Genomic DNA, 55634 nt, shown 5'->3' with positions numbered 1-55634 from the left:
AAGGGGGTGAACCCTTCTTGCGTTTCAATCTCGCGACGCCGCGCAGTCTCGTCGAGACCGCCTGCGCGCGTCTCAAAGAGGCCTTCGCGGATCTGCAGTAAGATTATCGCGGCAAGAGAGCGATCGGCGCGTCATCGGGCCGATCATAATCCAATGGCGGCTTGTCCATCGCTTTCGTTGCGCGCTTGAATTCAAACGCCATCTCGTCGTCCTCATAGCGGGACGCAACGATCAGCGCCTGATATAGATGGCGTGTGCCGTCATAGACATCAACCAATCCGCGCAAATGATCCGCGTCTCCGCGATCAAGCGCGAAACCGCTATCCCAAGACCGCAAAATCGGATAGGTCTGATCCTCGACACGCACTCGCAAACGCGAGCGCTTTTTCTCCGCGCGTTTGCGCGCCAGTTCGAGACCTTCGCGGACTTCTTTCGGCAAATAACCTGTCATATTTTGATACTCCGCGCACTTTATCCTAAGGATAGAGTTGTGCGTAGAAACCTAAAGGTCAAGCTAACCAAAAGTATAAAGTGCACAAAATCGAGATCACTCGCCTGCGTTTTTCACCTTTGGCCGTAGCACGTGCGGCATCTGCGGATCGTAGAGAGCGGAGTCTTTAAAGTCCGGAATCTGCCCAAGCGCTGGCCCGACAAGTATCAGAGCCGTGCGAGTGATTTTCTCGTCGCGCACCTTTTCTCGGATGTCAGATAGCGTGCCGCGGATCAACATCTGATCCGGCCAGCCAACGCGATACGCCACAGCGACGGGACAATCCGCCCCATAGTAGGGCGCGAGTTGACGTTCGATTTCTCGCAGGTTCCGAATGCCGAGATGTATCGCCAAAGTCGCGCCCGTTCTCGCAAAATTCTCGAGCGTTTCTCCCTCCGGCATGGACGTCGATTTCATCGACACGCGGGTCAGAACGATAGACTGAGCGATCTCGGGAATCGTGAGTTCCTGTCCGAGAGCGGCAGCCGCAGCCGCATAGGCGGGTACACCCGGGATAATCTCATAATCGATGCCATCGGCTCGCAAACGGCGAATTTGCTCCGCAATCGCTCCATACAGAGAAGGGTCCCCACTGTGCACACGCGCAACATTTTGGCCTTTTTCATGTGCCATTTTGATTTCCGCATGTGTGTCGTCTAGCGTCATTGGTGCTGTATCCAGCACGCGCGCGCCCTCAGGGGCACAGGCGACGACTTCTTCCGGCACCAGTGAACCCGCATACAGACACACCGGACATTCCCCGATAATCCGTTCTGCTTTTTTGGTGAGAAGTTCCGGATCGCCCGGCCCTGCGCCGATGAAATAGACAGTCATACTCAGTCCTCCAGATGGCGGTTGCCAACGTCCTTAAGATCGCCGTCAATCCGGCGCGAATAGCCGCGCGGCGTAAACATGCGCGGCCCCTCCCCGAGTTGCGCCAACCGCGAATTCGACGACCCGATGAGGACAACCGTCAACATGTCGACCTCATCCACTTCCAGCTCATCGAGCCTCCGGTAGCGCACGTGCTCCGTCGGGCGTCCGAGATTGGACGCCAGCATGACAGGCGTGTCTGCGGGGCGGTGTTCGAGCAAAATGTCCCGCGCCTCGGCCAAGAGCGTCCGACGCTTTTTCGAGACCGGATTATAGAAGGCGATGACAAAATCACCCTCTGCAGCGGCCTTGAGACGGCGGACGATATCGTCGCGCGTTGTCAGAAGATCGGAGAGCGAAATTGCACAGAAATCGTGACCGAGCGGCGCACCTGCACGTGCTGCGGCACCTTGGAGCGCAGATACACCGGGCGAGCAAATGACCTCAACGCGACGGGCGGCATCGGAAACGCCATGTTCCTCTGGCGTGCGGTCCAAGAGTTCAAACACGAGCGCACCCATGGCATAGATGCCCGCGTCGCCGGAGCAAACCAGAGCCACGTTCTTGCCCTTCGCAGCCTGCTCCAAGGCGTAACGACAGCGGTCTTCCTCGCCGCCGAGCGGAAAATCTCTCCGCGTTTTTCCTGCAGCCAGCGGACCAAGAAGATCAATATAGAGGCTGTAACCCACCAGTTCTTCCGCCTCTGAGACAAATTTCGATACTTCTGGCGTCCGCCAGCTTGCCTGCCCCGGCCCGATCCCGACGACCGAAACGCGTCCGCGTTTGAGACCGGCAGGCTCGGTGATCACGTCCTCACACACAGCCAATGCTGCGGTCGCCATCGCGGTTTTGACCTTCTTAGCGGCGAGCTCTGAGTCTTCACCAGCACAGGCTAGCGCAGCATTCTCTGCGACGCCGTGGGTGCCGATTTCAGCAAACACGACATCGGAAGACGTCGCGCAACGCGGGGTTTGCGCGTCTAATTCGTCCGCCGTGAAGAGACGCAACGGGACATCGAATGTTTTCGCCAATTGGAGAATGGCGGGTTCATCCGCCTTCAAATCAACGGTTGCAATCGCGGCGAGAGACTTCGGCGATAGATCCGCCTTCGCGAGCACCTCTCGTACGAGAGCTTCCAACTCTTCAGGCGGGCAATTGCGCGAACACCCGACGCCAAGGACATAACGCTGCGGATGATAGACCAATGTTGTCTCCGCCTCGGGCGTCACATCTTTGGTCGTGCAGATGATTTCTACACCTTCGGCAGTTGGAACTTCGGCGAGCCACGTCGCGCGTCCTGCCTCCTCGCCGGAAACGGTCGCACCACCATTGGCCAAAATCGCGGCCATCGCCGCTTTTGCATTATCCGGCGTGCCCAGAGCCCAACCGACCGGCGGCTCATCAAGAGCCACGCCCATCGACACATCCCCCGCCGTCGTGATCGCCGCCTTCGCGTCAAGGAGGTCCGCAATTTGCGCGGAGAGCTTGTTCGCGCCGCGATGACCGCCGAGCAGAGGCACGACCACCGACCCGTCGTCAGAGACGGAAATCACCGGCGGTTCGGCCTTCTTGTCATTCAGGAGCGGCGCGACTGCACGGATCAGGATACCCGATGCGCAGACGCCGATTACCGGCACACCCGCCGCGAACAGCGTTCTGGTATGGTCCAATGCGTTCGCAAAGGTAATCTCCGCGGAGGTGCGGCCTTCGCGGCCATGCAGTTGCGCACCAAGTCCTGCGGCAATCTTAGCAGCAGTTTTTTCGCCAGACGCATTAAGTGCGATGACGACAGGGGTCAAAGCCATGGATCGGCCCCTTTCACGATGAGGATCATGGAAAAATAGGGCGCCTTTTCGGGCGCCTCCGAGAGGGAACACACGACCTCCTCCCCGGTCGTGGCTCTCTCGATGTAGTAAGCTTTGTCTGTCAGCCCCGCCGCCTCAATCGCCGCGCGAATGCGCGGGAGATGGCGTCCGAGTTTCATCAGGACGAGGGTTTCCGCACCGGACAGCGCCGCGTTGAGCGCAGCATCGTCGTTCGGAGCGGGCAAGACTGTCAGGCGTTCGTTGCGTGCCACCAGCGGCAGTTTCGCAGCGGCGGCGCAGGCGTTCACGGACGAAACACCGGGCACAATCTCAATATCGTAGTCGTCTTTGAGACGCGCGAAGAGATACATGAACGAGCCGTAGAAGAACGGATCGCCCTCGCAGAGCACCACAACATCGTCGCCCGCATCAAGCGCGGCGCGAATTTCCACCGCACCGGCGTCATAGGCATCCTGCGCCGGAGCGCGTGCGACGGTCATGGGCACGTCCATGACGAGTTCTCGGGCCGTCTCGGAGATAAAGTCTGCGGCAATCGCGCGAGCGAAGGAGCTGCCACCGGCCAAAGTCGGATAGGCGACGACGCGCGCCGAACGGATCAGACGCGCGGCTTTGAGCGTCATCAATTCGGGGTCTCCTGGCCCCAATCCGATCCCGTAGAGTTTGCCGGTCATTTTGTCAGGCTCCATTGGGTCACGGGCATGGAAGGCTTCCACCCTGTCAGGCGACCGACTGGTTTCGCACGCGACACGGAGATGCGGGTCAGGTCGCCGCCCATTTCCGAGTGCAGCGCGAGCAAGAGTGCTTCGCCTTCTAGCGTCACGGCATTCGCGACGAGACGGCCATGCGGTTTCAATGCAGTCCAAGCCGCCGCAACGGTTTCAGGGCTCAATCCGCCGCCGATGAAAACAGCGTCCGGCGCAGGTAGGTCCGCAAGACCGTCAGGCGCCTCGGCGTCCATCAGCTTTAACGCGGGCGCACCGAGGGCGATTGCGTTCTCAGCCGCCATCGCGCGACGATCGGCGCGACGTTCAAGGCCGATAGCGCGGGCATCACGTGCTGCACGCATCCATTCGATTGCCACAGACCCAGAACCGCATCCGACATCCCAGAGAAGGCCGCCACGCACAGGGCCCAATTTAGCGAGGGTAATGGCGCGGATGTCTTGTTTGGTCATGGTGCCGTCCGTGGCGAAGGCGTCATCGGGCAGGCCTGTCCTAGGAAGGATCGCCGCACCCTCCTCCGCAATGCATTCGACCGCAAGGGTATGGAACGCGGGCACGTCTGCGGACCAATCGAACGCAAAGCCGTCAAACCGCGCCTCATCCGCTCCGCCCATGTGGGCCAGCACAGTCATACGAGACGGGCCGAAACCGCGCTTTGTCAGGATGTCTGCGACCTGAGCGGGCGTCTCCGCGCCTTGGGTCAGGAGCAAGAGTTTCTGATCCGGCGCGAGGAACGGGATCATTTGCTCGACGGGACGTCCATGGACCGTGAGTGTTTCGCAATCCGCGAGCGACCATCCCATGCGGCAGGCCGCGAGTTGGAAGGCGGAGAGTTGCGGGTGGAAGAGGACTTCGTCCGCGCCAATCTCACGCCCGATGCGCGCGCCGACGGAATACCAGAGCGGATCGCCGGTCGCGAGCACGGCAACGCGACGACCACGCAGGGCTTTGAGATCATCAATCATGGCGTTGAATGGAGAGGGCCATGCACGTCGCTCTGCCGTAAGGGCCTCGGTCAGACCGTGATGACGGTCCGCGCCAAACACGACTTCTACGTCATTGAGCACGGCACGCGTCGCCTCCGAGAGGCTATCGAGGCCATCATCCCCGATACCGATGACGTGCAGCCATTTGCTCATGTCTCGCCGATCTCCGGCAGGCCGACCGCGAGCGCATTGACAGCGGCAGACGCAATCGCAGACCCGCCGCGACGACCACGGAGAGCCACAAAATCACAGCCGCGCGGGTTGGCGGCGAGTTCGGCCTTGGACTCGGCGGCTCCGACAAATCCGACGGGGAAACCGAGGATGACAGCAGGTTTCGGGAAGCCTTGGTCAATCAACTCAAGCAGATGAAAAAGTGCCGTTGGCGCATTCCCAACTGCAACAACTGCGCCCTCGACATACGGCTCCCAAAGCTCCACAGCCGCGGCAGACCGCGTATTGCCAATGTCTTTGGCGCGATCAGGGGTCGTGGCGTCGTTGAGGGTGACAATCACCTGATTATCTGCGGGCAGATAGCGGCGGATAATGCCGGCCCCGACCATCTCGCAATCACACAGAATTGGCGCACCGGATTTCAGAGCCGCATGTCCGGCGGTGTAGGCATCAGGCGAAAACGCGAGACGGTCTGCGACCTCAACCATACCGCAGGCATGGATCAGACGGATCGCGAGACGCTCCATCCCTGCATCGAAACGGTCGAGGCGGGCCTCACGGCGCACGGTCGCAAAGCTCTCGGCGTAAATCGCCTGCGGGTCTTTCTCATACGGGCGCAAAGGGATCAGGCCTTCGTCTTGCGTGCAGACTCGGGGCCATGCGGGTGCTGCGCGTGCGGATAGACCGGATGATGGTGGTCATGCCCGTGGTGATGACCGTGGTCATGATCGTGATGATGATCATGCGAATGGTCGTGATGGTGATGATGTCCGGCTTTCTCCAGACGGCAGAGACCCGTGCAGAACGTATCGCAGAGCGTGCAATCCGCCACGTTCGACCCCGGCGCAGAGGCGCCTTGCCCCTCAACGTGATGGTGGTGGCTTTCCTGAACCGCACCAACCTCTGCCTCGAAACCGATCACTTCCGTGCGGTATTTGCAGAGCACACAGGTCGGCGGCGGGATATCGGCGAAGGCCGGATGCTGGCGCTCTTCCGGTGTGATGTGATGGTGGTGGCCGTGTTCGAGCGCAAGCACCTGTTCGCGATAGGCGCAGATGCCGCAGTTCGGGATTTCAACGTCCCCCGCCTGCTCTGTCACACGCTCCGCAAAGGTTTCGAGCACCTTCGGGTGGTCATTCAGATAGCCCGCTTTAACGAACTCAATGTTCGGATGCTCTGCCGCAACCTGATCTGTGAAACCGTAGATGCGGTCGATCAGGATGCCGGTGAACAGGAAATACGGGAACACGATGACGCGTTTGTAGCCGAGTTTGGAAACATGCTGAAGGCACGGTTCCACGAGCGGGAAGGTCACGCCGGAATAGCCGACTTCGCACCAACCAAAGCCCATGCCCTCCCAAAGGAGGCGGGCGATCTTGGAAACGTTTGCGTTGGCATCCGGATCAGACGCGCCACGGCCAATCACAACGAGCGCGGTCTCGTGCAAAGGCAGCTCGCCCAATTCGGCGTTCGCCTTCTCGACAGCTTCGCGCACGCGGGACGCCGCAGCGGAGACCATCTTCGGATCGACGCCAAGCTCGCGCCCGTATTTCACCTCAATCCCGTGCTTTTGAGCGTAGGTGTTCAGAACCGTCGGGATATCGTTTTTCGAGTGCATCGCGGCAAAGAGCATGCCGGGCACCGCCAGAATGCGATCACAGCCAGCTTCACGCAAACGGTCCAAACCGTCGCGGATCACAGGGTTCGCAAATTCGAGATAGCCATAGTCCACCATCCAGTCGGACGGGAGCAAAGCAGGAAGTTTCTCAGCCAGAACGGCAAACTCATCCACAGCAGCCTGGCTCCGCGAGCCATGGCCGCAAATCATTACACCGGTTTTCATGTATTCAAGCCCCTTGCGGCTCAGCTTCGACTTCAGCTTCGGCCTCTTCCGCCTCAGCCTCGTCTTCCGGCTTGCCTTTCACTTTGCCCCAGATGGCAATGCCGATTGCGATGCCGATGGCAGCGCCCGCAAGCCAGTGGTCGTGACCCGCGAGCTCTCCGACGTGGCCGATGTGGGCCAACGCGGGCGTCGCGGAAACGGAGATCAAAAGCGCTAAGATCCGGGTCATGGCTGTTCCTTGTCTTTTGCCCCCAAGAGAGCAGTGGATTTTCAAGGAGGCTGGGTAGTCTGACGATGCTGCGCGCAATCCCCGGTTTGGGTCGATCCGCCACTGCCAACCTCTCAGGCCCCAGATGGGGCGTCGTCATGGCTCTTCTATAGGCCTCGCACACGCCCCACGCAAATGCTTTCCGACCCTTGAAACTGAGACAAATGTGCACATTCGCACCCAATCTGCGCCCTCATACCTGTTTCATGCGTGAGAAAGAGACTCTACCTCCTATTCAACGACACAAGGAGTGAGTTGATGGGATTCTTGAGAGAAGGCGAATGGGTCGACCAGTGGTACGACACCAAGACATCAGGCGGCCGCTTTGAGCGGACCACCGCAGGATTCCGTAACTGGATCACAGCTGACGGGTCCGCAGGACCGTCGGGCACAGGCGGGTTCAAGGCCGAGAGTGGCCGTTACCACCTGTACGTCTCCTACGCATGTCCTTGGGCACACCGGACACTCATCTTCCGAGCACTGAAAGGCTTGGAAGATCATATCTCTGTTTCGGTGGTGCATCCGGAGATGCTCGCAGAAGGCTGGACCTTCGAAACCGACTTCCCTGGCGCGACCGGCGACACACTCCTCGGCAAGTCGTTCCTCCGCGAAGTCTACACCGAAGCCGATCCGTCGATCTCAGGCCGCGTCACTGTTCCGATCCTTTGGGACAAGGCGCAAAACACCATCGTCTCCAATGAATCGTCCGAAATCATCCGGATGCTGAACTCTGCATTCGATGGTTTGACGGGAAATACGCTCGACTTCTGGCCTGAAGAGGCGCGCGAGGAAATCGAGACCCTGAACGCCCGCATCTACGACACCATTAACAACGGCGTCTACAAATCCGGCTTTGCGACGTCTCAGTCGGCATATGAGGAAGCAGTCGACCCGCTATTCGACTCGTTGGATTGGCTCGAAGACCTGCTGTCGCGGAACCGCTATCTGATCGGCGACACCGTGACCGAGGCTGACTGGCGCCTCTTCACGACGCTCGTGCGCTTTGACAAGGTCTATCACACGCACTTCAAGTGCAACAAACGGATGCTCAAAGACTACCCGAACCTCTGGGCCTACACGCGTGAGCTCTATCAGTGGACGGGCGTGAAAGAGACCGTCGATTTTGGGCACATCACGCAGCACTATTTCTACAGCCACGACATGATCAACCCGACGCGTATCGTGCCGGTGTCTCCAGCGCTGGATTTCGAAGAACCGCACGGGCGCGGATAACCCGCCGCGCCTATCGCGACGTCTGCCCGAAATGCTCAACCATAGCCGTCAAGTCATCTGGTTCGACCTCATTCGGGAGAAACGCGCAGGCATTCGCCGCGTGTTGAAAGATGGACCCGTCCGAGAAAAATCGCGAGTTGGAGGTGATGATCACCTTCGTCTCCGGATGCCGATATTGCGCGTAATCGGAGACCGCGAGCGCCGATCCTTCGTCGAGGAGCAGGCCCAAGACAATGAGATTGGGTTCCGCGCGCTGAAGGCTCTCAATGGCATCGCTCTGACCGGACGCGATCTCGACCTGCACCCCCTGCCGTTCGAGATGACGCGCCCAAATCCGGGCCAAATCCGCGTTGCTTTCGACGATTAGAACATTCATGGCACATCTTGCAGGTCACATTGCGGCGGAGGCCCGCCGGATAATGAAGTCTGTGGGCATACACGAACGCACACAGGCTCATTAATCACGATTTCATGTCGAGGGGTCAATCTGACCTGGCTCCTCGGGTGCTCGAAAAACTTAAGATTTTAACTTGCCTTCCCGCTGGACCGCGGCAAAACAGGGGCATGACACAGAGCACACACCCCACTTGGATCACTATCTGCGAAGGCTGCAAACGTCCGGATTGGGCGGAACGCGCTGAAACAGAGACCGACGGCGCCCGCCTTGCCACCCGCATTGAAGCCACCGCGCAAGAGGCGGGGATCAAAACCCGTCGCGTGAGTTGCACCATGGGATGTGAGCGCGCCTGCAATGTGATCGTGCAGGCCACGGGCAAAATCGGCTATTCCCTAGGCACCTTTCACGGAACGCAGGAGGACGCAGAGGCTATTGTCGCCTACGCCCAGATGCATGCCGAGTCCGGCACCGGACAGGTTCCGTTCCGTCAGTGGCCGCAAGGCGTCAAAGGTCACTTTGTGTCCCGCCACTTGCCTGTGCCCGCCTCTGAGGAGCCAGAGACAGCATGAGCAAACATCGCGATCATGGAGGTGGCCTAGATGCAGCCGTGGCGCGGTACGGCGGGGAAAAGTCCGACTGGATCGACCTCTCCACCGGCATTAACCCCGTCCCCTACCCGATCCGCGACATCTCACCAGAGGCATGGCAGGCACTTCCCGACGCGGCGGCGCAGGACGCTCTGATTCAGGCCGCCCGTGCCTTCTGGGACGTGCCGCATGACGCCGCCATTCTCGCCGCGCCGGGTGCGTCGAGCCTGATTGCCCGCATTCCCGCGCTTTGGCCCAAGGGTCACGTCGACATCCAGACCCCGACCTACAATGAACATGCCGCCGCGTTCGAGGCGCATGGCTGGACCATCTCGCCGGACAAAGCATCCGTCCAAGTTGCCGTTCACCCGAACAATCCGGACGGACGTCTTTGGGATGCTCAGGAATTCACCGCCCCACATGTCGTGATCGACGAGAGCTTCTGTGATGTGTGCCCCGAAGAGAGCCATATCGCCCGCGCGTCGGATGGTGAGACAATAATCCTGAAAAGCTTTGGCAAATTCTGGGGCCTCGCCGGTTTGCGTCTAGGGTTCGCGATTGGCGCGCCGGAGTTGATCGACCGCCTCAACAGCTTGATCGGACCGTGGGCGGTCTCGGGACCGGCGCTGACCATTGGAGCTGCCGCACTTAGCGATCTCGACTGGGCAGATCAAACACGCAGCCGTCTATCCGAAGATGCGAACCGCATGGACGCACTCCTGAGTTCTAAAGGAGCGAAAATCCTAGGTGGGACTACACTTTTCCGTCTCTACGAAGTCGATGATGCCCGCGCATGGCAGCAGCGCCTCGCGCAGGGTCAAGTTTGGTCGCGTATTTTTCCGTATTCGGACAAGTGGCTCCGTCTCGGCCTTCCGGCCCCTGACGCGTGGGATCAATTGGAGGCCGCTCTGTGCTGACGGCTTTCGCGCTCGCCCTCGCGATGATCATCGACGCGCTGTTTGGCGAGCCGAACTGGCTCTGGTCCCGCGTTCCACACCCTGCTGTCCTCATGGGACGGCTGATCGGCTGGGCCGACAAACGGTTCAATCGCGGTGCGTCCCGCAAAGCGAAAGGGATCATGCTCGTCTCCGCGCTGGTGGTCGGCACAGGTTGCTTGGGGCTTGTCCTACGGCAAATTCCTCTCTTGGAGGTTTTCCTCGGAGCAATCCTTCTAGCCCAGAAATCCCTGATCGAACATGTCCGCGCGGTTGCCCGTGCACTGGAAACATCGGTTAAGGACGGGCGTAAAGCTGTGTCCATGATCGTCGGGCGCGACACCGCAGAACTCGATGCGCATGCGGTCGGGCGTGGAGCCATCGAGTCCGCGGCAGAGAATTTCTCGGACGGGGTGATCGCGCCTGCTTTCTGGTTCCTTATCCTCGGTTTACCCGGCATCCTCATCTACAAAATCGTCAACACCGCTGACAGCATGATTGGCTACCGCACGGAACGTCACGAGGACTTCGGCTGGGCCGCTGCACGGTTTGACGATCTTCTGAACCTGATCCCTGCGCGCCTCACTGCCGTCCTCCTCTTTCCGTGGGGCAAACCGCCGTCGCTCTGGAAAGACATCTATCGCGAGGCAAAGCGCCATCGCTCCCCCAACGCAGGCTGGCCCGAGGCGTCCCTCTCGCGGAGTTTGGGCGTCGCTCTCTCTGGCCCACGGGCCTACCACGGCGAGATGCAGCCATATCCATGGGTGAATCCTGACGGGCGTCCAGACGTCACACCGCGCGATATAGACGCCGCCTGCGCGCGTCTCTGGGCAGCTTGGGCCTTTGTCCTCGTCTGTGTGACCATTCTGTCATTTGCCTGAAACGGGTCTCACGGCTATCTTGGCCCGGTAGTCAGACTTTAAAGGTATTCAAATGCGGTCTTTAGGATTTCTCCTTGCTCTCTCCTGCGCAACTCCGGCGCTCGCCGATGTGTCTTGCGGTGGTAGCTTCTCCAGCTTCAAAAATGCGATGAAGGCCGAGGCCCTTGCGCAGGGCCATGACCGCGCCGCAGCCGACCGCTTTTTCAACGCCGCGCAGCAGAGCGCATCGGTCATCAAAGCGGACCGCGCACAAGGTTTCTTCCAGAAAGATTTCATCGAATTTTCCCGTGCCGTGATCAGCCAGAACCGGATCGACAACGGGCGCCGCAACTCCGCAAATTACGATGCCGTGTTCAACAAGATCGAGCGCGATTACGGCGTTTCACGTGGTGTCCTCTTGGCGTTTTGGGCGCTTGAGACCGATTACGGGCAGGTGCAGGGCAACTTCAACACGCTGAGCGCCCTTATGACGCTGAGCCATGACTGCCGCCGTCCGGAACTGTTCCAGCCTCAGGTATTCTCGGCCCTCACGCTCTACGAAAACGGCGATTTCGATTTGAACACGACCGGCGCATGGGCCGGTGAGATCGGCATGGTTCAGATGCTTCCGAAAGATATCCTCGAGAACGGGGTCGATGGCGACGGCGACGGACATGTCCGCCTGAAAACCTCTCCGCCCGATGCGCTCATGTCAGGGGCGAAAATGCTTCGTCATCTCGGCTGGCGCGCGAATGAGCCGTGGCTTCAGGAAATCACGGTGCCGGCTGATCTCGATTGGTCGAAAACCGGCCTGAATCACAAGATGACTGTGAGCCAATGGGCGAAACTCGGTGTTCAGCCGCGTTCGGGCAAGCTCGGGCCGTCGAATTTGCAGGCCTCGGTTTTGCTCCCTATGGGGCGCAACGGTCCCGCGTTCCTCGCCTATCCGAATTTCGAGGTCTATTTCGAGTGGAACAAGAGTTTCGTCTACGTCACGACCGCCGCCTATTTCGCGACGCGTCTCGAAGGCGCACCGGTCTACAACGCGGGCAATCCGGAGCCCGGCCTCTCCGGTGCTCAGATGAATCAACTCCAGAGCAAACTCGTCGCGCGCGGTTATGATGTCGGTGGTGTCGACGGCATTCTAGGCGAGAAGACGCGCGAAGCCGTGCAGGACGTGCAGATGAAACTCGGCCTCCCTGCGGATGCGTGGCCAACTCCGTCGCTTCTGTCGCGCCTGTGAGTGCACATCACCTGTGCTCGACCGAGGGATTGCTTTTTCCTGAGTAAAATACTTTGTTTTCGGGAAATCGGCCCAACGCGACCTTCTGAAAGAAAGATTTGCTTATGACTGCTCCTGTTATCCGCCGCGTCCGGCACGAATTGAAACGACGCGATCTCACTGTGCGCCAGACGGAACGTCTGACACCGAACATGTTGCGCATCACCCTCGAAGGGCCAGAGTTGGCAGATTTCGCCAGCGGGTCCTTCGATGACCACCTGAAAGTTTTCATCCCCCAGAAAGAAGGTGATCCGCAGATGCGGGACTACACCCCGCGCCGGTTTGATAACGACGCACAACAATTGGTCATCGACTTCGCCGACCACGGTGAAGGCCCCGCCGCAAGCTGGGCGCGCAATGCGAAAGAAGGCGACGCGCTGAAGATCGGTGGCCCACGCGGGTCGCGGATCATCGAAGGCGACATCGCGCATTGGGTGTTGATCGGTGATGAATCCGCTCTGCCGGCTATCGGCCGCAAAGTCGAAGAACTACCCGCCGGAGTGACAGCGACCGTTATCGCGGCTGTTCCGTCCGCAGACGACATTCAGACCTTTGACACCTCAGCAGATGTGTCCGTCACATGGGTCTATCGCCCGTTCGATCAGGCGACGGATGCTGCTCCATTCGTTGATGCAATTGAGACTCTCGACCTGCCGGAGAACACGTTCGTCTGGATCGCGACGGAGGCCGGTGTCGCCAAGACCCTCAGAGAAAAAATGCTGGAACGCGGTCATCCACTGACGTGGCTCAAAGCAGCAGGGTATTGGGTGTCCGGTCAGGCAGAAAGCTCGATCAAGGACCTCGACGCCTAAACCCGGCGTCAGGCGACAAGCGCCTCGGCTTTCTTCAGATCAACGGAAACAAGCTGAGACACGCCCTGCTCCTGCATGGTCACGCCAAACAGGCGGTCCATACGGGCCATAGTCACCGCGTGGTGGGTGATGACAAGGAAACGGGTGTCCGTGCGCTGGGTCATCTCATCAAGCATATCACAGAAGCGCGTGACGTTCGCGTCATCCAGCGGCGCGTCGACCTCGTCGAGCACACAGATCGGCGCGGGGTTTGCCATAAACACAGCGAAGATCAGGGCAAGCGCCGTGAGCGTCTGTTCGCCACCGGACAGCAGCGAGAGCGTCGAGAGCTTTTTCCCCGGCGGCTGACACATGATCTCGAGCCCGGCTTCGAGCGGATCGTCGCTTTCGACCATCATCAGACGGGCTTCACCGCCACCAAACAGGTGCGTGAAGAGCATGGAGAAGTTGCTGTTCACCTGTTCGAACGCCGTGAGCAGGCGCTCTCGCCCTTCTTTGTTCAGCGCGGCAATGCCGGACCGAAGCGTCTTGATCGCTTCTTCCAAATCCTGCTTTTCGCTCAGGAGCGTATCATGCTCCTCGCGCACCTCTTTCGAGTCTTCCTCGGCGCGGAGGTTCACGGCCCCCAAGCTATCCCGAAGACGTTTGAGACGGTTCACATCCACTTCGATCGCGGAATGCGACGGGATCTTTTCGGGATCCGTGTCGAGTTCTTCGAGCAGCTTCGCGGGCGTCGTTTCGAGTTCTTCCTCGATCCGTTCAATCGCGGCTTCAACAGTCTCACGGGCCGCATCCCGACGTGCCTCTGCGGCGGCACGGGTTTCGCGGGCCTCGGACGCTAGGCGCTCTGCCTCACGTTCGGCAGTCACAGCCTCCCGCAGCGCGGTTTCGCCCGTGGCAAGCGCATCGGATGCCTTGCGCAGACGGGTCTCTGCGACCTCGATCTCATCCATCAGATGCTCACGCTTTTCAGCGATTTCTTCCGGCTTGCTCGCGGCTTCCTTCAGCTCGAACTCGCTCGTTTTCTTGCGCGCCTGTAGCTCGCCGATCCGTTTCCCCGCGGTTTCGAGACGATGGCGCCACCCCGACAGTTCGGTCGTAACCTGCTGGCTCCGCCGTGTCCGCGCCTCGCCTTCTCGACGAATTTCGTCATGCGAGGAGCGTTTGGTCATCATGGTCACGCGCGCGGCCTCGACCGTGAGCTTCACATCCTCAATCTCGCTGCGCGCAGCGGACAGGTCCGGCAATTCCAAAAGTGCTGCCTCGGCCTCGCGCAACCGCGCTTCGGCGCCTCGCGCATCCTCTTCGTGACGCGACACCGCCAGCCCGAGGTTTTCAACCTTGCCCTCGGCCAAAGTGCGTTCGTTCTCCGCCCGAGACATCGCACGCGCAGCCTCCGACAAGGCACGGTCCGCTTCACGGCGTGCCTCGCGCGCCGCACGGTCCGCTTCGGTCAATGCTTGCAAGCTCGACTTCAGATGCTCATGCGCTTGCGCAGCCCCCATCGCCTGCGCTTCGGCTGCGACGAGTTCCTGTTTCAAATCTTCAAGACGGTTGAGTTGTTGCAAACGGAGCGCGGCAGCCGAGGGCGCATCCTCAGCGCCCGCACGCAAACCATCCCAGCGCCACATATCCCCTTCGACAGACACGAGGCGCTGCCCCGGCTCCAAGTCGATCTGCAAACGCGCCCCGTCTTCGGCCTTCACCAGTCCGACTTGCCCGATCCGGCGTTCTAATGCTGGTGGCACCTCGACATATTCAGCGAGGCTTTCCACGCCGATGGGCAGGTCAGGTTCATCGTCATAGGGCGGCAAGTTTACCCAACCGGACGCCTGATAACTTTCAATCGCAGGCTGGCGCAGGTCATCCGCGAGTGCAGCGCCGAGGGCTTTTTCATAGCCTGCCTTCACCCGCACGAGGTCCAACAATTGCTTGCCGGAAATCTGGTCACGGTCGAGCATTTTTGCGAGCGCCGAAACTTCGGCCTTTAGCGCGCCGACCTCACCTTCAGCTTCCGAACGCACCGCACGGGCCTCTGCCTCACGGCTCTGGGCCTCCGTCCGCGCATCATCTGCGGCCACAAGCGCGTCCTCTGTCTCTTCGGCCCGTTGCGCCGCATCGTCCTGCGCCTGAATTGCCGACTGCAACGCAGCTGTAGAGGTTGTGAGGCTTTCTTGCGCCTGCGCAACGGAGGCACGGGCACGGTCCGCTTCGCCACGCGCACGGTCGAGCGTCTTGCGATTGTCATCCACCAGCCGCTGCGCCGACTGGTGACGGGCCGCGAGGCGGGCCACATCCTCGGTCATCTGCGATAGGGCGGTTTCGCGATCGGCGAGAATTTGGCTCGCTTCAGCAGAATCAGCGGCGGCTTGCGTCAGTTTGGGTTCATGCCCCTCAGCCGCTTTGACGAGTTCCCGTTGCTCCCATTCGAGACGGGCGATGGTCTCTCCAGCGTCCTTATTGAGTTGTTCCTCGCGCGCCATGTCCGCAACCAATTGATCAATCCGCCGTGACAGCGTTTCAATCAGTTCCCGCGCGTGGACTTCCTCAGCCGTGAGTTGGTCGCGGGCGACAGAGAGCCGCTGCAAGACCGCACCCGCGATGCTCTCTTCTTCCCGTAGCGGTGGCAGGGCCGCCTCTCTCTCCTCACGCGCCTTCGTGCCATCGCGCGACAGCTTTTCGGCCTGCGACGCCTGTGTCACACGGCTGCGCAGGATGTCTTCTGCTTCCTGCCGCGCATGATCCGCGTCGCGCCAACGGCGGTAGAGCAAAAGCCCCTCAGCCTGACGCAATTCCGCTCCGATCTCGCGATAGCGGGCGGCTTGCCGCGCCTGACGCGCCAGCGACGCAAGCTGCGCGGCGAGTTGTTCGATCACATCATCCACACGCGCCAGATTGGTCTCTGTGCCCTTGAGTTTGAGTTCCGCCTCATGGCGGCGCTGATACAGGCCAGAGATACCCGCCGCTTCCTCAAGGATGCGACGACGTGCTTTCGGCTTTGCGTTGATCAGTTCCGAAATCTGCCCCTGCCGCACGAGCGCCGGAGAGTGCGCCCCGGTCGAAGCGTCTGCGAAGAGCATCGACACGTCACGCGCGCGAACGTCTTTGGTGTTCACCTTGTAGGCCGACCCCGCATCACGTGTGATCCGCCGAACGATTTCGAGACTGTCACTGTCGTTGAACCCTGCGGGGGCTAACCGCTCCGAGTTGTCGATCATCAGATTGACTTCGGCAAAGTTGCGCGCGGGACGAGAGGCCGCGCCCGCGAAGATCACGTCCTCCATGCCCGCGCCACGCATGGCCTTCGGGCGGTTCTCCCCCATGACCCAACGTAGCGCTTCGAGCAGGTTCGATTTGCCACACCCGTTCGGCCCAACAACGCCCGTCAGCCCATCCGCGATCACGAGATCGGTTGGGTCTACAAAGCTTTTAAAGCCGTTGAGACGGAGACGGGTAAAACGCAAACGGGTCCCTCGGATAGTCAGTGGGAATGATTCTCAATTCTTTAAAACTGTTCGGTAGCGACCGCTGTGTGTCAACCGCAGACAACCGACATCTGGTCAAATGACCCGATTTATCCACAAAATATTGATCCTCCGCGCCCGTCAAACACGACTATTGGCGCAAACACTCTCTAAACCGCTTGACCCGATGACACCTCACACGCCAAATAGGCCCGTTGAGGTTCCCCGTCAGAACGCCAAGCGTTCGGGGACCAAATGGGAATGTGGTGAGAGCGACCCAATTCGGGGTTCGATGCCACAGCCGCCCCCGCGACTGTATGCGGCGAGCACCCGTCGTTATGCCACTGACCGAAAGGTCGGGAAGGTGACGGAGATGTGTCGACCCGCGAGCCAGGAGACCTGCCTCGACTTATGTTCACCAATCCCCGTCGGGTGTGACGGGACAGGAGCCAAAATGACCAAGACTTTCGCCTTCGCGCGCCTTCACTCCGAACTTCTGACGCTCGGCGCTGCCGCTTTCCTCGGCCTCGGCCTCGTATTCGCTGTGGGCCTGAGCCACAACGCGTCCGCGCACGACTTCGCACACGATTCCCGCCACGCTATTGGCTTTCCGTGCCACTGATCAGCGTCTGACACATTAATCATGGCTAAAAAAGTATTCGTCAGCGCGTTGTTCGCTGGCTTGGCTGCTGGCGTGCTGGCAGCCCTCTTGCAATTTGTGTTCGTCGTTCCATCCATGATGGAGGGCGAACTCTATGAAGTGGGCACGCGTGTGCACTTCGGCGCAAACGGCGCACAATCCCCCGCAGGCGTCCCCTCCATCATGCATGAGATGGGACGACATACGACCACCTTCACCTCGAATCTCGTGGTCTATACCGGGTTCGGCCTGCTCATGGTCGTCGGCTTTGCCTTCGCCGAGAGCTTCGGGCGCAAGATCGACGCGCGCACGGGCCTCATCTGGGGTCTTTGCGGCTTTGCTGCCGTGCATCTCGCCACCGCGTTCGGACTGCCGCCGAAACTTCCAGGCATGGTTGCTGCGGATATCGTAGCGCGTCAGGTCTGGTGGATCGGCACGATCATCGCGACACTCATCGGATTGGGCCTCATTGGCTATGGTCGTGGGATTGCGGTGATCCTCATGGGCTTCGTCATTATCCTGATCCCCCACATCCTCGGGGCGCCTACGCTTGATACCTACTTCGGTGTCGCGCCGCCGGAACTCGCAGGGCTTTACGTCGCGCGGTCACTCGGTGTCGCGGCGATCAGCTGGGCCGTGCTCGGGGCAATCGCGGGCGCGATCTGGGCGAAAGAGGCCTAGGCCGGGATACGCCCGACGAGACAAAACCGCAGTTGGCCGATGGACCGGACATCTTCGATGAGACCATCATCGGCCAACGCATACAAACGCGCGAACTCGGCGATTTCGTCTATCTGTGTTTCGGGGTCGACGCCGGAGAAGAGATAGGCGGCCTTACCCGACGCACGGAAAGAGACCGTCACAGGTTTACCACAGACGATCATACAGTCTGTTGTGGACACCTCTGCTGTCACCCGCTCGCGCAACCTCCCGGCCAATGTCGCGCCCTTTGGCGTCGTATCGGCCGACCGACAACTCGAACAGATGGTGATACGATCTGCCATCGAATACCTCTCCTGCCCCGAACGGGCCAATGAGACAGACCAATAACGGAGGCCCGCATGGCTGCCAAGATACCCGCAACCGTCGTCACCGGATTTCTCGGCGCCGGTAAGACGACCCTGATCCGCCATATGCTCGCCAATGCGAACGGCAAACGGATTGCGCTCATCATCAACGAATTTGGCGATCTCGGGGTCGATGGGGATATCCTCAAAGGCTGCGGAGACGAGACCTGCACCGAAGACGATATCATGGAACTCTCGAACGGCTGCATCTGCTGCACCGTGGCTGAGGACTTCATCCCGACGATGCAAAAGCTGTTGGAGCGCGAGGACAAACCCGACCACATCGTCATCGAAACCTCTGGCCTCGCCCTGCCGCAACCGCTCGTGCGCGCGTTCAACTGGCCGGAGATTTCCACCAAAGTCACCGTTGATGGCGTTGTAACCGTTGTTGACGGCAAAGCCGTGGACGAGGGCCGCTTTGCGCATAACGTGGCCGCGGTCGATGCGCAGCGCAAATTGGACGAGAACCTCGATCACGAGACCCCGCTCTCAGAGCTGTTCGAAGACCAGATCGCCTGTGCCGACATGATCGTCGTAAACAAATCCGACCTATTGGGCGAAGAGGCATCCGACGCCCTCGTGACCAAGCTCAAAGGCGAAGCGCGCAGCGGCGTTCAGGTGCTCCGCTCCACGCTCGGCGCACTGCCTGTCGATGTGCTCCTCGGTCAGGGGATCGGCTCTGAGGGCGATTTGGAGGCCCGCAGCGAGGTGCATCATCACCACCATGATCACGATGATGACCACGATCATGACGACGATGATCATCATCACGACCACCATCACCACCACGATCACGACGACTTCGAAAGCTTTGTTGTGATGCGCTCGGAAATCGAGGACGCGAAAGCCTTTGCGGAGCAGGTCGCCGACGTCATTCGCGAGCACGACATCCTGCGCCTCAAAGGCTTCGTCGCCGTCAAAGGCAAACCGATGCGCCTCACCGTTCAGGCCGTTGGCCCGCGCGTTGACAGCTATTTCGACCAGCCGTTCGGCACAGAGCCGCGCATCACCCGCCTCGTTGTCATCGGTCAAAGCGGTCTTGATCGCGCAGCCATCGAAGCCGCGCTTTCAGCATAAGGTTCGGGAAGGAGGCCGTTACTCGGCCTTCTTCGCCCCCTTTTTCTCTGCAGCGGCTTTCATCCGCGCGAGCAATTCTGCCTTCGGGGCCTGTTTCCCCGCCGGCGCGTTGACTTTATGCTCGCCATGTTTCGGCGCAGGGGACGGGCGCTTGGCTCCGCCCATTTTCGAGTAGTCCATCGGACAACCTCCAGAAGGTTTTCCAAGCAAATGCCCTGAAAACGCGGGGCTGACAAGGAGAGAGCGATGCATTTGCTCGCAGCCACCCCCGGCTCTATCGACGACGGCAACGAGGCGGTTGATCTCGGGCAGACTCCCGCCGATGTCGTAGTCATCTCTGCTGCGGACACGGAACTGGCGCTCTTGTCAGAGGCCCGCGCAGCGATGGACGACCCCGTTTCGCTCCGCCTGACCTCTCTTTTGCACCTTTGTCATCCGATGTCGGTCGACCTCCATCTCGACGATTGCGCAACGAAATCCCGTCTGGTCATCGCGCGGGTTCTCGGCGGTTCTGGCTATTGGAAATACGGCCTCGAACAATATGCAGCGCGTCTGCACGAAGCGGGCGTGCCGTTCGTCGCTCTGCCAGGTGACGACAAGCCGGACGCAGAACTCGCAGCCCTCTCGACTGTCTCGAAAGAACACTACCACCAACTCTGGTCCTACTTGACCGAGGGCGGCGCGGAGAATGCGATTGGTTTTCTGCGATATGCGACTGCGATGCTGGAAGGCGGGGAGTTTCCTACGCCCGCAATGCCGCTTTTGAGGTCCGGCATCTATTGGCCCGGCAAAGGCATCTCCGATCTCGATCACCTGCGCGCCAAATGGCACGCAGATGCGCCGGTTGCCCCGATCATCTTTTACCGCGCTTTGGTTCAGGGCGCAGGCCTCGCTCCGATCAACCGCCTTTGCGAAGCGTTGCTCGCTTCTGGCCTGAACCCGCTCCCGATTTTCGTCGCCTCGCTTAAAGACCCAATTTCCGCCGCGACACTGGAGAGCCTATTCTTCGACGCGCCGCCCTCCGTGATCCTCAACTGCACTGCCTTCGCGGTCGGTTCGCCCGATGGATCAGGGGGAAACAACCCGCTCGCTATGGACGCGGCCAATGGCGCGCCTGTCTTCCAAGTCGTTCTTGCTGGCTCATCTCATGAGGCGTGGGACGAAGGCCTAACCGGCCTCTCCGCACGCGATATCGCGATGAACGTGGCTCTGCCTGAAGTCGACGGACGCATCATGACGCGGGCAATCTCTTTCAAAGGCGAAGCCTATTTCGACGAAGCAACCGAGTGCACCATCGCCACATATCGCGCGGAAGAGAGCCGAATTGCATATGTTGCGGAGCTGGCGGCACGTTGGGCCGAGCTGCGTAAGACACCTTCGACGGACCGAAAGGTCGCCCTCGTCCTCGCCAACTATCCGAACAAAGATGGCCGTTTGGCAAACGGTGTCGGCCTTGACACGCCTGCCGCGACGGTCAACGTGCTCAACGAGCTGCAAGCCTCCGGATACGCAGTTGATGATCAACCGCAGGACAGCGACGCCCTCATGGAAGCAATCCTTGCGGGGCCGACCAACTGGCTCACAGATCGCCAAGAGCGGGACGGGGGCGCGCGCCTCTCCCTTTCCGACTATCGCGCCGCCTATGACTGCCTCCCTGCAAGCGTCCGCGAAGCAGTTGAAAGCCGCTGGGGCGCCCCTGAAAAAGACCCCTTCTTCTTGGCCAAAATACTCAATTCCGACGGCTCCACAGGGGCCTTCGCCCTCTCGATCCTGACCTACGGGAACGCGGTCGTCGGCATCCAGCCTGCCCGCGGCTACAACATCGACCCGATCGAGACCTATCACGCGCCCGACCTCGTGCCGCCACACAACTACCTCGCGTTCTATTTCTACCTTCGCCACCAATTCGGCGCGCACGCGATTGTGCATATGGGCAAGCACGGCAATCTCGAATGGCTGCCGGGCAAGGCCGTCGCGCTCTCCGAGACCTGCCTGCCGGAAGCTGTGCTCGGCGCGGTTCCGCATCTCTACCCGTTCATCGTCAATGACCCCGGCGAAGGGACTCAGGCCAAACGCCGTGCGCAGGCTGTCATCCTCGATCACCTGACGCCGCCCCTCACCCGCGCAGAAACTTATGGGCCGTTGCGCGATCTCGAAGCGCTCGTTGACGAATATTTCGAAGCCGCGGGCGTCGATCCCCGCCGCATCGACACATTGCGTCGTGAAATCCTGAGCCTCTCGTCCGTGACGGGTCTCGACCGCGATGTCGGCATGTCCGGTGAGGATGAAGAAACAGATCTCGCCAAACTCGACGCCTATCTCTGCGAACTCAAAGAGGCACAAATTCGGGACGGGCTGCACATCTTCGGAACGGCGCCGGAGGGCCGCCTGTCGCGTGATCTCGCGCTCGCGCTCGCCCGTGTGCCTCGCGGCGATGGAACCGGTCGCAATGCCTCTTTTGTCCGAGCGCTCGCGAAAGACCTCGACCTCGATTTCGATCCGCTCGACTGCGACATGAGCGCTACGTGGACGGGAGCGCGGCCCGAGGCGCTCAACGCACTGTCCAATGACACTTGGCGCTCGACGGGTGATACGGTCGAACGTCTCGAACTTCTCTCCGCCCAACTTCTCGACACGGGCGCCCCCGCACCGGGACCAGCGTCCTCTGCGGTCCTTGAAGAACTCAAAGACGCCATCCTGCCGACGGTTGCCGCCTGCGGTCCGGCTGAAATGTCTGGCCTCATGACAGGGCTATCTGGACGCGCGGTTCCCCCCGGTCCGTCAGGTGCTCCGACGCGCGGCCGGTTGGATGTTTTGCCAACGGGTCGCAATTTCTTCTCCGTCGACGCGCGCGCTGTGCCGACCCAAACCGCGTGGAGCCTCGGGTGGAAATCCGCAAATCTTCTGATTGAGCGGCACTTGCAGGATCACGGAGACTGGCCGCGTGCGATGCTTGTGACGGCATGGGGCACGGCAAACATGCGCACCGGCGGCGACGACATTGCGCAGGCACTTGCGCTGATGGGCGTGAAGCCGACGTGGGACAGCATGAGCCGACGCGTCACAGGGTTTGAAATCCTTCCCGCCGCCGTTCTCGGTCGTCCGCGCGTGGATGTCACATTGCGCGTGTCCGGTTTCTTCCGCGACGCCTTCCCGCAACTCATTGCCCTCGTCGACAGTGCCGCGCGGGCGGTGCAGGCGCTTGACGAGTCCGAGGACGACAATCCCGCAGCGGCTCGGGCGAAACGAGGGGAAAGCACGTCGCGCGTGTTCGGGTCGAAACCGGGGGCGTATGGTGCAGGGCTTCAGGCCATGATCGACGAACGCATCTGGGAGAGCCGCGCCGATCTCGCGGACGCTTACCTTGAATGGGGCGGATATGCCTACGGTGCAGCTCAGGAAGGTGTGAAGGACCGCGAGGGGTTTGAGGCACGTCTGTCCGAGGTCGAAGCCATCGTTCAGAACCAAGACAACCGTGAACACGACCTGCTCGACAGCGACGATTACTATCAGTTCGAAGGCGGGGCTGCGGCGGCGATTGCAACGCTTCAGGGACAAGATCGTCCCATCTACCACAACGATCACTCGCGCCCAGAGCGCCCCGTGATCCGCACCTTAGACGAAGAGATCGGACGCGTTGTGCGTTCTCGCGTCGTGAACCCAAAATGGATCGAAGGCGTCAAACGGCATGGCTACAAAGGCGCGTTCGAGATCGCGGCGACGGTCGATTATCTGTTCGCGTTCTCTGCGACCACGCATGCGGTGAAGGATCATCATTTCGATATGGTGCACAGCGCCTTCATCGAAGACGACGAGACGCGCGAGTTTATCGAAGAGCATAACGCGCCCGCGCTGCGCGAGATCGCAGAGCGCCTGTTGGAGGCAATGGAGCGCGGTTTGTGGCGGCCTAGATCGAATTCCGCGCGGGCGATGCTTGAGGATTTGACTTGAGGTGCTTTATCTCCAAGGGCGGATAACACAGGTTCCTGCGACCCACTCCTTTGCGTCGGGTCGCATGGAGCAGTCAAGTTGCCCTTTGGAGATCGTTTGATCTCCGGCAAAGGTGCCCTTTTTTATCGCGCATCCGGTGACCTGCTCCGCAGCCACTTCCATTTCCAGCATGACCTGCAAGCGGGACGGCGGGGGAAAGACGAAATTCGTCCGATGGACCTCCACGCAATTGCGCGTTTCTTGGGTGTAGACGCGATAGCTGTTGTTACCGATATCGACCGGAACGTATCCACTGCCGCCGAACCCGACTGTCGGGCTACCGCTCACACAAGATGCGAGAACGAGGACAGCTATGAGTGGAATAGGGGCTCTGAAAATCATGACCAACCCTAGAATGGGCATGGTTAACGATCGGTAAAACCAAGACGGTCGCAGCGCCTATTTGAAATCAAAGAGGTTGGAGGTGCCGCTTTCAAGAACTTCGAGCTGATCCCCGAGGATCATATCGCCCTCTTCCTCAACCACGACATTTTGACCAAAGATGATCTTCCCGTTAGCCGCGCGGTGGATGCGGCCCAAGGTCGCCAAAGGCTCCCGCGGATCCGTTTGCACGCCGGTATTCGGGTCCTGCGTGACCATCACGCAGCGTTCGCACGGCTTCACGACACGAAGCACCGCACTTCCGATCTTGATCCGGCGCCAAGTGTCCTCTGCCCACGGTTCCAGATCTCCCGAAATGACCAGATTGGGTCTAAAGCGCTGCATCTCCACAGGTGATGCAAGTTCCGCATTCAGCTCTTCGAGAGAAGCTTGGGTCGCGAGCAGAATCGGATAACCGTCCGCCAGCGCCGTGAAATGGCCTTCACCCGCGTAAGCACGACTGACAGGGCGCACTGCAGTGTCAGGAAAATAAACGAGGCGCACTTCGTGTTCGAGCGCCGACGACAGGAAGTGAGATGCGTAGTTCCCGGCATCTTCCACACCGTCGATTTCGGTGGAGAACACTTTCACCTTTACAGGCGCACTATGCGGGAACGGCACATCCAGGCGCGCGCCCTCATAAGAGATTGAAATCCCTTGTGGCGTTTCCACAGCGCTCATCAAGGCGAGCCGCGACAACTCCCGTCGGGTGGCGACTTTTCCATTCGGAAAGATCACAGCCCAGCGCCGATCACCGCGCAAACCGAACACATCAGCACGCCCAAGCGCTAAGTCTGTGCCATGAAGGCTCTTCACCGGATAGGTCGTGATACGCGCGAGTTTCATGTTTTCCCTAAACAACTTAGCTTCCGCGCTCTCCTACACGATTCGAAACGGAAAGAGCAGTTGGCTCAAAGGACAGGGTGCCCTGTCACAAATCTCACCTGATGGTGCGATCACCTAGATTTAGACGGGCAACGGCGTTTGTCATCCCCTCATTGAGAGGGACCGGTCGTTAAAAAGAAACTCTCCAAGATTTGACCTATATCAAAAATATATCTTTTTGGATTTATATATATTCAATTTAAAGAATATGTATGGAGCCCAAAGATGAAACCCACATATGCCGCGGACAGATATGTCCCGACTTACTTTCTCGCCTCATTGGGTGCCGGAGGTCTCTCTGTCACCTTTTTCATGTATCTAATGTTCTGGATTCCCCATCCGGGCCGCCCTGTTCCAATCTTCGAAGACATCGCGGCCGCATGGGCCAACGGCAGTGCGCCGCTCAAATTCGGGATCGCCGTCGCCATGATCGGAATTGCCGTTTTTGTGTTCCTCAACCTGAAGGCCTTGGTCTGGAACATATCCGCCTATCGCGCATTCAAGAAAACCGCGAACTACGAAAGCCTGCGGTGTTCGAATGCCGAATCCACTATGCTCGCGATGCCGCTCGCACTCGCCATGGCTGTAAATGGTCTGTTTATCGCGGGGCTTGTTTTCGTGCCCAAGCTCTGGACAGTCGTCGAATATCTCTTCCCGCTTGCCCTCATCGCCTTTGCCCTGATTGGATGGCAGGCACTGTCAATCATCGGTGATTTTCTCGGCCGTGTGCTGTCTAAAGGTGGCGTGTTTGACGTGACGGCCCACAACTCCTTTGCTCAAATGCTGCCGGCCTTCGCACTGGCGATGATCGGCGTCGGCATGGCTGCACCGGCCGCTATGTCCCACCAGCCATGGATCGTCGGAACATCGCTTGTGATGTCGACCTTCTTCGCGGTCGCCTCGCTGGTCTATGCGGCTGTTGCTTTGGTCACCGCGTTCAACTCCATGCTACACTACGGAACTCACGAAGAAGCAGGCCCGACCCTCATGATCGTGATCCCGATTGTGACCATTCTCTCGATCCTCCTCATGCGGCAGGACCATGGTCTGCACACCTTCAACGGTCATACGGACGTTGCTGGCACGCTGATGTTCCTCGCACGGATGGTCTCCCTGCAGGTTGTCTTCCTCGGCCTTGGCCTCGTGGTTCTCAAACGCCAAGGTTACTTCAAAGACTTCGTTTTCGGGTCCAAACTGTCCCCAGGTTCGTATGCATTGGTCTGCCCCGGTGTTGCTCTGTCGGTGCTCCTGCACTTCTTCGTCAACAAAGGACTGGTTGGCGCAGGCGTGATCGAAAAGTTCGGAACGACCTATTGGGTGGTCAGCGCCATTGCCATCGCGTTCCAGTTTGCAGTGATCGCGCTCGTCTTCCGGCTCAACAGCCAGCATTTCGCACGCTCTGTAACGATTGATGCGCTTCCCGCGGAGTAATCCCGGATCACAGATACGAAAGACAGAAGGCGCGGCCACTAAAGCCGCGCCTTTTTCCTATCCTTCGCTCGTCCCCACCGCTTGCAGCCGGTTCGCCACACTGCCACAATGGTGCGACGCGAAAGGACACGCATGATCATACACTTGGCAATGTTTCTGGGGTTTCAGCTCTTGGGCGAGGTGATCGCACGCGTCTTTATGCTTCAGCTGCCCGGCCCTGTTATTGGCATGGTGCTCTTGGCGGCCCTGCTGCTCGCGCGCCCGTCCTTGGGCGAAAAGATCAAGGATACGGCCTCTCATGTGCTGTCCTACCTGTCACTTCTGTATGTGCCAGCAGGCGTCGGGATCGTGCAATATATCGATCAGGTCTCGGAGATCGGCTTCCCCCTTGCTGTTGCTTTGGTCGGCTCGACAATCCTCGCCATCGGCGCGGGATCACTGACCTACAAGCACGTAAACCGCCTGCTTGGTGAAGCCGATGAGACACCGCTATGAGTGATATTCTCGACATCTGGTCCTATCTCGCCGAGGGACAACTCCTTTGGCTGTCCGCTACGATCATTGCTTACCTGATCGGGGACTGGTTCTTTCGGCTTTCGGGAGCGAAGCCTTGGGTCAATCCCGTGCTGATTTCCATGGTTCTATTGTCCACGTTGCTAACAGTCACAGACACGAGCTATCGCACCTATTTTGAGGGCGCACAGTTCATCCACTTTATTCTCGGGCCGGCGACTGTCGCACTCGCAGTGCCACTCTGGCAGAACTGGCAAAAGGTAAAGTCCGCCGCAGTGCCGCTCATCGCCGCGCTCTTTGTCGGCTCGATGGTGGCGATGGGGTCCGCCGTGGCCATTGGCGCCGCAATGGGTCTACGCGGCGATGTGCTTCTCTCTCTCGTGCCGAAATCCGCAACGTCGCCCGTCGCAATCGGGGTATCCGAGGCCATCGGCGGCCTGCCGACCCTGACTGTTGCGCTCGTCCTAATTACCGGCGTCATTGGCGCGGTTGTCACAACCCCGCTCAACAATATGCTAGGCATTCGTGATTACCGCGGTCGCGGCTTCGCCACGGGCGTTGCTGCCCACGGCATCGGCACTGCGCGCGCCTTTCAGGTGCACGGAACCGCCGGCGCATTTGCCGGCATCGGCATGGTGCTTAACGCCATTCTCACAGCGATTGCCGCACCAATCTTCGTCCAACTTTTCTTCTGAGGAGACATCATGTCTGACGACCACGCCCGCCACGCCGTCAAAATGGCCAAGAAAAAAGCCGCTCGGGAAAAGATCATGGCCACGAAAACCGATGAGAAGGGCCTCATCATCGTCCACACGGGCAAGGGCAAGGGCAAAAGCTCGGCCGCGTTTGGCATGATCTTCCGTTGCATTGCGCACGGAATGCCCTCCGCTGTTGTTCAGTTCATTAAAGGCGGGATGGAATGCGGGGAGCGCAATCTGATCACGGAGAGATTCTCCGATCTCTGCGAATTCCACACGATGGGTGAGGGCTTTACGTGGGAGACACAAGACAAAGCCCGAGACATCGAGATGGCGAAAGCGGCTTGGGAGAAGGCGAAAGACCTCATTCGCGATCCGAAACACCGGATGGTCCTGCTCGACGAGATCAACATTGCGCTGCGCTATGACTACATCGACATCAACGACGTCGTGAACTTCCTCAAGGAAGAGAAACCACCGCTCACACACGTTGTCCTGACAGGCCGAAATGCGAAAGAGGAACTGCTCGAAGTTGCCGACCTCGTCACCGAAATGGAGCTTGTGAAGCATCCGTTCCGTTCAGGGATCAAAGCACAGATCGGCGTAGAATTCTAAATATTGCCCTCTGGGGCATGAGACCTAGCTAGAACAGAACCGCGATTTTAAAAGGGTCCTATCGATGCTCAAGCTTCTCGGCATGTCAGGCGCATTACGCAGCGAAAGCACGAACACCAAACTGATGTATGAGGCCGTGCGCCTCTTCGGCCCGAGTGACTTTACGCGGGCCGATCTGCGGCTGCCGCTGTACGACGGCGATCTCGAGAAGGAGGGCATGCCTGAGGAGGTAACGCTGCTCGCGGAGCAAATCCGGGATGCAGATGCTGTGATTATCTCCACCCCCGAATACAACAAGATGATCTCTGGCGTGTTGAAGAATGCCCTCGACTGGATCAGCCGCACTGGTCTGAAACCGTGGGACGGCAAACCCGTCGCGATCATGTCCGCCGCTGGCGGACGCGCGGGCGGCGAACGGTCTCAGTATTCGCTTCGCTGGGCCATGACGCCATTCAACACGCGGATCATACAAGCGCCCGAAGTGCTCATAGCCGATAGCTCAAACGCCTTCGATGAGCAGGGACGCCTCACGAACGAACGCAGCATCGCTGGCCTCGAAAAGCTCATGACCTCCTTGCGGGCGATTGCCTCAGAGTGACGCCTCGACGCGGAAGTCCTCAGGGATTTCGTCTTTGCCCTCAAGGATGAGATCGACAAGCACCTTCGCTGCGAGCGGCGCCATGCCATACCCGATCTTAAAGCCGCCATTGGCAATGAAATGCCCGTCGCGACCCGGCCATGGGCCAAGCATCGGAGCGCGCGATTTCGCGCGAGGCCGGACGCCCGCCCAACGACGGAGTTCACGCGCCCCGCGCAGCATGGGCACCGCAGCACAGGCTCTCTCAAGCAAATCCTCCGCCTGCGCGTCTGTCGTGTCGGGACTCTCAAACTCCCGCTCGGACGTAGAACCAATAGCCGTTGTCCCGTCAGAATGCGGGATCACATGCAGGCTTTCACCGTAGAGTTGCGGAGCCTCCGGCAAAGCGAGATCGAGCAAGATCGCCTGCCCTTTGACCCCGTTGCCGACTTCTTTGCCCATCGCGATGCTGAGCTCTTTGAGCCCCCACCATCCGGACGCGTGGATAACGGCGCCCTCTTCGCCCCCCTCTGTTACGACCTCGCCTCCAAGCGCGGTGATTGCGGCGGCCAGAGACTGACACGCCCGCCACGGGTTCAGCCGCGCGGACAGAGTGTCATACACGAGATATCCCGTCGGGCTGATCGGCGCCCAGTATCCCGTTTCGCCCTGCGTCACGACCTCCCATGTCGCTTTGCCCTTCCAGAGCGTTTTCGCCTGTTCAACCCGTTCGCGGGCGAGTTGCAATTGGCGATCATCCTTGATCGCCTGCACGCGCCCGAGATTGCCGTAGCCTGACGACACGCCACCCGTCGCCTCGACATCCGGCCAATGCTCACGCGCCATGATCAGGCTCTGAAACTGGAATTCTTTCTTTGCGTTCCAGCGCTCCGGCGTATGGGGCGCGAGGGCACCGACAACACCACCAGAAGACCCTGCGCCAACCCCATTCGGATCGATGACGCGCACCTTGGCCCCGCGTTTCGCTGCCTCATACCCACAGGACAGACCGAATGCCCCTGCCCCGTAGATCGTAATTTCCGCTCTGCCCATCTGCAAATTTACCCGTTGCATGTATCGTCGCGCGCCCGCATGTTCGCGCGCATTCGCGTGTCTCATAGGCCAAATCATGCAAGACGACCAGACTGCCTCCATCTCATGGAGAGACGGGATCATTCCTGTTTCCACACAGTTCGATGACCCCTACTTCTCGCTTGCGTCCGGCCTCGAAGAAACACGCCATGTTTTTATCGCCGGGAACGATCTGCCCGCGCGCCTTCGAGACGGCTTTCACATCGCGGAACTCGGGTTCGGCACGGGATTGAACATGCTCGCCGTCGCGCTCGCCTATCAAGGGGAGGGGGCCATCCGCTTCACTTCATTTGAAGCCTTTCCAATGACCACGCCAGACATCGCGCAGGCGCTCGATGCCTTTCCCGAGGCGCGCGCCATCGCTGACCCGTTTCTCGACGCCTGGGCCGAGGGCAAACGTCGCTTCCGGTTCGGCCAGATCGACGTCGACGTCAAAATCGGGGATGCGCGTGAGACGCTCTCGACTTGGGACGGAATGGCCGACGCATGGTTCCTCGACGGTTTTTCCCCAGCGAAGAATCCGGAACTCTGGGGTGAAGACCTCATGCTCGAAGTCGGGCGTCACACAGCAACGGGCGGAACCTTCGCGACCTACACAGCGGCGGGCCATGTGCGCCAAAAGCTCGGCGATGCAGGATTTGAGGTCGAACGCACTCCCGGTTTCGGACGCAAACGCCATATGAGCCGAGGTGTGAAATCATGACCCGTCAAAACGTTGGCATGGGCACAATCCTGATGATCGCCGCAACTTTCATCTTCGCGATGCAGGACGGCATTTCCCGCCACCTCGCGGGGACCTACAACGTCTTTATGATCGTTATGATCCGCTATTGGGTGTTTGCGGTCTTCGTGATGGCCTTATCGCTCCGTGGCGGCGGTCTAAAACGGGCACTACAGTCGGAGCGCCCCGGATTGCAGTTCTTCCGTGGTGCCATCCTCGCAATCGAAATCCTGATCATGGTCACTGCATTTGTGCGCATGGGACTCGTCGACGGGCCTGCGATTTTCGCGTCGTATCCGTTGTTGATAACGGCACTTTCCGGCCCGATCCTCGGGGAGCGTATCGGATGGCGCCGCTGGTCGCTCGTCTTCGTAGGCTTTATCGGTGTGATGATCATCATCAAGCCGGGTAGCGGCGTAATCTCCTTCGATGCGATTTTTCCGTTTACGGCGGCTTTGTGCTTCGCACTCTATGGCATTCTCAACCGATATGTCTCTCGGTTCGATAGCGCGGATGTGACGTTCTTTTACACAGGCCTCGCAGGCGCTGTCGTCACATCGCTCGTCGGCGTCTGGTTCTGGGAGCCGATGCTACCCGGGGACTGGCTCTGGATGGGCCTACTTTGCGTCACCTCGATCTCGTCGCACTTCCTGCTCATCAAGGCCTATGAACTTGCAGAAGCCTCAGCCATTCAGCCCTTTGCCTACCTGCAACTCCCGTTTTCTGCGGCGCTTGGCGTATTTGCGTTCGGTGACGTGATCCGTGCGAACGTCTTGATCGGCGCGATCATCGTCGTCGGAGCAGGTGTCGTGACCTTCCTCCGCGCCCGTCAGGTCGCCCGCCGTTAACGGGCGCTCAACTCGCGTGACAGATGCACCGGACCGGTCTCGCCGTGCAGTCGTGCGCGATAGACCGGAAGGCTCTCTGCGACCCGCATCACATAGTTTCTCGTTTCGCGGAAGGGCAGATGCTCGATCCAGTCCACAGGATCAACCTCACCGGACCGCGGATCACCATAGCGCGTGATCCAGTCGCGGGCGCGCGACGGTCCGGCGTTGTAACCCACCGCCACGAGCGGCACGTTATTCCCGAATTCTTCGATAAGCTGCGCGAGATAGGCGGAGCCAAGACGCGCGTTGGTCACAGGATCGTCCAACTGGCTCTCTGTGAACCCTTCAAGCGACAACTTTCCCGCCATCGCCTCGCCCGTGCGGGGCATAAGCTGCATCAAACCACGCGCGCCGACATGCGAGCGCGCTTTGGCATAGAATTCACTCTCACGTCGCGCGATCGACAGGGCCAGCTCTGGCTCCACAGGCAGATCGGCCTCTGCAAGTTCGTGCAGTGGATAATAGGCACGGTTGAGGACGATGCCGCGATCGGCCGCAAACTTCGCCACCAGAACCGCGAGATACGGATCGTGGTCGAGAGCTAGGTCACCCAGTTGCCCGAGCTCTTGGGGCGTCAGGCTCTCCCCCAGATGGCGCATGAAACGCGCCGCGAGCGGCAGTTCATCGGCCTCTTCGAGGAGCAAGGCTGCCTGCAACACAGACGATCCCATGAACGCCGCCGTCTGATAGTCATCAAAGCGCGCCTCGCCCGTCAGAGCAGGGTCCAGTGGCCGTCCGATTTTCTCAGCCGAGAGCAAGCCGTAGAACGAAGTCTGAAACTGCGCGCCGAATTCATAGGCGGCGGCGGCATCATCCAGCGCACCCATTTCTTCGAGCGCCCGACCTTCCCAATAGCCCGCACGGCCCAGAGAAATCGGTGTTCCAACGGCCATCCGGAACCGGTTGAAGTGATCTAGAGCCTGACCCGGCTCTTTCAGGTAGCGCAGGGCGAGATATCCGGAGAGCCATTCGAGATCGGTATAGTGATCTTGCTCCGGCGCGAGCATATGGCGCGACGCAATGGTGTAGGCGATTTGCGCTTTACCGTCGCGCATCATCTGGCGGGCCAGCGTCCGGCGACGATCTCCCCATGCCTCAGCCTCGCCGATACCTTGCGGCGTGGAGTGCTGCAGCATCAGGTTAATTGCATCGTCATTCCGTCCACGACGCACGCGCCACTCAAATCGTGCATGCGCAAGGACCGGATGATCGGACAGCGCCTCGGGGATGGCCGCGATTGCATCATCAACACCGTTTTCATCACGGACGAGCTTTTGCGTCGCCTCAATCAATGCTCCCCAGCCGTCGGGCAGATACGGCAACAGTCGTGCCGCATCCTCGAAATCTTCATCCCATAGGAGCCACTCCGCTCGCGCAGCGTGGTGCGGGGCGAGGATATCTGCGTAGCGCTCAAGGAAAAGCGCCTCCTCGGCAGCGTCCATCGGCAGCGTATTCCAAAACAATACCGCATTGGCCTGAGCGTCCCCCGACAGCCCCTTGAGCTCATAGGCGGACACGAGTTTCCATGCCCCCTGCCCTGTTTGGGGGGGATAGGCGGTCAAGTAGTCGATCACCACATCCGGCGAGACATCCATCGGGATCACCGGCTCACCCTTTTCCGCGAGCAATGGCAGACCCGGCCAATCGGCATTGCGCGTCAGGAACTCACGATATTCCGCAAATGTGCCGCGACCAGCGCGGAGGTAGTGCCAATCAATGATGTCCCTTCCGACGCCCGAGACCTCCTGACGGGCAAGATCCCAATTGCCCTGCCATCTCGCTTCGTAGGCACGCTCCAAGGCGTCCGACTCGGGCGAGGCGAAGACGGGAAATGCGGAAAATACCGCGAAAACAATACAATAGGCCGCTTTCGCGGAGCGTTGGAACATCATGGTAAGAACGGCTTTGCCTCGAGCAGTTTTGATTTTTTATAGCAGAGTATCGCGCTGTTTGGGCGCAGCAATACAGATTCTTGTGAAGCGCCGCGAAGGAAGCTAGTTTCCGCCGGAACTTTCTCGGGCGACTCACCGCCCACGCATTAAAAAATAGGAGCGTAAGACGATGTTTAAAGGATCCATTCCTGCACTGGTCACGCCGTTCAAGAACGGCGAACTGGATATCGATACGCTTAAACGTCTGGTCGAGTGGCACATCGAGCAAGGCTCCGACGGCCTCGTTCCTGTCGGCACCACCGGTGAGAGCCCGACCCTGACGCACGACGAACACCGTCGTGTGATCGAGATCGTCGTCGAAACCGCTGCGGGCCGCATTCCGGTGATCGCCGGTGCAGGCTCCAACAATACGGCGGAAGGCATCGGCTTTATGCAGCATGCCGCCAAAGTTGGCGCAGACGCGGCGCTGGTCGTGACGCCCTACTACAACAAGCCGACTCAAAAAGGCCTGATCGCGCATTTCACCGCGATGCATGATGCGGCAGAACTGCCGATCATCATTTACAACATCCCGGGCCGTTCCGTGGTGGACATGAAGCCGGACACGATGGGTGAGTTGGCGAAACTGCCGCGCATCGTTGGCGTAAAAGACGCGACTGGCGATTTGTCCCGCGTCCCGCAGACCCGCATCGCCTGTGGCAAGGACTTCGTTCAGCTGTCCGGTGAGGACGCGACTGCCCTCGGCTATAACGCGCACGGTGGTGTGGGCTGTATCTCCGTGACCGCGAACGTCGCTCCAAAACTCTGCGCCGAGATGCAGGCGGCCACCCGCATGGGCGATTACGCGAAAGCGCTTGAACTCACCGACAAGCTGATGCCCCTGCACATCGCGATCTTCCTCGAACCGGGCGTTTGCGGCGCGAAATATGCGATGTCTCTTCTTGGCCTGTGTTCCGACGAAGTACGCCTGCCGCTGACGCCGCTCTCTGAGGACACCAAAGCCGCGATCAAGAGCGCGATGGAGCACGCAGGTCTGCTCTGACGCCCAAAAAATTCGAATTGAAAAGGGGCCGCAGAGGCCCCTTTTTTTTATCGCCGATGAACGCTTTCAAGTTGGTTGCGGCGGACGTGACGAAGCACCTCCATCAAAAGCGCCGTCATCATGCCGATGTTCAACAGTCCGTTCGTGGCCGCGAACCCGCCCAAGAGGCGCCATTGCTCCGGCAGGAGAAGATCACCGAACCCGAGTGTGGTGAACGCCACGAGCGAGAAGTACAGCGCCTCCTCGAAATGAGCGAACAATCCGAACAACCGGAACGCAATCGCCCAAATCCAGACACCTGCGGTGATCATCCACAAAACTGCAATCACCGTTCCGAACAGGACAATCGCCAACTTTGGCGCATGCGGTTCCTTGATAAGCCAACCGTGCGCGCGCTGTAGCGTCCACTCCAGCAGCAAAAACCCGAGCGCCGCGACAAACACGGACAGCAAAATCAGGACGGTGCCGATAGCGATTTGCGAAAACATGGGCGCTCCGAATGCGTTTCTGCGCTTTTTGGCAGAATTCACCACTGCGGGCCAGTGGACAGATCGTCCTCAAACTCCTATCTGCTTCTGATCATGGCTAAGAAAAAGAAACAGACCCCTGAAGAAAAGAACTACAAGGTAATCGCCGAGAACCGGCGCGCCCGTTACGACTATGCCATCGAGGATGACATAGAATGCGGGATTGTGCTCACAGGGTCCGAGGTAAAATCCCTTCGCACAGGGCAGTCGAACATCGCCGAAAGCTACGCGTCCGTCGATGATGGCGAGCTTTGGCTCACCAACTCCTATATCGCGCCCTATGAGCAGGCGATGTTCCCGCATGAGGAACGTCGCAAGCGCAAGCTCCTCGTGTCGCGCCGCGAATTGTCGAAACTCTGGCAGGCAACAGGTCGTGAGGGGATGACGCTTGTCCCGCTGGTGATGTATTTCAACCATAAGGGCAAAGTGAAAATCAAACTTGGCATCGCCAAGGGTAAGAAGACAGTCGACAAACGCCAGACCGAGGCCAAGCGCGACTGGGGACGTCAGAAACAACGACTTTTGCGTCACGGCGGGTGAAGATTGGGCTTTCTTGCAAATCGTGCGGACTTAGCCTTTCCGACTGCTTGCACCGACGCGTGAGTGCCGCTAAGGCAGAACGGACTGCCCTTTCACAACGGATAAAGGCCAGACTATGCCGCAAGATGATCCGAAAATGTTGGTTTCCACAGATTGGCTCGCCGAGAACCTCAAGGCGCCGGAACTTCGTCTGATTGACGCAAGTTGGTACATGCCTGCAGACAATCGCGATTGCCATGCGGAGTATCTACGCGAGCACATCCCAGGCGCACGCTTCGTTGATGTTGATGAGGTGGCCGACCTGCGTTCGGACCTGCCGCATATGCTCCCGCCGGTCGAAAAGTTCATGTCCCGCATGCGCGCGCTCGGCATCGGCGATGGACATCAGGTCGTCGTCTATGACACCGCAGGTGTCTTTTCCGCCCCGCGCGTCTGGTGGATGTTCAAATATTTCGGTCAGGACAATGTTGCCGTCCTCGACGGGGGCCTCCCGAAATGGAAATCCGAAGGCCGCCCCGTCACCGACCAACCGCCGACCATTCGTGATCGCCATATGATCACCGAAGTCCATCCGGAACTCGTGCGCGACGTTACTCAGGTTGCGGCCTCTTCTAAACTCGGCGACTACACAATTATCGATGCACGCTCTGCCGCCCGCTTTAAAGGCGAGGCACCGGAGCCACGTGCAGGCTTGGCTTCTGGTCATATCCCGAACTCACGCAATGTGCCGTTTACAGAGGTTCTGAACCCGAACGGCACCCTGAAATCAAACGACGACCTGCGCACCGTATTCGAGGCCGCTGGCGTCGATCTGTCGAAACCGGCGATCACCACCTGTGGGTCTGGCATGACCGCCGCAATTTTGGGCCTCGCACTGACCCGGCTCGGCGTGGAGTTTTCGCTCTACGACGGCTCATGGGCGGAATGGGGCATGTATGGTGACCTGCGGGTCGCAACTGGAGAAGCATGATGCTCAGCACTCTCAAACCGCAACCAGCGGACAAAATCCTCGAACTCATGGCCCTGTATCGCGACGACCCGCGCGACACGAAGATCGACCTTGGCGTCGGCATCTACAAAAATGCCGAAGGCGAGACCCCTGTAATGCGCGCCATCAAAGCAGCAGAAAAGCAGCTTTGGGAAGAAGAGACCACCAAGAAATACACCGCCCTTTCCGGTGATCCGGCGTTCGGCGCGGCAATGAAATCTCTCGTTCTGGCCGACTCCGTGGACCACGCACGTGTGGGCGCCATTGCGACCCCGGGCGGCACCGGCGCGATCCGTCAGGCATTCGAACTCGCAAAGCTGGTCAATCCGGATGTGACCATCTGGACATCGAACCCGACATGGCCGAACCACGTCTCGATCATCAAATTCATGGGCCTCAAGAATGCGGAATACGCATACTTTGATGAGGCGACCTGTTCCGTTGATTTCAACGCCATGATGGATAGCCTCAAGGCCGTAAAAGAAGGTGACGTGGTTCTCCTGCACGGCTGCTGCCACAACCCGACCGGCGCGAACCTCACGCTCGAGCAGTTCGACGCTGTTGCCGACCTGATCCTCGAAAAAGGCGCAACTGCTCTCGTCGACATCGCGTACCAAGGTTTCGGCGACGGTCTCGAAGAAGATGCCGCCGCAACGCGCCTTCTTGCTGGCAAGCTGCCGGAACTTCTCGTGGCTGCGAGCTGCTCCAAGAACTTCGGCATCTACCGCGAGCGCACCGGCTGCCTCATGGCGATCTCCGAGAAGGCAGAGCAGACCCCTGTCACCCAAGGTACGCTCAACTTCCTCAACCGCCAGAACTACTCCTTCCCACCGGATCACGGCGCGCGTTTGGTTACGATGATTCTGACCGACGAGAAGCTGAAGGCCGACTGGATGGCGGAACTCGAAGAAGTGCGCCTCGGCATGCTCGGTCTGCGTCAGCAACTCGCTGACGAGCTGAAGCGCCTGACGAACTCCGACCGCTTCGACTTTGTTGCGCAACACCGCGGTATGTTCTCCCGCATCGGTGCCACGCCGGAAGAGGTTCTTAAAATCCGCGAAGAGTTCGGCATCTACATGGTCGGCGACTCGCGCATGAACATCGCAGGCCTGAACGCGAAAACCGTGCCGCTCCTCGCAGAGGCCGTCGCGAAAATCTGCAAGTAACCCACAGGTTACAAAGAGACAGAAAACGCGCCCACGTGGCGCGTTTTTTCGTTTTCTAGAGAGTGGTCAAATATCCGTGCTTAGGCCATGCTATTTGCAGCGGGCCACTTTTAACGTGTCGCTTTTTCACTATGTTTTTCGAGCACGTCTGAAATTCATGTGCTCATCATCAAAGGAAATGCTTCTATGAAAACCGAAACCGTCGACGGCCTGAGCTTTGAAACTTGGACTGTAGATGAGGTCGAAAAGGCCTTTAACGCGAACGAAATTGTCCTGATCGACGTCCGCACCCCACAAGAATATGCGTTCGAGCACATCTCCGGCGCGCTGCTTTTGCCGATGTCGTTCTTCACCGCTGAGAAGCTGCCGTCGCAGGAAGGCAAACGGATCGTTTTCCACTGTGGCTCCGGCATGCGTTCTGCCAAGGTTGCGCAGGCGAGCGCCGCCGCAGGCATCTCTCCGATTGCTCATATGGAAGGCGGGTTTGGCGCGTGGAAGGCCGCAGGCAAAGCCTACACCGGCACGAACATGGCAACAGGCGCCCCCACCGCAGTTCCGGCAAAATAATCCGCGACTGAACTCAGAAGGGGCCACAGCAGGCCCCTTTCTCAGCTAGGGAAAACGCGCGCCATGGCGGCGTCGAACTCCGCCCAACTCATCGTCGCGCGATTGCCCGCGTAGCCATGGTAGTACGACAGGCCCGAGCGCGTCGGCAGCCCCGCCCAAATCTTCGCGAGGTTGTGCATGAGCGTCTGCCGCTCCATGCGCCCTGCCCGCGCCTCATAGAGGCCCGCTTCTTGCAAGAGAACGTCCGCAAGTGCATCTTGCAGCGCTGGGGTAAAAACAGCCTCATCCCCGACGCCTGACTGACTGACAAGCCGCTCCAAGGTATCGGGAATGAACTGATAGTAGCCGATGGCATGGGGCTGCCCCGGCGTCGCCTCAATCCATGCAAAGATCTCTCGGATGGTCATCTGGCTCGGACGCTTCATCGGCAGGCGTTTAGCCCCGTGGTGGATCGCGTCATAACCCGCCGACGCACTTTCGGCCCGCCCGATGAGGTCACGCACGGCCTGCAGATCCGCGGGCACGCTGCGGCGCGATCTCACGCCCTCCACGCGAGGCTGCGATAAGACAGGCGCGAATAGCCCCCCAAGCGCGCGATCAGCGAACAGACTCGGCCCCGCGACGATAAGGGCGTCGCTCTCCATCTGCGCGAGCGGCTTCGCCGAGGCCAGCATAGAAACGCGCCCTGCATCCATCGCGCCGTTCGCAAAAATTGAAACAGGCTCTGCAAATGCCGGTCCGACATGCAGAGCCCCAATGAGTAGAAACACGCAGTTCTTGCGCAAACCCTTTCTCCCCGAAACAGATCCGGTCGGAGAAGGGATAAGGCGGCAAAGTTTAGAAACCCTTTCCCGAACATAGAAAAACCCGGGCGCTTTACGGCGCCCGGGTCGGAATGTCTCGGAATGAAAGGCAGATTAGCCTTTGTAGAATTCCGGGTAAGCTTCCATGCCGAGTTCGGCTTTGTCGAGGCCCATCATCTCTTCTTCTTCGGAGACGCGGATGCCCATGACAGCTTTCAGGATGAACCAAACGACGGCGGAGGAGACAACGGTTGCGAGACCGATCACCACGATACCGTAGAGCTGTGCGCCGAGGGTGGAGGTGCCGGTGAGAACAACAGCGAGGGTACCCCAGATGCCGCAGACGAGGTGAACCGGGATCGCACCAACGACGTCGTCGATTTTCAGCTTGTCGAGAAGCGGAACGGCGAAGACTACGAGGACACCACCGATCATACCGATGATCGTTGCGAGGCCGAGGGACGGAGCGAGCGGCTCAGCAGTGATGGACACGAGGCCAGCGAGGGAGCCGTTGAGCACCATGGTGAGGTCGATCTTGCCGTAAACCAGCTGGGTCACGATGAGAGCGGCGACAGCACCACCAGCAGCAGCAGCGTTGGTGTTGGAGAAGATGCGGGACACGTCAGCCACGTCACCTACAGACCCCATAGCGAGCTGGGAACCACCGTTGAAGCCGAACCAACCGAGCCACAGGATAAACGTACCGAGCGTAGCGAGCGGCAGGTTGGAACCCGGGAATGCGGTCACTTTGCCGTCTTTGTACTTGCCGAGGCGCGGTCCGAGGATGATTGCACCGGTCAGAGCAGCCCAGCCGCCGACGGAGTGAACGATCGTGGAACCAGCAAAGTCGGAGAAGCCAGCTTCGCCAACGAAGCCACCACCCCAGGTCCAGGATGCGGTAACCGGGTAGATGATGGAGGTCAGAATGATGGTGAAGATGAGGAACGGCCACAGTTTGATACGCTCAGCGAGAGTACCGGAAACGATGGAGGCAGTTGCCGCACAGAACATCAGCTGGAAGAAGAAGTCGGAACCGGTGGACGCGTAACCGTAGTCGTCAGCGGTTTCAGCAGTGATACCAACAGCTTCGAGCACGCCCGGGCCGAATACGCCGGAAAGGACGCCGTCCATGGACCAGGTGCCGAGCGGGTACATCAGGTTGTAGCCGATCAGGTAGTAGAAGATGGATGCGAGGCCAAAGAGAGCCACGTTTTTGGTGAGCTGCATCGCAACGTTCTTGGAACGCACGAGGCCAGCTTCGAGCATCGCAAAGCCAGCGGCCATGAAGAACACGAGGAAGCCCGACATGAGGAAGAGCAGCGTGTTAAAGATGAAGACGGAGTCGGTCGGCACAGCGGCGGCGACTTCAGCGTCTTGCGCAAAGGCCAGAACCGGCATCGCAGTCGCGAGCGCAGTGGCCGAAATGAGCTTGGAGAGTTTCATAGGTTTCAGTCCCTTTCGTCTCGGGTAATCGCGATTAGATCGCGTCGTCGTTGGTCTCGCCGGTGCGAACGCGCGTTGCGCCTTCTACGTCGAGCACAAAGATCTTGCCGTCGCCGATTTTGTCGGTCTTGGCAGTGGTGGCGATGGTTTCAACAACCTGTTCAGCCATTGCATCAGCAACGACGATCTCAAGTTTGACTTTCGGCACGAAGTTCACGGCGTATTCCGCACCGCGATAGATCTCCGTGTGGCCGGACTGAGAGCCAAAGCCCTTGATTTCCGTCACCATCATGCCGCGCACACCGATACCGGTCAGCGCTTCGCGGACTTCTTCAAGCTTGAACGGCTTGATTGCTGCAATAATGAGTTTCACGTTTTTCCCCTTCCGTTTGAGCGGGCGATCGCCCAGAGGCAATCACGGGGTCAGAAAGACGCTGTTCCGTGTTTCTGCACAAGCGAACGCCCTGTTTCATGCGACTCTTTTTCAAGCACCGCCGCACAAGAATTATACAATTTGTGCGCTTTGACTATTAATTAATCAGAAAATAAAGGGGGGCTCCCGACTCGTTTCCCCTCAACTTTCGCAGTGCATCGCCCTAAACTCTTCTGAAACTAATCGAGAAAGATCGAGCAGAACCTATGACCGCACCCAAGGATGGAAAGCGCAAACTTGTTGCTGAGCGCCGCTATCCCGCGTCTCAGAACGCCAAGCCAAAGCCGACGAAGAAACCCCCCAAGCCTGCAAAGAAGAAGGCAAAAAAGCCGCGGAAGCCAACGCGCAAGCAATCATCGAACCCGATTGCCCGGCTTGTCACGGGGTTGTTCCGCTGGATATTGCGTCTCATGTGGCTGATCGTGTCTCGCGGTGCGATTGCACTCGGGCTCGTGGTCGGTCTCGCCGTTTTCTATATATATACAACGCTTCCGCCCTACTCTGACCTTCTGGACGGTCGCGCACGCGGCTCCGTTACTCTTCTGGACAGAGACGGCTCCGTCTTCGCATGGCGGGGTGAGCAGTTTGGTGGTCAGATCACGGCGGACACCGTATCGGAGCATCTGAAAAACGCGATTGTCGCCACCGAGGATAAACGGTTTTACCGGCACCTCGGCGTATCCCCGCGTGGGATCGCCTCCGCGATCAAGATCAACCTCTCGGAGGGACGTGGGCCACTTTCGGGCCACGGCGGCTCTACCCTGACCCAGCAAACCGCCAAACTTCTTTGCCTCGGCGTGCCATACGACCCACAGAAGTGGGAGAACCAGACCGCTTATGAAGCCGACTGTCGCCAAGGCACCATGGCGCGCAAGCTCAAGGAGATGGTCTACGCGATTGCGATGGAGGCGCGTTACTCCAAGTCCGAGATTCTCTCAATCTACATGAACCGCGCCTACCTCGGCGCAGGCGCAAATGGGTTCGAAGCGGCGGCGCAACGTTACTTCGGCAAATCCGCTGCCGAGGTGAATATCGCGGAATCCGCAATGCTCGCAGGGCTGTTGACCGCGCCGACACGGTTCGCTCCAACGAGCAACCTCACGCGATCACAAGAACGCGCCGGCATTGTGTTGCTGCTCATGAACCAACAAGGCTACATCACAGACGCCGAGCGCGCCTACGCGAAGGCGAATCCTGCGGAACTCTCGGAAACAGCCGAAAAGCAGGCAGGAGGATATTTCGCGGACTGGGTCATGGGCGCAGGCCCAGATTTCCTTACCCGCGACACCACCGAGGATGTGGTCATCGAGACCACGTTCGACCAGTCGATCCAACAGGCGGCTGAGGATGCGCTCGTCTGGGTTTTCGAGAACAAGGTCCGCGAGGGCTCGGAGGCGCAGGCGGCAATTGTCGTCATGTCCGCGGATGGTGCCGTCCGCGCCATGGTCGGCGGGCGCAAACTCAAAGTGTCCGGCGCCTTCAACCGCGCGACGCAGGCCAAACGCCAGCCGGGCTCGTCCTTCAAACCCTTCGTTTACGCCACAGCTCTCGATATGGGATGGTCCTACGACGACACAATCATGGACGAACCCCTGACGATTGACATTCCAGGTTCAGGGCCATGGTCCCCACAGAACTATGACCGGAAATTCCATGGGCCTGTCACGCTGACAGACGCCCTCAAACACAGCTACAACATTCCGGCAGTCAAACTCGCGACCGAAGCGGGTCTCGAAAATGTCCGGACTGTCGCGTCCATGTTCGGAATTGAATCCGATTTGGCACAAGGGCCGGCCTTGGCGCTTGGCGCGTCTGAGACGACACTGATCGAAATGACCGGCGCATATGCAGGCATTCTCAATGGCGGCTCTTCGGTGACGCCTTATGGACTGCGTTCGTTGCGGCTCAAGGGCGACGCCACTCCCCTTATGGGACAAGACGGCGGCATGGGCGAACGCGTCATCACGCCGGATAGCGCACAGCAGTTGATTTACATGATGTATAACGCCGTCCAATCCGGCACTGGCGCGCGTGCCCAAATCCCCGGTGTCGAGGTCGCGGGAAAAACCGGCACAACTCAGGCCGCTCGCGATGCGTGGTTCATGGGCTTCACTGGCGATTACGTGGCCGGTGTCTGGATGGGCTATGACGACAACTCTCCGCTTTCCGGCGTCACAGGCGGCGGGCTTCCTGCGGAGATCTGGCAGATGACAATGGCGAAGGTACACGAAGGCCTCGAGCCGACGCCTCTTCCCATGATCCGGCCATCCTCTCCCCCAACAGTGCAAGACAACACCTTCACCTCAAATAACGGGGGGCGTCGGCGCTCGGGCGACAAGGCAGACAATGTCTTGAGAGGCCTTCTCCGATCTATCCTCCGTAACAGGGACTGACCTGGCACCAATTAAACAAAAAACGCGCCCAGTCGGGCGCGTTTTGCATTCTGGTTAGGCAGAGATATTAACTCAGAGAAGCTGTCAGCTGGTCAACATTCCCACCAGCTTTGTCGAGCATCGCACCGATCTCCGCGCGCTCCGATTTAAGCAGGGAAATGCCCTCAATCTGAAGATCGATGAATTTCTCGGATCTTTCGTGCACAATGAAAGTGATCGCGAAAGGGGCCTCCCCACGCAGATTTGCCGTGCAGCGCACCTCGTAGATCGAGTTGATCTTCTGCGTGCTGTTCACCGTTATCTCACCGCCAATAAACTCGCGGAAGCGCGCGCCGTACTTGTCTGCGATGTACGTCTGAAACGCCCTCGTGAACGCAGACATCTGCGATGAGGACGCTGTCCGCGCAGGGGGGCCAAGCACGGACCGAGCGATATTCGGCATGTCCGCATAGCTCACGAGAATCCTCTCGAACTCGCGATACATTTGACTCTCGGATTTTCCGGAGTTGATAACCGTAGTGATTTCTCTCACAGCGTTATTAATGAGCGCCGACGCCTCTGCCTCGGAGAAGGCGAACGCGACACTCGGGTATGTGGCCGTTGCTGCCATCATTCCGAGCAGAGTTCGGCGGCCAAGGATGGTGTCACTCATAAAAGTCCTCATAGATATCATATGTCGCAGTGCTCTGCTCTTCTTCACCTTCGTTTGGAACGATAGGAACCCCGAGGGCATAGCGACGGTTGTCGAGGTAGCTCAGACGCATCTGAGAGTAGCTGTCTGCGCTTTCATATAGGACAGACTCATAGAGGTCAGAGTAACGATAGCGTGTGTCCGCAAGCTCCGCGGCTTTCAGCTCAGCACGCAAATCACGTTCGCGAGTGCCCAGCAGATGACCAACCGGATCAAGAGCGATATCCACGAGGAGGCCCGCCGCATCACGTTCGGTTGAAGGACCATAAAGCGGCAACACGAGATACGCCCCTTCACGCACACCCCAGACATGCAATGTCTCTCCGAAATCGCTTTCGCGCTCTTCGAGTCCAACTTCGCTCGCTGGGTCGAAAAGCCCCCCGATCCCGAGTGTCGCATTCAACGCAAACCGAGCCGTGTTATGAACCGCATCTCCGAGCTGGAGTTGCAATACATCGTTCACAACCATCCCCGGGAGAGACAAGGTATCCGACACGTTGGAAACTCCGCGTCGCACCGGGTCTGGCACGACGGTGCCATAGGCTGTCGACACAGGATCAATGACGCCGCGATCGATGATGGTGTTGGTCTCATGCCAACTGCGGTTCACATCCTCATAGGGATCGTTGAATTCGCCCGCACCAGGCGCGGAACACCCCGCCACCAGCAAGGCTGATGCCGTCAGGATGATATGAGGGAGGACTCGGAACATACCAAATGACCTTAAAATGAGAGCCGCGTTTAAATTAGACCAGCGGCGATGTTATCAGGCTAGATAGTGTCTCGCGAAGAGAAGCCCAATGCAAAGCCGACGACACCCGCTATAATGTGACATAGTTTCAACAGATGATAGCACGTCATTCGTGCGCCTTTGCACAAACAGGTGTTATTTACCGATTTGAGCTATGAGAGCCTCATGACACAGGAAAATATCCGTCGCGGACAAAAAGAACTCATTGATGCCAGACGTAGAAGCAGGCGCCTCTACTGGGCCGTCGCAGTATTTTCCATTTGCATCAACTTCCTGATGCTCACCGGCCCCCTGTTCATGCTTCAGGTTTATGACCGGGTTCTTGGCTCCGGTTCGGAGGCAACGCTGGCAGCCCTCTTCACGATTGTCGCTTTTCTGTTTCTGATGATGGGCCTCCTCGACGGCACACGCGCCCGCATCCTTTCCCTGATCGCGGCGCGGTTTCAGGACACTCTGGAAAATCGCGTTTTCCACGCATCAATGTCGCGGGCGGCTGCGAACCCGCGTGAGTCGCGTAAAAGTCGCGCGCTGGATAGCCTTATGTCGATTCGGCGCCTGATCGGCTCGCCTGTTCTCGCCGCCGTCTATGACCTCCCGTTCACGCCCGTCTTCCTTTTCGGCATCGCCGTGTTCCATCCGTATCTCGGCGCGCTCGCGCTTTTCGGCGGCGGCGCCATCGTCACGGTTGCGCTCTTAAACCGCGCCGCCTCTGCCCCGCTCAGAAATGCCGCGCTGATCGCAGAAAGCGAAGCGGCGCAGGCTGGTGCGCGTGCTACAACCGCCGCAGAGTCCCTGCGCGCGCTCGGAATGGAAGACGCCGCCTACAAGAGGTGGCTCCTGATGCGGCAGACGGCTCTCGAGACAGCAGTCCGAGGGGAAGACGTCACCATGCGGTATGCCGCGACCAGCCGCGCACTCAGGCTGTTTCTCCAGTCGGCGATGCTGGCACTCGGCGCCTGGCTCGTGCTTCAACACACTCTGAGCCCCGGCGCGATGATCGCGAGCTCCATTCTCTTGGGCCGCGCTCTGCAACCCATCGATCATCTCGTTGGTCAATGGCAGCTCGTTCAGAATGCCCGCACGAGCTGGTCTGATCTTGCGGAGCTTCTGGGAACCTATCCGCCGCTTCCGGTCCGCACGGAATTGCCACGCCCGAAAGCAGCGCTGAGCGTGAACCAGCTCTCGGTTGTGCCTCCCGGACAGGCCTCGGCCGCTTTGCGCATGATCAGTTTCGATCTCGCCCCCGGCGAAGCAATGGGGGTGATCGGGCCGTCAGGTGCAGGCAAATCCACCTTAGCTCGGGCTCTCACCGGGGTTTGGCCCGCGGCGAGCGGGACCGTGCGCCTCGATGGCGCAAAACTCGGTCATTACAGCCCAGAGGCGCTCGGCGCACACATCGGTTACCTGCCTCAGCAGGTGCATCTGTTCGATGGCACAATCGCCGAGAACATCGCCAAACTGGCTCTCAAGCCCGACAGCGCGGCCGTCATCAACGCTGCAAAAAAAGCCGACGCGCATGAGATGATCCTCGCGCTACCAGATGGATATGACACGCTCGTCTCCTCGGCGGGCGGCCTTTTGTCCGGCGGGCAACTCCAAAGGATCGGCCTCGCCCGTGCTTTCTATGGTGCTCCGGTCATCGTGATTCTTGATGAACCCAACTCCAACCTCGATCATCCGGGCTCTCAGGCTCTGAATGCTGCCATTCGTCGCCATAAGGCAGAAGGCGGCGCGGTTCTCATTATGGCGCATCGTCCATCTGCAATTCAGGAATGTGAAAAACTCCTCGTCCTTGACGGCGGCATGCGGCGCGCATTCGGGCCACGCGATCAGGTTTTGTCCGAGATTGTGAAGAACTCCAAAGATATCCTGAAGCAAGCTTCCGATGAGGGGGGTGACAAATGACAACTCCACCGCGCACCGCCCGCGAAGACGACATCTGGTCTGCCCGTAGCGCGGTCATCTTCGGACTGTTCTGCGTCTTAATTCTAATTGGTGGATTTGGTGGATGGGCCGCCTTCACGCGCATCGACGGCGCGATTGTTGCCTCCGGACAGGTGCAAGTGGACCAAAACCGACAGTCCATTGCGCATCGCGACGGCGGCGAAGTCGCTTCTGTTTTCGTCACCGAAGGCGCAAACGTCGACAAGGGAGAACTGCTTTTGCAGCTCTCCGCCGAGGATGACCTAAACGAACGCGCCCTTCTCGAAACCCAACTCTTTGAATCTTTGGCGCGCGCGGCTCGCCTCACCGCAGAGCGGGATAACGCTAGCGACATCCTTCTCGATGAAGAGTTGCAATCGCGAATGGCGCAAGATGGGCGTGTCGCGCGCGCGGTCGCAGGACAGATCGATCTTTTCAACGCACGGAAACGCACCGCCGAGGCGGAAGCCGAACAACTTGAAAAACAGGTGCGCCAGATCGAGGTGCAGATTAGCGGATTAAAAACTCAGAAGGACGCCCTCTCAGACCAGAGAGTGCTTGTTGAGGAGGAACTAACGGCACAGACGGCTCTTCTGGAGCGCGGGCTGACACAGCAGAGCCGGGTCCTCGCTCTCAGACGGGACGTCGTATCGCTGACTTCCGAAATTGCGCGCACGGAAACGACAGAGGCGCAAGCGCAGGTCAAGTTGGCGGAAATCGAGCTTCAAATCCTTAAGCTCGGCAGTGACAGACGTGAAGCGGCGATCACCGAACTTCGCGACATGCAGGCGTATATCTCGCGGCTTCGCGCACAAATCGCGGCGCTTGATGACAAACTGGCCCGCCTCGACATTCATGCCCCAGTGTCGGGCGTGGTCTACGGGTTATCAGTGTTTGGCCCGGGCGCGGTCGTGCCCCCGGCCTCCCCAATTCTATATATCGTTCCACAAGACCGTCCTTTGATCATCACAGCGCGCGTGAGCCCGACGCATGTTGATCAGGTGTATCCGGGTCAGCCGGTCCGCCTCCGCTTTACAAGCTTTGACCAAAGATCAACGCCCGAGCTCGAAGGCACCCTGATCCGCGTATCGCCAGACGCCTTCACGGACGAGGCGAACGGATCGCAATTCTATCGGGCGGAGATCCACTTGCCGGAAGACCAGCGCGAGAGGCTCCCGGCTGGCGCAGTCCTCATTCCCGGGATGCCCGTCGAAACCTTTTTGACCACTGGCGAACGTTCGCCTTTGGCATATCTGACAAAGCCGCTTACAGACTATTTCACGCGGGCCTTCCGCGAATAACTCCTGACGACCTAAGAGGATATCATGGCACATCCCATCGAAGAAAATCTCGCCGCACGCGGCCTCAGCCTGCCGGACGCACCGGCACCTGCGGCAAACTATGTGCCCTACGTGATCAGCGGCAAACAGCTCTTCATCTCCGGACAAATTTCCAACGGACCGGATGGTTTGATCTGCGGGAAACTTGGCGCGGACATGACGACCGAAGATGGTGCGAGAGCTGCTCAAGCTTGCGCCCTTGCGCTCCTCGCACAGGCAAAAGCGGCAGTTGGCGGGGATTTCTCCAAAGTCGCACGTCTCGTGAAACTCGTCGGGTTCGTAAACTCGACAGCTGACTTCACCGAACAACCCAAGGTCATCAACGGCGCTTCCGATCTCATGGTCGAAGTCATGGGCGAAACGGGCCGCCATGCACGTTCCGCAGTATCCGCCGCGAGCCTGCCGCTCGGCGTAGCCGTCGAAATCGAAGCGATTTTCGAGCTGGTTTGATGCCCGCTCTCCCTGCGGCCTTCCTCAAAAGGCCGATTGCCCATCGCGCATTGCACGACGGCAACATCAAACGCGCAGAAAACAACATGGCCGCCATCGAGGCGGCCATCGAAAACGACTACGGCATCGAGATTGACGTCCAACTGTCGAAAGACGGTGACGCAATGGTCTTTCATGATTATTCACTCGACCGCCTGACCAAGAGCACTGGCCCGATTGCTCAGATGGGCACGGATGCGCTCGGGAAATTGCAATTCAAGACTGGCGAAGTCGGGGTGCCGACGCTCCGCGACGTTCTGGCAAAAATTGCGGGCAAAGTCCCCCTCCTCATCGAGATCAAAGATCAGGATGGCGCGATGGGTCCGAACGTCGGGGCGTTGGAAGCCGCCGTCGCAGCCGCCCTCAATGGATATGATGGGCCGGTCGCACTGATGTCCTTCAACCCGCACTCCGTTGCCGCGCTGGCCGATCTTTGTCCGTCCGTTCCGCGCGGTCTCACCACTGCGAATTGGGAAGGTTCGGATGAACAACTCATCCCGAAAGCCCGCAGAGAAGAATTGAAGGCAATTGCCGACTACGACCGTGTCGGCGCGTGTTTCATCTCGCATCAATGGGACGATTTGGGAGCACCACGGGTCGCTGAACTGAAGACCAACGGAGCACATATTCTGTGCTGGACAATCCGAACGCCGGAGGCAGAGGCAAAAGCCCGCGAGGTTGCCGAAAATATCACGTTCGAGGGCTATCACGCTTGACCCTGACGCGCCGAACCCCAGTTACTTGGGAAAACGGAGAACTCGGTGACGCAGGACATTGAAATCAGCGTAATTGACTCGCTCGCGGCCATCTCTGACCGCGAGTGGGATGCCTGTGCGGCCCCCGAAGCACTCCATGACGGCGGGCGGGCCGAAGACCCATTCGTGACACACAGATTTCTCTCGGCATTGGAAGAGAGCAGCTCGGTCGGCCCCGGAACCGGCTGGTCCCCGCGCCATCTGATCGCGCGGCGCGATGATGAGGTCATTGCGGTCGCCCCGATGTATGTGAAGAGCCACAGTCAGGGCGAATATATTTTCGACCATAGCTGGGCCCATGCATACGAGCGGGCGGGCGGGCACTATTACCCGAAACTTCAGATCGCTGTGCCCTTTACCCCCGTCACCGGACGCCGCCTCTTGGCCCGCCCCGGAGACGAGATTGCGGGCTTATCTGCGCTCGTTCAGGGCGCTGTTCAACTCGCGGACCAGAACAATCTCTCTTCCCTGCACATCACGTTCTGTTCCGATGACGAAGTTGCTGCGGGTAAGGCGATGGGGTTGCTGCACCGGACGAGTCAACAGTTCCACTGGGACAATGAGGGCTATCGGACATTCGACGACTTCCTAGCACGCCTCTCGTCGCGCAAACGCAAGAACATCCGCAAGGAACGTGCGCAAGCCCAAGGGTTCGGTGGGGAAATCATCCAACTGACAGGCGATGCCCTCAGGCCGGAACATTGGGATGCCTTCTGGGAGTTCTATCAGGACACGGGCGCGCGAAAATGGGGAAGTCCCTACCTCACCCGCGCATTCTTCGATCTCGTTCACGAGACGATGCGCGACGACGTGCTGCTGGTTCTCGCTATCGAAGACGGGCACCCTATTGCGGGCGCACTCAACTTTATTGGGAGCGACCGGCTCTTTGGACGGTATTGGGGCAGCACAGAATACTATCCGAGCCTGCATTTCGAGCTCTGCTATTATCAGGCCATCGACTTCGCGATTGCGCAGGGCCTCTCTCGTGTGGAGGCGGGGGCACAGGGCGAGCACAAGCTCGCGCGCGGATATCTCCCGAACACGACGCACTCCCTCCACTGGGCGCGCGATCCGGGGTTCGGGCGAGCGATTGCAGACTATCTTGAGGCAGAGCGCGCCGCGGTCGATGAGGAAATCGAAATCCTCACGTCCTATGGCCCCTTCAAATCCACCCAGAACGAGAGCGACCATGACTGACCTACTCTCTGACGCTGATCATAAAGCATTAGATCCACTCTTGTCTGCTGGCTGGCGTGTAGCCGAAGACGGCAAAGCCATCTCGAAACGCTTTACGTTCGGGAACTTCCGCGAAGCCTTTGCGTTTATGACCGAGGTCGCGTTATGTGCCGAAAAAATGGATCACCATCCAGAATGGAGCAACGTCTACAAAACCGTAGATGTTGTTTTGACAACGCACGACGCGGGCGGCGTGACCCGAAAAGATATCAAACTCGCACAAGCCATGGAGAAAGCGGCCTGACATGATTGAACAGCTTCTGAATTACGAAATTTATAACGGGAATACGGTCGGAGACTATCTCTCATTGGAATTCTTGGCGGGTATCGCGGGCTCGATCCTCGGCGCACTTGTTCTCCTCATCATCGGTTTTTTCCTCGCTGGCTTCTTTAGCCGCCGAATTCGCGCGATCAGCAATAAATACCAGCAGCTCGACAACACGCTGTTCAACTTCCTTGCCAATATCGTGCGATACGCGGTTATCGCATTCACCTTCCTCATCGTCTTGAACACCTTCGGCATCCAGACAACTTCGATTGTTGCAGTTATCGGTGCCGCCGGTCTCGCTATCGGCTTGGCTCTGCAAGGCACCCTGTCGAACGTTGCAGCAGGTGTGATGATCATTTTCTTCCGCCCGTTCAAGAATGGCGATTTTGTTGAAGTGGCTGGAAAAATGGGGACCGTCAAAGACATCTCCCTGAACTTCACGGAGCTGGCCGACCTCTCCAACGTGCAGGTCATTGTTCCGAACTCTCAGGTTTGGGGCAACATCATCACCAACTACTCCACGAACCAGACACGCCGCGCAGAGTGGAGCTTTGGTGTGGGCTATGGGGCAAACCTGAAAACGGCGGAAGAGGTCATTCGCAAGACCATCCTTTCCGACCCGCGCGCACTTTCCGAGCCGGCTCCATTCATTCAGGTGAACAACCTCGGCGATTTCTCTGTCGACTTTCTGGTCCGCGTTTGGGTTGCCGCACCGGACTTTTTCCAGTTTCAGGCCGACATGAAGCGTCAGGTCAAAGAAGCGCTTGATGAGGCTGGGGTGGATATTCCGTTCCCGACCCGCACACTCATCAATTCCGCAGAGTAAATGGTAACGCCCGGAGACATCTCCGGGCGTTTTTATTTAGAGCGCTTTGATTGCTTCGAGTAGAGATTCCCCAGAAGACACCGTGCACTGCCCACCGTCTTCTTCTAGGTGGAACACCTTCACCACTCCGTCTTCCGCATAGAGCGCGAAGCGGGACGAGCGGTTGATTAGGCCAATCGGCGGGGCAGTAAAGTCAAGACCAAGCGCTTTGATAAATTTGCACTCCGCGTCGCCAAGCATCCGGATACCGACCTTGTCCGCGCCGGAGTCCTTTGCCCATGCGTTCAGAACGAACGGATCGTTGACGGCGACGCAAACGACCTCGTCGATCCCCGCTTCGTCAAATTGCGCCTTGGTCCGGATGAAGCTCGGCAGGTGAGCCGTGCTGCACGGGCCGGTGAAGGCACCAGGCAGGCCAAAGAGCGCGACTTTGCGACCTTTCAATACGGCCTCAAGTTCGACCGGAGCAGGTCCGTCATCGGTCATTTCCAATACGGTCCCTAGCGGCAAGCTATCGCCGACGGATATTGTCATTGTGATCCTCCACTGTGCGTTTCTGTGCGTTGTGTTTCTATACTCCGACGATATAGGCTCGGGGCGGTTTTCGACCAGAGGAATGCGCATGAGCCACTTTATCGTTATCGGCGCCGGACAAGCCGGCCAGAGCATCGTCACAACCCTTCGCGGACAGGGATTTGAAGGCGAGATCACTTTGATCGGCGAGGAAAGCGTGCCCCCGTATCAGCGCCCGCCTCTCTCAAAGGCTTACTTGCTTGGCGATATGACCCTCGATCGGTTGTTCTTGCGTCCGGAAAGCTACTACGCCGAGGCCGACATCGCGCTGCGCATAGGTGCCAAAGTCACAGGCATCGACACGGCTGCCAAAACCGTCTCCATTGGCGATGAAATACTCTCTTATGACAAACTCGCCCTCACCACAGGCTCCGCACCGCGCCTATTGCCCGCCTCAATTGGCGGCGCGTTGGGCGGCGTTTACACGATGCGCACGCTTGCAGATGCCGACGCAATTGCGCCGGAGTTTAAAGAAGGCGCCTCTGTGCTCATCGTCGGCGGTGGATATATCGGACTTGAGGCCGCTGCGGTTGCCGCAAAGAAGGGCCTGAAGGTCACGCTCGTCGAGATGTCCGACCGCATTCTACAGCGCGTCGCCTCCGTTGAGACCTCTGACTATTTCCGCGCACTGCATCTGTCCCATGGCGTTGATCTGCGTGAAGGCATTGGGCTCGTGAAGCTAAACGGTGATACGCGCGTCAAGAGCGCGGAACTCACCGATGGTAGCACGTTGGACGTGGATTTCGTCATCGTTGGAGTTGGCATTACGCCTGCCACAGAACTCGCCGAAATGGCGGGTCTCACGATTGAAAACGGCATTAAAACAGATGCATACGCCTGCACCTCCGATCCGGACGTTTACTCCGCAGGGGATTGCGCCTCCTTCCCGCACGCGGGACGACAAGTGCGTCTCGAGTCCGTTGGCAACGCGATTGATCAGGCAGAGGTCGCCGCAAAGAACATGCTCGGCCAAGGTGTCACCTACACCCCAAAACCGTGGTTCTGGTCCGATCAATACGACGTCAAACTCCAGATTGCGGGCCTCTCGACGGGACATGATAATGTGGTCGTCCGCGAAGGCGAAGGCACGCATTCGCACTGGTATTACAAAGACGGCCAACTCATCGCGATTGACGCCATGAATGATCCGCGGGGCTACATGGTCGCGAAACGCCTGATCGAGAGTGGCAAGACTGCAGACCCCGAGAAAGTAGCCGATCCGGCAACCGACCTCAAAGCGTTGATGCGCGGCTGATGCGGATCATTGCCGGAGAGTTTCGCGGCTTGGCCCTTGCGTCCATCGGGAAGGGCGATGTCGGCGCACATCTGCGCCCGACGACGGACCGTGTCCGTGAGAGCCTCTTCTCTGTTCTGACCGCTGGCAAATATGGCGATGCCGTTGAGGACGCCCGTGTGCTCGATCTTTTCGCGGGCACGGGAGCGCTCGGGTTGGAGGCCCTCTCTCGCGGCGCGGAATACGTGACCTTTGTCGATGACGGGCGCAAGGCGCAGAGCCTCATCTCAGAGAACATCGCCAAATGTCGCGCAGAGGGTCGCACCCACCTGATGCGGACCGATGCGACGCGGCTGCCACCCAATCCGGACGCGCCTTATGACCTGATCTTCCTCGATCCACCCTATGCGAAAGGTCTCGGGGAAAAGGCGATTGCAGCGGCGATTGAGGGCAACTGGCTCACCCCGCGCGCGCTCGTTGTCTGGGAAGATAGCGCGCCAATCACGCCGCCAGATGCGCTTGTGCTTTTGGACACGCGGAAATATGGCGACACAAAAATCAACTTTCTGGAGCCGAAATGACAATTCAGGCTGTAATTTTCGACTGTGACGGCGTGATTGTCGACAGCGAACCGCCGTTGCTGGAGTTCCTAATTGAGGACTTCGCGCGCTTCGGCCTCAACATCTCCATGCATGAGTTGGAGACGAAATATGTCGGCGGCACAATGAAGCTCGTGGGGGAACGCGCCCGCGCCGCCGGTGCCGCGCTTCCCGACGATTGGGATGTCGAAGTGTATCCGCGCGTCTTCGACATGCTCCGCTCGGGTGTGCCTCTCATTCCCGGCATCGAGGCCGCGTTTGACGCGCTGGATGCTGCCTCCATCCCCTATGCCGTGGGATCGAATGGTCCGATGGAGAAAATGGACGTGACACTCGGTGCACATCCGGCCGTTTTTGACCGCCTCAAGGGACGCATTCATTCGGCGCACACTCACGGCACGGCGAAACCGGAACCGGGCCTATTTCTGATCGCTGCGGAGCAGTTGGGCGTCGCGCCGGAGTTCTGTGCAGTGATCGATGATAGCCCGTCCGGCTGTATCGCGGCGCGTCGTGCGGGGATGCGGTGTTTCGGCTTTGATCCGCACGGCGATGGTCAGCGCCTGATCAATGAGGGCGCGGAGCATCTTGCGGATATGCATGAGTTACCTGCGAGGCTCGGTTTGGGTTCGCGCTGAAAACATAAAAAGCCGCCTGAGTAGGGCGGCTTTTTCTATTCCGAGTTCAAAGAGCGCTGTCAGACTTTGTAAGTCGGGTGAAACAGGCCACCCGGGGACAACGTGAATATCTCGCACCCGTCTGCGGTCACACCGATGGAGTGTTCGAACTGCGCGGACAGGGATTTGTCCCGCGTCACAGCCGTCCAGTCGTCCGAGAGAACCTTTGTCTCAGGCCGTCCAATGTTCACCATCGGCTCAATCGTGAAGAACATGCCTTCCTCAAGAACCGGACCGGACCCTTTGCGACCGTAGTGCAGGACATTTGGCGGGGAGTGGAACACGCGTCCGAGACCGTGCCCGCAGAAATCGCGCACAACAGACATCCGCTGGCTTTCCACATAGGTTTGAATCGCGTGGCCGATGTCACCGAACGTATTGCCAGGCTTCACCGCTTCGATCCCGAGCATCAGAGAGTCGTGCGTCACTTGGATCAGGCGCTCCGCTTTGCGCGGCAGTTTGCCTGCGACATACATGCGGGACGTATCGCCGAACCAGCCATCGAGGATCACGGTGACGTCGATGTTGAGAATGTCGCCATCTTTGAGCTTTTTGTCACCTGGAATGCCGTGGCAAACCACGTGGTTCACCGAAATACAGGAGGCGTGTTTGTAGCCCTTGTAGCCGATCGTCGCGGAGGTCGTCCCGAGTTCGGTGACGCGCCGCTCGATGAACGCGTCGAGTTCGCCGGTCGTCGCGCCGGGCACAACCAATTCGGCAACTTCGTCGAGGATCTGCGCAGCCACTTTGCCTGCTGCGTGCATTCCTGCGAAATCGGCCTCCTCGTGGATCCGAATTCCGTCTCTCGTAATGCGGCCGCGATGCGTATCGTCCAAGGCTTTCACTCCATTCACTTTCGGGGTCCATATAAGGCCTTACAGCCAAAAGGACCAGTGGGGCATGCACCTACACTGCGCAGATGGGCTTTGCGTCAAAGGCAATCCCTTGCGGGGTGATGGACACAGGGTAGACCATAACCTCAACGCCTGCCTCGCGCGCGGCCTTTTCCGCCTGTGCGTAGACAGGATCAATGTCGGCTGCCGGCGCGAAACGGTCACAGTCATCCCGCGAGACGAGATAGAGCATCACGGCCCGATCTCCGTCTTCAATGCGCGCGGACAATTCGCCGAGATGTTTGGCGCCCCGCGCCGTTTT

At 59.1% G+C, this 55634-nt stretch carries 59 protein-coding genes and 1 riboswitch (2 of these 60 only partly in view); of the genes, 34 read left to right on the top strand and 25 right to left on the bottom strand.

The window, feature by feature from the left end:
- On the top strand, nt 1-101 hold the 3' portion of the coding sequence (locus tag LA304_RS02465; RefSeq protein ID WP_224501544.1) for a MalY/PatB family protein. The gene continues 1078 nt to the left of window position 1, outside the view; only the last 101 of its 1179 coding nucleotides appear in the window; its start codon lies beyond the left edge, outside the window; its stop codon occupies nt 99-101.
- Between the two features lie 2 nt (nt 102-103).
- Here LA304_RS02465 and LA304_RS02460 read toward each other — a convergent pair whose 3' ends face one another.
- From LA304_RS02460 to LA304_RS02425, 8 genes are all read right to left on the bottom strand, one after another.
- Nucleotides 104-451, bottom strand: a complete 348-nt coding sequence (locus LA304_RS02460) for a hypothetical protein (RefSeq protein WP_224501543.1) — start codon at nt 449-451, stop codon at nt 104-106.
- A 96-nt stretch (nt 452-547) separates the two neighbouring features.
- Nucleotides 548-1324 carry a precorrin-4 C(11)-methyltransferase gene (cobM, locus tag LA304_RS02455; protein WP_224501542.1) on the bottom strand — a complete coding sequence of 259 codons (777 nt, stop codon included), beginning with the start codon at nt 1322-1324 and terminating at the stop codon, nt 548-550.
- Between the two features lie 2 nt (nt 1325-1326).
- A complete protein-coding gene (gene cobJ / locus LA304_RS02450; protein ID WP_224501541.1) occupies nt 1327-3168 on the bottom strand; it encodes a precorrin-3B C(17)-methyltransferase in 1842 nt (613 codons plus the stop codon).
- On the bottom strand, nt 3159-3860 hold the full coding sequence (gene cobI, locus LA304_RS02445) for a precorrin-2 C(20)-methyltransferase (protein WP_224501540.1): 702 nt from the start codon (nt 3858-3860) through the stop codon (nt 3159-3161). The genes cobJ and cobI overlap by 10 nt, the downstream gene beginning before the upstream one ends.
- A complete protein-coding gene (cbiE, locus tag LA304_RS02440) occupies nt 3857-5050 on the bottom strand; it encodes a precorrin-6y C5,15-methyltransferase (decarboxylating) subunit CbiE (RefSeq protein WP_224501539.1) in 1194 nt (397 codons plus the stop codon). Before cbiE ends, cobI begins: the two co-directional genes overlap by 4 nt.
- Nucleotides 5047-5688, bottom strand: coding sequence for a precorrin-8X methylmutase (locus LA304_RS02435; protein ID WP_224501538.1), 642 nt, complete (start codon nt 5686-5688; stop codon nt 5047-5049). Before LA304_RS02435 ends, cbiE begins: the two co-directional genes overlap by 4 nt.
- Nucleotides 5689-5693: 5 nt before the next feature.
- Entirely contained in the window at nt 5694-6911 is a 1218-nt protein-coding gene (locus tag LA304_RS02430) for a sirohydrochlorin chelatase (protein WP_224501537.1), read from the bottom strand.
- A gap of 4 nt (nt 6912-6915) precedes the next feature.
- Nucleotides 6916-7140: a DUF6732 family protein gene (locus LA304_RS02425; RefSeq protein ID WP_224501536.1), complete on the bottom strand. Its 225-nt coding sequence runs from the start codon at nt 7138-7140 to the stop codon at nt 6916-6918.
- Between the two features lie 297 nt (nt 7141-7437).
- Between LA304_RS02425 and LA304_RS02420 the strand changes: the two genes are divergently transcribed.
- Entirely contained in the window at nt 7438-8412 is a 975-nt protein-coding gene (locus tag LA304_RS02420; RefSeq protein WP_224501535.1) for a glutathione S-transferase family protein, read from the top strand.
- Between the two features lie 10 nt (nt 8413-8422).
- Here LA304_RS02420 and LA304_RS02415 read toward each other — a convergent pair whose 3' ends face one another.
- Entirely contained in the window at nt 8423-8788 is a 366-nt protein-coding gene (locus LA304_RS02415) for a response regulator transcription factor (protein WP_224501534.1), read from the bottom strand.
- A gap of 188 nt (nt 8789-8976) precedes the next feature.
- Between LA304_RS02415 and LA304_RS02410 the strand changes: the two genes are divergently transcribed.
- The 5 genes from LA304_RS02410 to LA304_RS02390 all read left to right on the top strand — a co-directional run bounded on the left by LA304_RS02410 (nt 8977) and on the right by LA304_RS02390 (nt 13285).
- The gene (locus LA304_RS02410) at nt 8977-9378 is read left to right on the top strand and encodes a DUF1636 family protein (RefSeq protein WP_224501533.1); all 402 of its coding nucleotides are present in this window, start codon (nt 8977-8979) and stop codon (nt 9376-9378) included.
- Complete coding sequence (locus LA304_RS02405) at nt 9375-10313, top strand: threonine-phosphate decarboxylase (protein ID WP_224501532.1); 939 nt, start codon at nt 9375-9377, stop codon at nt 10311-10313. The genes LA304_RS02410 and LA304_RS02405 overlap by 4 nt, the downstream gene beginning before the upstream one ends.
- The gene (cbiB, locus tag LA304_RS02400; protein WP_224501531.1) at nt 10307-11212 is read left to right on the top strand and encodes an adenosylcobinamide-phosphate synthase CbiB; all 906 of its coding nucleotides are present in this window, start codon (nt 10307-10309) and stop codon (nt 11210-11212) included. Before LA304_RS02405 ends, cbiB begins: the two co-directional genes overlap by 7 nt.
- A gap of 52 nt (nt 11213-11264) precedes the next feature.
- Complete coding sequence (locus tag LA304_RS02395; protein WP_224501530.1) at nt 11265-12434, top strand: lytic murein transglycosylase; 1170 nt, start codon at nt 11265-11267, stop codon at nt 12432-12434.
- 104 nt (nt 12435-12538) lie between these two features.
- On the top strand, nt 12539-13285 hold the full coding sequence (locus tag LA304_RS02390) for a siderophore-interacting protein (protein ID WP_224501529.1): 747 nt from the start codon (nt 12539-12541) through the stop codon (nt 13283-13285).
- Between the two features lie 8 nt (nt 13286-13293).
- Here LA304_RS02390 and smc read toward each other — a convergent pair whose 3' ends face one another.
- A complete protein-coding gene (gene smc, locus LA304_RS02385) occupies nt 13294-16749 on the bottom strand; it encodes a chromosome segregation protein SMC (RefSeq protein ID WP_224501528.1) in 3456 nt (1151 codons plus the stop codon).
- Between the two features lie 201 nt (nt 16750-16950).
- Nucleotides 16951-17170, top strand: a riboswitch (cobalamin riboswitch).
- A gap of 33 nt (nt 17171-17203) precedes the next feature.
- On the opposite strand from smc, the gene LA304_RS02380 reads away from it, so the two are divergent.
- Together LA304_RS02380 and LA304_RS02375 are read left to right on the top strand one after the other, a co-directional pair.
- Nucleotides 17204-17371 (top strand): CbtB domain-containing protein, encoded by a 168-nt coding sequence (locus tag LA304_RS02380; RefSeq protein ID WP_224501527.1) that lies wholly within the window; start codon nt 17204-17206, stop codon nt 17369-17371.
- 21 nt (nt 17372-17392) lie between these two features.
- Nucleotides 17393-18070 carry a CbtA family protein gene (locus LA304_RS02375; protein ID WP_224501526.1) on the top strand — a complete coding sequence of 226 codons (678 nt, stop codon included), beginning with the start codon at nt 17393-17395 and terminating at the stop codon, nt 18068-18070.
- Here LA304_RS02375 and LA304_RS02370 read toward each other — a convergent pair.
- Nucleotides 18067-18393, bottom strand: coding sequence for a DUF1636 family protein (locus LA304_RS02370; RefSeq protein ID WP_224501525.1), 327 nt, complete (start codon nt 18391-18393; stop codon nt 18067-18069). The genes LA304_RS02375 and LA304_RS02370 overlap by 4 nt on opposite strands.
- 57 nt (nt 18394-18450) lie before the next feature.
- Here LA304_RS02370 and cobW point away from each other — a divergent pair, with 57 nt between their 5' ends.
- Nucleotides 18451-19533: a cobalamin biosynthesis protein CobW gene (gene cobW / locus LA304_RS02365; RefSeq protein WP_224501524.1), complete on the top strand. Its 1083-nt coding sequence runs from the start codon at nt 18451-18453 to the stop codon at nt 19531-19533.
- Between the two features lie 18 nt (nt 19534-19551).
- On the opposite strand, the gene LA304_RS02360 is transcribed toward cobW, so the two are convergent.
- Complete coding sequence (locus LA304_RS02360) at nt 19552-19713, bottom strand: hypothetical protein (RefSeq protein WP_224501523.1); 162 nt, start codon at nt 19711-19713, stop codon at nt 19552-19554.
- Nucleotides 19714-19779: 66 nt separating this feature from the next.
- Here LA304_RS02360 and cobN point away from each other — a divergent pair, with 66 nt between their 5' ends.
- Nucleotides 19780-23484, top strand: a complete 3705-nt coding sequence (gene cobN, locus LA304_RS02355) for a cobaltochelatase subunit CobN (RefSeq protein ID WP_224501522.1) — start codon at nt 19780-19782, stop codon at nt 23482-23484.
- A 6-nt stretch (nt 23485-23490) separates the two neighbouring features.
- On the opposite strand, the gene LA304_RS02350 is transcribed toward cobN, so the two are convergent.
- Together LA304_RS02350 and LA304_RS02345 are read right to left on the bottom strand one after the other, a co-directional pair.
- Nucleotides 23491-23865 carry a hypothetical protein gene (locus tag LA304_RS02350; protein WP_224501521.1) on the bottom strand — a complete coding sequence of 125 codons (375 nt, stop codon included), beginning with the start codon at nt 23863-23865 and terminating at the stop codon, nt 23491-23493.
- Nucleotides 23866-23922: 57 nt separating this feature from the next.
- On the bottom strand, nt 23923-24750 hold the full coding sequence (locus tag LA304_RS02345) for an MOSC domain-containing protein (protein WP_224501520.1): 828 nt from the start codon (nt 24748-24750) through the stop codon (nt 23923-23925).
- Between the two features lie 264 nt (nt 24751-25014).
- Between LA304_RS02345 and LA304_RS02340 the strand changes: the two genes are divergently transcribed.
- The 5 genes from LA304_RS02340 to LA304_RS02320 all read left to right on the top strand — a co-directional run bounded on the left by LA304_RS02340 (nt 25015) and on the right by LA304_RS02320 (nt 28644).
- Entirely contained in the window at nt 25015-26220 is a 1206-nt protein-coding gene (locus LA304_RS02340; RefSeq protein WP_224501519.1) for a TsoY family (seleno)protein, read from the top strand.
- 132 nt (nt 26221-26352) lie between these two features.
- Nucleotides 26353-26715, top strand: a complete 363-nt coding sequence (locus LA304_RS02335; protein ID WP_224501518.1) for a CidA/LrgA family protein — start codon at nt 26353-26355, stop codon at nt 26713-26715.
- Nucleotides 26712-27428, top strand: coding sequence for an LrgB family protein (locus tag LA304_RS02330; protein ID WP_224501517.1), 717 nt, complete (start codon nt 26712-26714; stop codon nt 27426-27428). Before LA304_RS02335 ends, LA304_RS02330 begins: the two co-directional genes overlap by 4 nt.
- Before the next feature lie 9 nt (nt 27429-27437).
- Nucleotides 27438-28046 (top strand): cob(I)yrinic acid a,c-diamide adenosyltransferase, encoded by a 609-nt coding sequence (cobO, locus tag LA304_RS02325; protein WP_224501516.1) that lies wholly within the window; start codon nt 27438-27440, stop codon nt 28044-28046.
- A gap of 64 nt (nt 28047-28110) precedes the next feature.
- The gene (locus tag LA304_RS02320; RefSeq protein ID WP_224501515.1) at nt 28111-28644 is read left to right on the top strand and encodes an NADPH-dependent FMN reductase; all 534 of its coding nucleotides are present in this window, start codon (nt 28111-28113) and stop codon (nt 28642-28644) included.
- Here the strand turns inward: LA304_RS02320 and LA304_RS02315 are convergent.
- Nucleotides 28636-29676 carry an NAD(P)/FAD-dependent oxidoreductase gene (locus tag LA304_RS02315; protein WP_224502465.1) on the bottom strand — a complete coding sequence of 347 codons (1041 nt, stop codon included), beginning with the start codon at nt 29674-29676 and terminating at the stop codon, nt 28636-28638. The two genes, LA304_RS02320 and LA304_RS02315, sit on opposite strands and share 9 nt — an antisense overlap.
- A 76-nt stretch (nt 29677-29752) precedes the next feature.
- Between LA304_RS02315 and mnmD the strand changes: the two genes are divergently transcribed.
- Together mnmD and LA304_RS02305 are read left to right on the top strand one after the other, a co-directional pair.
- Entirely contained in the window at nt 29753-30418 is a 666-nt protein-coding gene (gene mnmD / locus LA304_RS02310; protein ID WP_224501514.1) for a tRNA (5-methylaminomethyl-2-thiouridine)(34)-methyltransferase MnmD, read from the top strand.
- The gene (locus tag LA304_RS02305) at nt 30415-31284 is read left to right on the top strand and encodes a DMT family transporter (protein WP_224501513.1); all 870 of its coding nucleotides are present in this window, start codon (nt 30415-30417) and stop codon (nt 31282-31284) included. Before mnmD ends, LA304_RS02305 begins: the two co-directional genes overlap by 4 nt.
- On the opposite strand, the gene LA304_RS02300 is transcribed toward LA304_RS02305, so the two are convergent.
- On the bottom strand, nt 31281-33215 hold the full coding sequence (locus LA304_RS02300; protein ID WP_224501512.1) for a lytic transglycosylase domain-containing protein: 1935 nt from the start codon (nt 33213-33215) through the stop codon (nt 31281-31283). The genes LA304_RS02305 and LA304_RS02300 overlap by 4 nt on opposite strands.
- Before the next feature lie 172 nt (nt 33216-33387).
- On the opposite strand from LA304_RS02300, the gene dapA reads away from it, so the two are divergent.
- Nucleotides 33388-34260: a 4-hydroxy-tetrahydrodipicolinate synthase gene (dapA, locus tag LA304_RS02295; RefSeq protein WP_224501511.1), complete on the top strand. Its 873-nt coding sequence runs from the start codon at nt 33388-33390 to the stop codon at nt 34258-34260.
- Between the two features lie 47 nt (nt 34261-34307).
- Here dapA and LA304_RS02290 read toward each other — a convergent pair whose 3' ends face one another.
- Nucleotides 34308-34748, bottom strand: a complete 441-nt coding sequence (locus LA304_RS02290) for an ion channel (protein WP_224501510.1) — start codon at nt 34746-34748, stop codon at nt 34308-34310.
- Between the two features lie 93 nt (nt 34749-34841).
- Between LA304_RS02290 and smpB the strand changes: the two genes are divergently transcribed.
- The 4 genes from smpB (at nt 34842) to LA304_RS02270 (ending at nt 38048) form a co-directional block, all read left to right on the top strand.
- The gene (smpB, locus tag LA304_RS02285; protein WP_224501509.1) at nt 34842-35327 is read left to right on the top strand and encodes an SsrA-binding protein SmpB; all 486 of its coding nucleotides are present in this window, start codon (nt 34842-34844) and stop codon (nt 35325-35327) included.
- Between the two features lie 115 nt (nt 35328-35442).
- Nucleotides 35443-36297, top strand: a complete 855-nt coding sequence (gene sseA, locus LA304_RS02280) for a 3-mercaptopyruvate sulfurtransferase (protein WP_224501508.1) — start codon at nt 35443-35445, stop codon at nt 36295-36297.
- The gene (locus LA304_RS02275) at nt 36297-37481 is read left to right on the top strand and encodes an amino acid aminotransferase (protein ID WP_224501507.1); all 1185 of its coding nucleotides are present in this window, start codon (nt 36297-36299) and stop codon (nt 37479-37481) included. The genes sseA and LA304_RS02275 overlap by 1 nt, the downstream gene beginning before the upstream one ends.
- Before the next feature lie 186 nt (nt 37482-37667).
- Nucleotides 37668-38048: a rhodanese-like domain-containing protein gene (locus tag LA304_RS02270; RefSeq protein ID WP_224501506.1), complete on the top strand. Its 381-nt coding sequence runs from the start codon at nt 37668-37670 to the stop codon at nt 38046-38048.
- 41 nt (nt 38049-38089) lie between these two features.
- Here LA304_RS02270 and LA304_RS02265 read toward each other — a convergent pair whose 3' ends face one another.
- From LA304_RS02265 to LA304_RS02255, 3 genes are all read right to left on the bottom strand, one after another.
- Nucleotides 38090-38818: a lysozyme family protein gene (locus tag LA304_RS02265; RefSeq protein WP_224501505.1), complete on the bottom strand. Its 729-nt coding sequence runs from the start codon at nt 38816-38818 to the stop codon at nt 38090-38092.
- A gap of 147 nt (nt 38819-38965) precedes the next feature.
- Complete coding sequence (locus tag LA304_RS02260) at nt 38966-40294, bottom strand: ammonium transporter (protein ID WP_224501504.1); 1329 nt, start codon at nt 40292-40294, stop codon at nt 38966-38968.
- Nucleotides 40295-40328: 34 nt separating this feature from the next.
- Nucleotides 40329-40667, bottom strand: coding sequence for a P-II family nitrogen regulator (locus tag LA304_RS02255; RefSeq protein ID WP_066604500.1), 339 nt, complete (start codon nt 40665-40667; stop codon nt 40329-40331).
- A gap of 266 nt (nt 40668-40933) precedes the next feature.
- Here LA304_RS02255 and LA304_RS02250 point away from each other — a divergent pair, with 266 nt between their 5' ends.
- Nucleotides 40934-43120: a transglycosylase domain-containing protein gene (locus LA304_RS02250; RefSeq protein ID WP_224501503.1), complete on the top strand. Its 2187-nt coding sequence runs from the start codon at nt 40934-40936 to the stop codon at nt 43118-43120.
- Between the two features lie 67 nt (nt 43121-43187).
- Here the strand turns inward: LA304_RS02250 and LA304_RS02245 are convergent, their stop codons facing one another.
- Together LA304_RS02245 and LA304_RS02240 are read right to left on the bottom strand one after the other, a co-directional pair.
- Nucleotides 43188-43772: an MlaC/ttg2D family ABC transporter substrate-binding protein gene (locus LA304_RS02245; protein WP_224501502.1), complete on the bottom strand. Its 585-nt coding sequence runs from the start codon at nt 43770-43772 to the stop codon at nt 43188-43190.
- Nucleotides 43765-44523, bottom strand: a complete 759-nt coding sequence (locus LA304_RS02240) for an MlaA family lipoprotein (RefSeq protein WP_224501501.1) — start codon at nt 44521-44523, stop codon at nt 43765-43767. The genes LA304_RS02245 and LA304_RS02240 overlap by 8 nt, the downstream gene beginning before the upstream one ends.
- A gap of 204 nt (nt 44524-44727) precedes the next feature.
- On the opposite strand from LA304_RS02240, the gene LA304_RS02235 reads away from it, so the two are divergent.
- The 7 genes from LA304_RS02235 to LA304_RS02205 are packed head-to-tail and all read left to right on the top strand — an operon-like array spanning nt 44728 to nt 51399.
- Nucleotides 44728-46467 carry a type I secretion system permease/ATPase gene (locus tag LA304_RS02235; RefSeq protein ID WP_224501500.1) on the top strand — a complete coding sequence of 580 codons (1740 nt, stop codon included), beginning with the start codon at nt 44728-44730 and terminating at the stop codon, nt 46465-46467.
- On the top strand, nt 46464-47786 hold the full coding sequence (locus LA304_RS02230; RefSeq protein WP_224501499.1) for an HlyD family type I secretion periplasmic adaptor subunit: 1323 nt from the start codon (nt 46464-46466) through the stop codon (nt 47784-47786). The genes LA304_RS02235 and LA304_RS02230 overlap by 4 nt, the downstream gene beginning before the upstream one ends.
- Before the next feature lie 24 nt (nt 47787-47810).
- Nucleotides 47811-48275 (top strand): RidA family protein, encoded by a 465-nt coding sequence (locus LA304_RS02225; protein ID WP_224501498.1) that lies wholly within the window; start codon nt 47811-47813, stop codon nt 48273-48275.
- Entirely contained in the window at nt 48272-49030 is a 759-nt protein-coding gene (locus LA304_RS02220) for a glycerophosphodiester phosphodiesterase family protein (RefSeq protein WP_224501497.1), read from the top strand. Before LA304_RS02225 ends, LA304_RS02220 begins: the two co-directional genes overlap by 4 nt.
- 45 nt (nt 49031-49075) lie before the next feature.
- Nucleotides 49076-50266, top strand: coding sequence for a GNAT family N-acetyltransferase (locus tag LA304_RS02215; protein WP_224501496.1), 1191 nt, complete (start codon nt 49076-49078; stop codon nt 50264-50266).
- Nucleotides 50259-50549, top strand: coding sequence for a 4a-hydroxytetrahydrobiopterin dehydratase (locus tag LA304_RS02210; RefSeq protein WP_224501495.1), 291 nt, complete (start codon nt 50259-50261; stop codon nt 50547-50549). The genes LA304_RS02215 and LA304_RS02210 overlap by 8 nt, the downstream gene beginning before the upstream one ends.
- Nucleotide 50550: 1 nt before the next feature.
- On the top strand, nt 50551-51399 hold the full coding sequence (locus tag LA304_RS02205) for a mechanosensitive ion channel family protein (RefSeq protein ID WP_224501494.1): 849 nt from the start codon (nt 50551-50553) through the stop codon (nt 51397-51399).
- A 36-nt stretch (nt 51400-51435) separates the two neighbouring features.
- Here the strand turns inward: LA304_RS02205 and LA304_RS02200 are convergent, their stop codons facing one another.
- Complete coding sequence (locus LA304_RS02200) at nt 51436-51933, bottom strand: peroxiredoxin (protein ID WP_224501493.1); 498 nt, start codon at nt 51931-51933, stop codon at nt 51436-51438.
- 88 nt (nt 51934-52021) lie between these two features.
- On the opposite strand from LA304_RS02200, the gene LA304_RS02195 reads away from it, so the two are divergent.
- Genes LA304_RS02195 through LA304_RS02185 form a run of 3 tightly spaced genes read left to right on the top strand, consistent with a single transcriptional unit; the run spans nt 52022 to nt 54440 of the window.
- Nucleotides 52022-53227 carry an NAD(P)/FAD-dependent oxidoreductase gene (locus LA304_RS02195; protein ID WP_224501492.1) on the top strand — a complete coding sequence of 402 codons (1206 nt, stop codon included), beginning with the start codon at nt 52022-52024 and terminating at the stop codon, nt 53225-53227.
- Nucleotides 53227-53787 (top strand): 16S rRNA (guanine(966)-N(2))-methyltransferase RsmD, encoded by a 561-nt coding sequence (gene rsmD, locus LA304_RS02190; RefSeq protein ID WP_224501491.1) that lies wholly within the window; start codon nt 53227-53229, stop codon nt 53785-53787. The genes LA304_RS02195 and rsmD overlap by 1 nt, the downstream gene beginning before the upstream one ends.
- Nucleotides 53784-54440, top strand: a complete 657-nt coding sequence (locus LA304_RS02185) for an HAD family hydrolase (protein WP_224501490.1) — start codon at nt 53784-53786, stop codon at nt 54438-54440. The genes rsmD and LA304_RS02185 overlap by 4 nt, the downstream gene beginning before the upstream one ends.
- 59 nt (nt 54441-54499) lie before the next feature.
- Here LA304_RS02185 and map read toward each other — a convergent pair whose 3' ends face one another.
- Both map and sfsA read right to left on the bottom strand, forming a co-directional pair.
- Nucleotides 54500-55315 (bottom strand): type I methionyl aminopeptidase, encoded by an 816-nt coding sequence (gene map, locus LA304_RS02180; RefSeq protein WP_224501489.1) that lies wholly within the window; start codon nt 55313-55315, stop codon nt 54500-54502.
- A 70-nt stretch (nt 55316-55385) separates the two neighbouring features.
- Nucleotides 55386-55634, bottom strand: the end of a protein-coding gene (gene sfsA / locus LA304_RS02175) for a DNA/RNA nuclease SfsA (protein WP_224501488.1). It continues 444 nt past the right edge of the window; the window shows 249 of its 693 coding nt (coding positions 445-693); its start codon lies beyond the right edge, outside the window — the gene reads right to left on this strand; its stop codon occupies nt 55386-55388.

It is taken from the genome of Celeribacter litoreus (assembly GCF_020165855.1).
Classification (GTDB): Bacteria; Pseudomonadota; Alphaproteobacteria; order Rhodobacterales; family Rhodobacteraceae; genus Celeribacter; species Celeribacter litoreus.
The sequence above is the reverse complement of the archived record's forward strand: the minus strand, read 5'-3'. Positions and strand labels throughout refer to the sequence as shown.

What these genes read in the sequence shown, in the direction of transcription:
- LA304_RS02460 (WP_224501543.1), bottom strand. Translation starts at nt 451, where the DNA reads ATGACAGGTTATTTGCCGAAAGAAGTCCGCGAAGGTCTCGAACTGGCG.
- cobM (WP_224501542.1), bottom strand. Translation starts at nt 1,324, where the DNA reads ATGACTGTCTATTTCATCGGCGCAGGGCCGGGCGATCCGGAACTTCTC.
- cobJ (WP_224501541.1), bottom strand. Translation starts at nt 3,168, where the DNA reads ATGGCTTTGACCCCTGTCGTCATCGCACTTAATGCGTCTGGCGAAAAA.
- cobI (WP_224501540.1), bottom strand. Translation starts at nt 3,860, where the DNA reads ATGACCGGCAAACTCTACGGGATCGGATTGGGGCCAGGAGACCCCGAA.
- cbiE (WP_224501539.1), bottom strand. Translation starts at nt 5,050, where the DNA reads ATGAGCAAATGGCTGCACGTCATCGGTATCGGGGATGATGGCCTCGAT.
- LA304_RS02430 (WP_224501537.1), bottom strand. Translation starts at nt 6,911, where the DNA reads ATGAAAACCGGTGTAATGATTTGCGGCCATGGCTCGCGGAGCCAGGCT.
- LA304_RS02425 (WP_224501536.1), bottom strand. Translation starts at nt 7,140, where the DNA reads ATGACCCGGATCTTAGCGCTTTTGATCTCCGTTTCCGCGACGCCCGCG.
- LA304_RS02420 (WP_224501535.1), top strand. Translation starts at nt 7,438, where the DNA reads ATGGGATTCTTGAGAGAAGGCGAATGGGTCGACCAGTGGTACGACACC.
- LA304_RS02415 (WP_224501534.1), bottom strand. Translation starts at nt 8,788, where the DNA reads ATGAATGTTCTAATCGTCGAAAGCAACGCGGATTTGGCCCGGATTTGG.
- LA304_RS02410 (WP_224501533.1), top strand. Translation starts at nt 8,977, where the DNA reads ATGACACAGAGCACACACCCCACTTGGATCACTATCTGCGAAGGCTGC.
- LA304_RS02405 (WP_224501532.1), top strand. Translation starts at nt 9,375, where the DNA reads ATGAGCAAACATCGCGATCATGGAGGTGGCCTAGATGCAGCCGTGGCG.
- LA304_RS02395 (WP_224501530.1), top strand. Translation starts at nt 11,265, where the DNA reads ATGCGGTCTTTAGGATTTCTCCTTGCTCTCTCCTGCGCAACTCCGGCG.
- LA304_RS02390 (WP_224501529.1), top strand. Translation starts at nt 12,539, where the DNA reads ATGACTGCTCCTGTTATCCGCCGCGTCCGGCACGAATTGAAACGACGC.
- LA304_RS02380 (WP_224501527.1), top strand. Translation starts at nt 17,204, where the DNA reads ATGACCAAGACTTTCGCCTTCGCGCGCCTTCACTCCGAACTTCTGACG.
- LA304_RS02375 (WP_224501526.1), top strand. Translation starts at nt 17,393, where the DNA reads ATGGCTAAAAAAGTATTCGTCAGCGCGTTGTTCGCTGGCTTGGCTGCT.
- LA304_RS02370 (WP_224501525.1), bottom strand. Translation starts at nt 18,393, where the DNA reads ATGGCAGATCGTATCACCATCTGTTCGAGTTGTCGGTCGGCCGATACG.
- cobW (WP_224501524.1), top strand. Translation starts at nt 18,451, where the DNA reads ATGGCTGCCAAGATACCCGCAACCGTCGTCACCGGATTTCTCGGCGCC.
- LA304_RS02360 (WP_224501523.1), bottom strand. Translation starts at nt 19,713, where the DNA reads ATGGACTACTCGAAAATGGGCGGAGCCAAGCGCCCGTCCCCTGCGCCG.
- cobN (WP_224501522.1), top strand. Translation starts at nt 19,780, where the DNA reads ATGCATTTGCTCGCAGCCACCCCCGGCTCTATCGACGACGGCAACGAG.
- LA304_RS02350 (WP_224501521.1), bottom strand. Translation starts at nt 23,865, where the DNA reads ATGATTTTCAGAGCCCCTATTCCACTCATAGCTGTCCTCGTTCTCGCA.
- LA304_RS02345 (WP_224501520.1), bottom strand. Translation starts at nt 24,750, where the DNA reads ATGAAACTCGCGCGTATCACGACCTATCCGGTGAAGAGCCTTCATGGC.
- LA304_RS02340 (WP_224501519.1), top strand. Translation starts at nt 25,015, where the DNA reads ATGAAACCCACATATGCCGCGGACAGATATGTCCCGACTTACTTTCTC.
- LA304_RS02335 (WP_224501518.1), top strand. Translation starts at nt 26,353, where the DNA reads ATGATCATACACTTGGCAATGTTTCTGGGGTTTCAGCTCTTGGGCGAG.
- LA304_RS02330 (WP_224501517.1), top strand. Translation starts at nt 26,712, where the DNA reads ATGAGTGATATTCTCGACATCTGGTCCTATCTCGCCGAGGGACAACTC.
- cobO (WP_224501516.1), top strand. Translation starts at nt 27,438, where the DNA reads ATGTCTGACGACCACGCCCGCCACGCCGTCAAAATGGCCAAGAAAAAA.
- LA304_RS02320 (WP_224501515.1), top strand. Translation starts at nt 28,111, where the DNA reads ATGCTCAAGCTTCTCGGCATGTCAGGCGCATTACGCAGCGAAAGCACG.
- LA304_RS02315 (WP_224502465.1), bottom strand. Translation starts at nt 29,676, where the DNA reads ATGGGCAGAGCGGAAATTACGATCTACGGGGCAGGGGCATTCGGTCTG.
- mnmD (WP_224501514.1), top strand. Translation starts at nt 29,753, where the DNA reads ATGCAAGACGACCAGACTGCCTCCATCTCATGGAGAGACGGGATCATT.
- LA304_RS02305 (WP_224501513.1), top strand. Translation starts at nt 30,415, where the DNA reads ATGACCCGTCAAAACGTTGGCATGGGCACAATCCTGATGATCGCCGCA.
- LA304_RS02300 (WP_224501512.1), bottom strand. Translation starts at nt 33,215, where the DNA reads ATGTTCCAACGCTCCGCGAAAGCGGCCTATTGTATTGTTTTCGCGGTA.
- dapA (WP_224501511.1), top strand. Translation starts at nt 33,388, where the DNA reads ATGTTTAAAGGATCCATTCCTGCACTGGTCACGCCGTTCAAGAACGGC.
- LA304_RS02290 (WP_224501510.1), bottom strand. Translation starts at nt 34,748, where the DNA reads ATGTTTTCGCAAATCGCTATCGGCACCGTCCTGATTTTGCTGTCCGTG.
- smpB (WP_224501509.1), top strand. Translation starts at nt 34,842, where the DNA reads ATGGCTAAGAAAAAGAAACAGACCCCTGAAGAAAAGAACTACAAGGTA.
- sseA (WP_224501508.1), top strand. Translation starts at nt 35,443, where the DNA reads ATGCCGCAAGATGATCCGAAAATGTTGGTTTCCACAGATTGGCTCGCC.
- LA304_RS02275 (WP_224501507.1), top strand. Translation starts at nt 36,297, where the DNA reads ATGCTCAGCACTCTCAAACCGCAACCAGCGGACAAAATCCTCGAACTC.
- LA304_RS02270 (WP_224501506.1), top strand. Translation starts at nt 37,668, where the DNA reads ATGAAAACCGAAACCGTCGACGGCCTGAGCTTTGAAACTTGGACTGTA.
- LA304_RS02260 (WP_224501504.1), bottom strand. Translation starts at nt 40,294, where the DNA reads ATGAAACTCTCCAAGCTCATTTCGGCCACTGCGCTCGCGACTGCGATG.
- LA304_RS02250 (WP_224501503.1), top strand. Translation starts at nt 40,934, where the DNA reads ATGACCGCACCCAAGGATGGAAAGCGCAAACTTGTTGCTGAGCGCCGC.
- LA304_RS02245 (WP_224501502.1), bottom strand. Translation starts at nt 43,772, where the DNA reads ATGAGTGACACCATCCTTGGCCGCCGAACTCTGCTCGGAATGATGGCA.
- LA304_RS02240 (WP_224501501.1), bottom strand. Translation starts at nt 44,523, where the DNA reads ATGTTCCGAGTCCTCCCTCATATCATCCTGACGGCATCAGCCTTGCTG.
- LA304_RS02235 (WP_224501500.1), top strand. Translation starts at nt 44,728, where the DNA reads ATGACACAGGAAAATATCCGTCGCGGACAAAAAGAACTCATTGATGCC.
- LA304_RS02230 (WP_224501499.1), top strand. Translation starts at nt 46,464, where the DNA reads ATGACAACTCCACCGCGCACCGCCCGCGAAGACGACATCTGGTCTGCC.
- LA304_RS02225 (WP_224501498.1), top strand. Translation starts at nt 47,811, where the DNA reads ATGGCACATCCCATCGAAGAAAATCTCGCCGCACGCGGCCTCAGCCTG.
- LA304_RS02210 (WP_224501495.1), top strand. Translation starts at nt 50,259, where the DNA reads ATGACTGACCTACTCTCTGACGCTGATCATAAAGCATTAGATCCACTC.
- LA304_RS02205 (WP_224501494.1), top strand. Translation starts at nt 50,551, where the DNA reads ATGATTGAACAGCTTCTGAATTACGAAATTTATAACGGGAATACGGTC.
- LA304_RS02200 (WP_224501493.1), bottom strand. Translation starts at nt 51,933, where the DNA reads ATGACAATATCCGTCGGCGATAGCTTGCCGCTAGGGACCGTATTGGAA.
- LA304_RS02195 (WP_224501492.1), top strand. Translation starts at nt 52,022, where the DNA reads ATGAGCCACTTTATCGTTATCGGCGCCGGACAAGCCGGCCAGAGCATC.
- rsmD (WP_224501491.1), top strand. Translation starts at nt 53,227, where the DNA reads ATGCGGATCATTGCCGGAGAGTTTCGCGGCTTGGCCCTTGCGTCCATC.
- LA304_RS02185 (WP_224501490.1), top strand. Translation starts at nt 53,784, where the DNA reads ATGACAATTCAGGCTGTAATTTTCGACTGTGACGGCGTGATTGTCGAC.